The organism is Amycolatopsis vastitatis (assembly GCF_002234595.1).
GTDB classification, from domain to species: Bacteria; Actinomycetota; Actinomycetes; order Mycobacteriales; family Pseudonocardiaceae; genus Amycolatopsis; species Amycolatopsis vastitatis.
In genome coordinates this window covers 1-57,451 of sequence record NZ_NMUL01000026.1, presented here as the reverse complement: position 1 = coordinate 57,451, position 57,451 = coordinate 1, and the positions used below count along the sequence as shown (strand labels likewise).

At 70.5% G+C, this 57,451-nt stretch carries 54 protein-coding genes; 33 read left to right on the top strand and 21 right to left on the bottom strand.

Features of this window, described 5'->3' with window-relative positions:
• Positions 1-75: 75 nt before the first annotated feature.
• Both CF165_RS25480 and CF165_RS25475 read left to right on the top strand, forming a co-directional pair.
• Positions 76-1,635, top strand: a complete 1,560-nt coding sequence (locus CF165_RS25480) for a discoidin domain-containing protein (protein ID WP_093950089.1) — start codon at positions 76-78, stop codon at positions 1,633-1,635.
• Positions 1,636-1,711: 76 nt separating this feature from the next.
• Complete coding sequence (locus tag CF165_RS25475) at positions 1,712-2,338, top strand: SAM-dependent methyltransferase (protein WP_093950088.1); 627 nt, start codon at positions 1,712-1,714, stop codon at positions 2,336-2,338.
• Between the two features lie 55 nt (positions 2,339-2,393).
• Here CF165_RS25475 and CF165_RS25470 read toward each other — a convergent pair whose 3' ends face one another.
• Both CF165_RS25470 and CF165_RS25465 read right to left on the bottom strand, forming a co-directional pair.
• Complete coding sequence (locus CF165_RS25470; RefSeq protein WP_093950087.1) at positions 2,394-3,410, bottom strand: S1 family peptidase; 1,017 nt, start codon at positions 3,408-3,410, stop codon at positions 2,394-2,396.
• 151 nt (positions 3,411-3,561) lie between these two features.
• Complete coding sequence (locus CF165_RS25465; RefSeq protein WP_093950086.1) at positions 3,562-3,858, bottom strand: GNAT family N-acetyltransferase; 297 nt, start codon at positions 3,856-3,858, stop codon at positions 3,562-3,564.
• 202 nt (positions 3,859-4,060) lie between these two features.
• Between CF165_RS25465 and CF165_RS25460 the strand changes: the two genes are divergently transcribed.
• The 7 genes from CF165_RS25460 to CF165_RS25430 all read left to right on the top strand — a co-directional run bounded on the left by CF165_RS25460 (position 4,061) and on the right by CF165_RS25430 (position 10,541).
• Positions 4,061-6,238, top strand: coding sequence for a terpene synthase family protein (locus tag CF165_RS25460; protein ID WP_167441569.1), 2,178 nt, complete (start codon positions 4,061-4,063; stop codon positions 6,236-6,238).
• Positions 6,239-6,299: 61 nt separating this feature from the next.
• A complete protein-coding gene (locus tag CF165_RS25455; RefSeq protein WP_093950084.1) occupies positions 6,300-7,091 on the top strand; it encodes an MBL fold metallo-hydrolase in 792 nt (263 codons plus the stop codon).
• Positions 7,088-7,669, top strand: a complete 582-nt coding sequence (locus CF165_RS25450) for a DedA family protein (protein WP_093950083.1) — start codon at positions 7,088-7,090, stop codon at positions 7,667-7,669. Before CF165_RS25455 ends, CF165_RS25450 begins: the two co-directional genes overlap by 4 nt.
• Positions 7,666-9,780 (top strand): phage holin family protein, encoded by a 2,115-nt coding sequence (locus tag CF165_RS25445; protein ID WP_093950082.1) that lies wholly within the window; start codon positions 7,666-7,668, stop codon positions 9,778-9,780. Before CF165_RS25450 ends, CF165_RS25445 begins: the two co-directional genes overlap by 4 nt.
• Positions 9,777-10,007 carry a glutaredoxin domain-containing protein gene (locus CF165_RS25440; protein ID WP_093950081.1) on the top strand — a complete coding sequence of 77 codons (231 nt, stop codon included), beginning with the start codon at positions 9,777-9,779 and terminating at the stop codon, positions 10,005-10,007. The genes CF165_RS25445 and CF165_RS25440 overlap by 4 nt, the downstream gene beginning before the upstream one ends.
• The gene (locus tag CF165_RS25435; protein WP_093950080.1) at positions 10,004-10,234 is read left to right on the top strand and encodes a putative acetyltransferase; all 231 of its coding nucleotides are present in this window, start codon (positions 10,004-10,006) and stop codon (positions 10,232-10,234) included. The genes CF165_RS25440 and CF165_RS25435 overlap by 4 nt, the downstream gene beginning before the upstream one ends.
• Positions 10,235-10,244: 10 nt before the next feature.
• The gene (locus tag CF165_RS25430) at positions 10,245-10,541 is read left to right on the top strand and encodes a hypothetical protein (protein ID WP_093950079.1); all 297 of its coding nucleotides are present in this window, start codon (positions 10,245-10,247) and stop codon (positions 10,539-10,541) included.
• On the opposite strand, the gene CF165_RS25425 is transcribed toward CF165_RS25430, so the two are convergent.
• The gene (locus tag CF165_RS25425) at positions 10,519-11,310 is read right to left on the bottom strand and encodes a TetR/AcrR family transcriptional regulator C-terminal domain-containing protein (protein ID WP_093950078.1); all 792 of its coding nucleotides are present in this window, start codon (positions 11,308-11,310) and stop codon (positions 10,519-10,521) included. The genes CF165_RS25430 and CF165_RS25425 overlap by 23 nt on opposite strands.
• Before the next feature lie 75 nt (positions 11,311-11,385).
• On the opposite strand from CF165_RS25425, the gene CF165_RS25420 reads away from it, so the two are divergent.
• From CF165_RS25420 to CF165_RS25410, 3 genes are read left to right on the top strand one after another with little or no spacing between them, the layout of a single operon-like run.
• Positions 11,386-13,659, top strand: coding sequence for an ATP-binding cassette domain-containing protein (locus tag CF165_RS25420; protein WP_093950077.1), 2,274 nt, complete (start codon positions 11,386-11,388; stop codon positions 13,657-13,659).
• Entirely contained in the window at positions 13,656-14,474 is an 819-nt protein-coding gene (locus CF165_RS25415) for a siderophore-interacting protein (RefSeq protein WP_093950076.1), read from the top strand. Before CF165_RS25420 ends, CF165_RS25415 begins: the two co-directional genes overlap by 4 nt.
• A complete protein-coding gene (locus CF165_RS25410; RefSeq protein ID WP_093950075.1) occupies positions 14,459-15,346 on the top strand; it encodes a phosphotransferase family protein in 888 nt (295 codons plus the stop codon). The genes CF165_RS25415 and CF165_RS25410 overlap by 16 nt, the downstream gene beginning before the upstream one ends.
• Here the strand turns inward: CF165_RS25410 and CF165_RS25405 are convergent, their stop codons facing one another.
• From CF165_RS25405 to CF165_RS25395, 3 genes are all read right to left on the bottom strand, one after another.
• Positions 15,347-15,910, bottom strand: coding sequence for a TetR/AcrR family transcriptional regulator (locus CF165_RS25405; protein ID WP_093950163.1), 564 nt, complete (start codon positions 15,908-15,910; stop codon positions 15,347-15,349).
• A 133-nt stretch (positions 15,911-16,043) separates the two neighbouring features.
• Complete coding sequence (locus CF165_RS54105) at positions 16,044-17,078, bottom strand: glycoside hydrolase family 75 protein (protein WP_093950162.1); 1,035 nt, start codon at positions 17,076-17,078, stop codon at positions 16,044-16,046.
• Positions 17,079-17,239: 161 nt separating this feature from the next.
• Positions 17,240-17,944, bottom strand: coding sequence for an SDR family oxidoreductase (locus tag CF165_RS25395; RefSeq protein ID WP_093950161.1), 705 nt, complete (start codon positions 17,942-17,944; stop codon positions 17,240-17,242).
• Positions 17,945-18,045: 101 nt separating this feature from the next.
• Between CF165_RS25395 and CF165_RS25390 the strand changes: the two genes are divergently transcribed.
• Both CF165_RS25390 and CF165_RS25385 read left to right on the top strand, forming a co-directional pair.
• Positions 18,046-18,537, top strand: coding sequence for a winged helix-turn-helix transcriptional regulator (locus CF165_RS25390; RefSeq protein WP_093950074.1), 492 nt, complete (start codon positions 18,046-18,048; stop codon positions 18,535-18,537).
• 55 nt (positions 18,538-18,592) lie between these two features.
• The gene (locus CF165_RS25385) at positions 18,593-19,750 is read left to right on the top strand and encodes an AAA family ATPase (protein ID WP_093950073.1); all 1,158 of its coding nucleotides are present in this window, start codon (positions 18,593-18,595) and stop codon (positions 19,748-19,750) included.
• A 96-nt stretch (positions 19,751-19,846) separates the two neighbouring features.
• Here CF165_RS25385 and CF165_RS25380 read toward each other — a convergent pair whose 3' ends face one another.
• Positions 19,847-20,851: a LacI family DNA-binding transcriptional regulator gene (locus CF165_RS25380; protein WP_093950072.1), complete on the bottom strand. Its 1,005-nt coding sequence runs from the start codon at positions 20,849-20,851 to the stop codon at positions 19,847-19,849.
• Positions 20,852-21,006: 155 nt separating this feature from the next.
• Between CF165_RS25380 and CF165_RS25375 the strand changes: the two genes are divergently transcribed.
• The 7 genes from CF165_RS25375 (at position 21,007) to CF165_RS25345 (ending at position 31,005) form a co-directional block, all read left to right on the top strand.
• Positions 21,007-22,095: an ABC transporter substrate-binding protein gene (locus tag CF165_RS25375; RefSeq protein ID WP_093950071.1), complete on the top strand. Its 1,089-nt coding sequence runs from the start codon at positions 21,007-21,009 to the stop codon at positions 22,093-22,095.
• Positions 22,092-23,645 carry a sugar ABC transporter ATP-binding protein gene (locus CF165_RS25370; RefSeq protein ID WP_093950070.1) on the top strand — a complete coding sequence of 518 codons (1,554 nt, stop codon included), beginning with the start codon at positions 22,092-22,094 and terminating at the stop codon, positions 23,643-23,645. Before CF165_RS25375 ends, CF165_RS25370 begins: the two co-directional genes overlap by 4 nt.
• Positions 23,638-24,588 (top strand): ABC transporter permease, encoded by a 951-nt coding sequence (locus CF165_RS25365; protein WP_093950069.1) that lies wholly within the window; start codon positions 23,638-23,640, stop codon positions 24,586-24,588. The genes CF165_RS25370 and CF165_RS25365 overlap by 8 nt, the downstream gene beginning before the upstream one ends.
• Complete coding sequence (locus CF165_RS25360; protein WP_093950068.1) at positions 24,585-25,547, top strand: ABC transporter permease; 963 nt, start codon at positions 24,585-24,587, stop codon at positions 25,545-25,547. Before CF165_RS25365 ends, CF165_RS25360 begins: the two co-directional genes overlap by 4 nt.
• 28 nt (positions 25,548-25,575) lie before the next feature.
• A complete protein-coding gene (locus tag CF165_RS25355) occupies positions 25,576-28,038 on the top strand; it encodes a LamG-like jellyroll fold domain-containing protein (RefSeq protein ID WP_093950067.1) in 2,463 nt (820 codons plus the stop codon).
• A 94-nt stretch (positions 28,039-28,132) separates the two neighbouring features.
• Positions 28,133-30,505 carry a hypothetical protein gene (locus tag CF165_RS25350; protein ID WP_093950066.1) on the top strand — a complete coding sequence of 791 codons (2,373 nt, stop codon included), beginning with the start codon at positions 28,133-28,135 and terminating at the stop codon, positions 30,503-30,505.
• Between the two features lie 104 nt (positions 30,506-30,609).
• A complete protein-coding gene (locus tag CF165_RS25345; protein ID WP_093950065.1) occupies positions 30,610-31,005 on the top strand; it encodes a carboxymuconolactone decarboxylase family protein in 396 nt (131 codons plus the stop codon).
• Positions 31,006-31,007: 2 nt separating this feature from the next.
• Here the strand turns inward: CF165_RS25345 and CF165_RS25340 are convergent, their stop codons facing one another.
• The 3 genes from CF165_RS25340 to CF165_RS25330 are packed head-to-tail and all read right to left on the bottom strand — an operon-like array spanning position 31,008 to position 33,543.
• On the bottom strand, positions 31,008-31,670 hold the full coding sequence (locus tag CF165_RS25340; protein ID WP_093950064.1) for a TetR family transcriptional regulator: 663 nt from the start codon (positions 31,668-31,670) through the stop codon (positions 31,008-31,010).
• A gap of 17 nt (positions 31,671-31,687) precedes the next feature.
• Positions 31,688-32,116, bottom strand: a complete 429-nt coding sequence (locus CF165_RS25335; RefSeq protein ID WP_093950063.1) for a PGPGW domain-containing protein — start codon at positions 32,114-32,116, stop codon at positions 31,688-31,690.
• Positions 32,095-33,543 carry a serine hydrolase domain-containing protein gene (locus CF165_RS25330; protein WP_240521776.1) on the bottom strand — a complete coding sequence of 483 codons (1,449 nt, stop codon included), beginning with the start codon at positions 33,541-33,543 and terminating at the stop codon, positions 32,095-32,097. The genes CF165_RS25335 and CF165_RS25330 overlap by 22 nt, the downstream gene beginning before the upstream one ends.
• A gap of 133 nt (positions 33,544-33,676) precedes the next feature.
• Here CF165_RS25330 and CF165_RS25325 point away from each other — a divergent pair, with 133 nt between their 5' ends.
• The 4 genes from CF165_RS25325 to CF165_RS25310 all read left to right on the top strand — a co-directional run bounded on the left by CF165_RS25325 (position 33,677) and on the right by CF165_RS25310 (position 36,498).
• Positions 33,677-34,009, top strand: a complete 333-nt coding sequence (locus CF165_RS25325; RefSeq protein WP_093950062.1) for an ArsR/SmtB family transcription factor — start codon at positions 33,677-33,679, stop codon at positions 34,007-34,009.
• Complete coding sequence (locus tag CF165_RS25320) at positions 34,006-34,467, top strand: SRPBCC family protein (RefSeq protein ID WP_093950061.1); 462 nt, start codon at positions 34,006-34,008, stop codon at positions 34,465-34,467. Before CF165_RS25325 ends, CF165_RS25320 begins: the two co-directional genes overlap by 4 nt.
• 1 nt (position 34,468) lies before the next feature.
• Positions 34,469-35,056, top strand: a complete 588-nt coding sequence (locus CF165_RS25315) for a dihydrofolate reductase family protein (RefSeq protein WP_093950060.1) — start codon at positions 34,469-34,471, stop codon at positions 35,054-35,056.
• A gap of 212 nt (positions 35,057-35,268) precedes the next feature.
• On the top strand, positions 35,269-36,498 hold the full coding sequence (locus tag CF165_RS25310) for an HNH endonuclease signature motif containing protein (protein WP_093950059.1): 1,230 nt from the start codon (positions 35,269-35,271) through the stop codon (positions 36,496-36,498).
• A gap of 108 nt (positions 36,499-36,606) precedes the next feature.
• On the opposite strand, the gene CF165_RS25305 is transcribed toward CF165_RS25310, so the two are convergent.
• Together CF165_RS25305 and CF165_RS25300 are read right to left on the bottom strand one after the other, a co-directional pair.
• Positions 36,607-37,194 (bottom strand): CE1759 family FMN reductase, encoded by a 588-nt coding sequence (locus CF165_RS25305; RefSeq protein WP_093950058.1) that lies wholly within the window; start codon positions 37,192-37,194, stop codon positions 36,607-36,609.
• Positions 37,191-38,264 carry an LLM class flavin-dependent oxidoreductase gene (locus CF165_RS25300; protein ID WP_093950057.1) on the bottom strand — a complete coding sequence of 358 codons (1,074 nt, stop codon included), beginning with the start codon at positions 38,262-38,264 and terminating at the stop codon, positions 37,191-37,193. The genes CF165_RS25305 and CF165_RS25300 overlap by 4 nt, the downstream gene beginning before the upstream one ends.
• 107 nt (positions 38,265-38,371) lie before the next feature.
• Here CF165_RS25300 and CF165_RS25295 point away from each other — a divergent pair, with 107 nt between their 5' ends.
• From CF165_RS25295 to CF165_RS25285, 3 genes are all read left to right on the top strand, one after another.
• Entirely contained in the window at positions 38,372-39,736 is a 1,365-nt protein-coding gene (locus CF165_RS25295) for a phospholipase D-like domain-containing protein (protein ID WP_093950056.1), read from the top strand.
• Positions 39,737-39,870: 134 nt separating this feature from the next.
• Entirely contained in the window at positions 39,871-41,922 is a 2,052-nt protein-coding gene (locus CF165_RS25290) for a DNA gyrase/topoisomerase IV subunit B (protein WP_093950055.1), read from the top strand.
• A gap of 29 nt (positions 41,923-41,951) precedes the next feature.
• Positions 41,952-44,435, top strand: coding sequence for a DNA gyrase/topoisomerase IV subunit A (locus CF165_RS25285; protein ID WP_093950054.1), 2,484 nt, complete (start codon positions 41,952-41,954; stop codon positions 44,433-44,435).
• 50 nt (positions 44,436-44,485) lie between these two features.
• On the opposite strand, the gene CF165_RS25280 is transcribed toward CF165_RS25285, so the two are convergent.
• Together CF165_RS25280 and CF165_RS25275 are read right to left on the bottom strand one after the other, a co-directional pair.
• The gene (locus tag CF165_RS25280) at positions 44,486-45,757 is read right to left on the bottom strand and encodes an RICIN domain-containing protein (protein ID WP_093950053.1); all 1,272 of its coding nucleotides are present in this window, start codon (positions 45,755-45,757) and stop codon (positions 44,486-44,488) included.
• A 29-nt stretch (positions 45,758-45,786) separates the two neighbouring features.
• On the bottom strand, positions 45,787-47,616 hold the full coding sequence (locus CF165_RS25275) for a glycoside hydrolase family 3 protein (RefSeq protein ID WP_093950052.1): 1,830 nt from the start codon (positions 47,614-47,616) through the stop codon (positions 45,787-45,789).
• Between the two features lie 121 nt (positions 47,617-47,737).
• Here CF165_RS25275 and CF165_RS25270 point away from each other — a divergent pair, with 121 nt between their 5' ends.
• Positions 47,738-48,229 (top strand): mycothiol transferase, encoded by a 492-nt coding sequence (locus CF165_RS25270; RefSeq protein WP_093950051.1) that lies wholly within the window; start codon positions 47,738-47,740, stop codon positions 48,227-48,229.
• Positions 48,230-48,323: 94 nt separating this feature from the next.
• On the opposite strand, the gene CF165_RS25265 is transcribed toward CF165_RS25270, so the two are convergent.
• From CF165_RS25265 to CF165_RS25240, 6 genes are all read right to left on the bottom strand, one after another.
• Positions 48,324-48,818, bottom strand: a complete 495-nt coding sequence (locus CF165_RS25265; RefSeq protein WP_093950050.1) for a YbaB/EbfC family nucleoid-associated protein — start codon at positions 48,816-48,818, stop codon at positions 48,324-48,326.
• Positions 48,815-49,198, bottom strand: coding sequence for a hypothetical protein (locus CF165_RS25260; RefSeq protein WP_093950049.1), 384 nt, complete (start codon positions 49,196-49,198; stop codon positions 48,815-48,817). Before CF165_RS25260 ends, CF165_RS25265 begins: the two co-directional genes overlap by 4 nt.
• Before the next feature lie 3 nt (positions 49,199-49,201).
• A complete protein-coding gene (locus CF165_RS25255) occupies positions 49,202-50,326 on the bottom strand; it encodes a C40 family peptidase (RefSeq protein ID WP_093950048.1) in 1,125 nt (374 codons plus the stop codon).
• Positions 50,323-50,658 (bottom strand): hypothetical protein, encoded by a 336-nt coding sequence (locus CF165_RS25250; protein ID WP_093950047.1) that lies wholly within the window; start codon positions 50,656-50,658, stop codon positions 50,323-50,325. Before CF165_RS25250 ends, CF165_RS25255 begins: the two co-directional genes overlap by 4 nt.
• Positions 50,659-50,768: 110 nt before the next feature.
• Positions 50,769-51,512: a DsbA family protein gene (locus CF165_RS25245; RefSeq protein ID WP_093950046.1), complete on the bottom strand. Its 744-nt coding sequence runs from the start codon at positions 51,510-51,512 to the stop codon at positions 50,769-50,771.
• Positions 51,513-51,578: 66 nt separating this feature from the next.
• Complete coding sequence (locus tag CF165_RS25240) at positions 51,579-52,085, bottom strand: MauE/DoxX family redox-associated membrane protein (RefSeq protein WP_093950045.1); 507 nt, start codon at positions 52,083-52,085, stop codon at positions 51,579-51,581.
• Between the two features lie 87 nt (positions 52,086-52,172).
• Here CF165_RS25240 and CF165_RS25235 point away from each other — a divergent pair, with 87 nt between their 5' ends.
• The 4 genes from CF165_RS25235 (at position 52,173) to CF165_RS25220 (ending at position 57,179) form a co-directional block, all read left to right on the top strand.
• Complete coding sequence (locus CF165_RS25235) at positions 52,173-53,003, top strand: glutamate ABC transporter substrate-binding protein (RefSeq protein ID WP_093950044.1); 831 nt, start codon at positions 52,173-52,175, stop codon at positions 53,001-53,003.
• Positions 53,000-55,384, top strand: coding sequence for an ATP-dependent helicase HrpB (hrpB, locus tag CF165_RS25230; RefSeq protein WP_093950043.1), 2,385 nt, complete (start codon positions 53,000-53,002; stop codon positions 55,382-55,384). The genes CF165_RS25235 and hrpB overlap by 4 nt, the downstream gene beginning before the upstream one ends.
• Positions 55,385-55,485: 101 nt before the next feature.
• On the top strand, positions 55,486-56,400 hold the full coding sequence (locus CF165_RS25225; RefSeq protein WP_093950042.1) for an ATP-binding cassette domain-containing protein: 915 nt from the start codon (positions 55,486-55,488) through the stop codon (positions 56,398-56,400).
• The gene (locus tag CF165_RS25220) at positions 56,397-57,179 is read left to right on the top strand and encodes an ABC transporter permease (RefSeq protein ID WP_093950041.1); all 783 of its coding nucleotides are present in this window, start codon (positions 56,397-56,399) and stop codon (positions 57,177-57,179) included. Before CF165_RS25225 ends, CF165_RS25220 begins: the two co-directional genes overlap by 4 nt.
• Positions 57,180-57,209: 30 nt before the next feature.
• On the opposite strand, the gene CF165_RS25215 is transcribed toward CF165_RS25220, so the two are convergent.
• Positions 57,210-57,451 (bottom strand): IS30 family transposase (locus tag CF165_RS25215; RefSeq protein ID WP_143268655.1); only part of this gene is annotated, 242 nt, incomplete at its 5' end.

Below are 57,451 nucleotides of genomic sequence, written 5' to 3'. Positions count from 1 at the left end.
CTTGACGACGGGCCGCCGCACGGCGAACCTGGACGGACGCCGCAGTCATCGTCCACCCGCCCTCACGGAGGCAGCATGACCCGGCGCTCGTTCTTGCTCGTGGTGACCCTGTTCCTCGCGCTCGCCGGCGGACCGGCGGCGAGCGCGGCCACCACGCAGCCGACCTTCCTCACCTTCTACGGCTGGTGGGACAACACCCCGCCCGGCGGCGACATCTCCTACCCGAAAATCCACAGCACCGCGGGCGGCAAGGGCACGTACGCCGACCCGGTCACCTTCGCCACCAGCAGCGACGAACTCAAGCCCGGCACCAAGGTCTGGGTGCCGCGGATGAAGAAGTACTTCATCATGGAGGACGGCTGCGACGAGTGTTCCGACGACTGGAACAGCCATGGCCCGAACGGCGGTCCCGGGCTGCGGCACATCGACCTCTGGCTCGGCGGCAAGGGCGGCAGCGCCTTCGACGCGATCGACTGCGAAGACGCGCTCACGCACTACAACCCCGACAACACGCCGGTCATGGAACCGGTCGTCGTCGACCCGCCGTCGAACGAGCCGTACGACGCGACGCCGATCTTCAACACCAGCACCGGTGAGTGCTACGGCGGCGCGCAGCCGAACAAGACGGTCGGCCAGTACCGCAACAACTCCACCGGCACCTGCCTCGAAGCCCCGAGCAGCGGCACGACGCTGAAAGTGGCGGCCTGCTCCGGAAGTGACGCGCAGCGGTTCACCTTCCACGGCGCGTTCCTCGTCATCAACGACAAGTGCGCGGGCATCTCCGGCAGCTCGATCGTGCTCCAGACCTGCACCGGCGGCCCGGCCCAGCAGTGGTCGATCAACCCCGACGGCACCATCTCCGACATCCAGACCAGCAGCAAGTGCTTCCGCGCCTCGGGCACCACGCTCACCGCGGGCAGCTGCTCCGGCACCGCCGCCCGGTGGACGTTCACCGCGGCCGGCACCTCAGGTCTCAGCGTGACGCCTTCGTCGGTGTCGGTCGCGCCGGGCGCTTCGGCGACGGCCACCGTGACGTCCGCCGAGGCCGCCACGCTCTCCGCGAGTGGCGCTCCCGCGGGCGTGACCGTCTCCTTCTCCCCCGCGTCGGTGCCGGCCGGCGGCACCTCGACCGTCACGGTCGCCGCAACCACCACCGCGACCCCCGGCTCGGCGACGATCACCCTCACCGGTGGCACGAAAACCGCGTCGCTGGGCGTCACGGTGACCGGTGGCCCGGAAACGCTGCTGTCGCAAGGCAAGGCCGCGACGGCGTCGTCCACCGAGTCGTCGTCGTATCCGGCGAGCGCCGCCGTGGACGGCAACCTGACGAGCACGCGGTGGGCGTCGAAGGAAGGCACCGACCCGCAGTGGCTGCGCGTCGACCTCGGCGCGACCGCCTCGATCTCGCACGTCAAGCTGGCCTGGGAAGCCGCGTACGGCAAGGCGTACAGCGTCCAGACCTCCGCCGACGGCACGGCCTGGACGACGATCTACAGCACCACCACCGGCAACGGCGGCACGGACGACCTCACCGGGTTGGCGGGCACCGGCCGCTACGTCCGGATGAACGGCGTCACCCGCGGCACGTCGTACGGCTACTCGCTGTACGAGCTGCAGGTGTTCGGCACGCCCTGAGTTGCCGGATCGGCAACGAAGTTTGCCTTCCTAGGGACGTCTTCCGCATGCTCGGAAGACGTCCCGAGGAGGAGCTTTGTCCCACACGCACGATCAGCCGATAACCGTCGAGAACCTGCTCAAGCGGGAGTTCTGGGAGGCGCTCTACCAGCGCGACGACCAGATCTGGAGCGGGAACGTCAACGTCAACCTGCGCACCGAGGTCGAGGGGCTGAAACCCGGGCACGCCCTCGACCTCGGCTGCGGCGAGGGTGGCGACGCGATCTGGCTCGCCAAGCTGGGCTGGACCGTCGACGGCGCCGATATCTCGACCACCGCCCTCGCCCGGGCCGAAGCCGCGGGCAAGGAAGCCGGCGTGGACGTCCGGTGGCTGCACCGCGACATCCTGACCTGGCGGCCCGAGGAGAGCTACGACCTGATCTCCGCGCAGTACGTCCACCTCCCGCCGGACCTGCGCCGCGACGTCTTCGGCGCGGCCGCCGCGGCGATCCGGCCCGGCGGCTCGCTGCTGGTCGTCGGGCACTCGCCGAAGGCGATGCGCGAGTTCGACGGCCAGAAACCGCCGCAGGAGCTGTACTTCGAGCCGGAGGAGATCACCACCTACCTCGGCGACGCCGGGCAGTGGGTCGTCGAGACGTGCGAGACGCGCGGCGAGGGCCACCACACCGACGCCGTCTACCGCGCGAAGCGGCTGGAAGCCTAGAAAGAGCGAAGGCCGCTCACCTCCCCCGACGGAGGTGAGCGGCCTTCGCCGGATATCAGGCGAGCTCGAGGCCGTACGCCTGCAGTTCGAGGGTCAGCGGGTAGAAGTAGCTGGTCACGGTGTCGCCGCCGGACAGCGTGCCCAGGCCCTTCGAACCGTCGTACGCCGGGCCGCCGGAGTCGCCGTGGTCGGTGTGCGCGGTGGTGCCGAACTCGTGGTTGAGCACGCCGACGTCGAAGTTGACCGACTCGTCGACCGAGGTCACTTCACCGCTGCCGCCGCCGGTGGTCGAGCCCTGCTTCTGCATCTGCTCGCCGACGGTGGGGGTCGCCGCGCTGGTGATCTGCTGGCCGGTGTTGATCTCGCCGGGCCCGGTGCCGTTCGGGCGGGTCAGCAGGCCGGAGTCGGCGCCGGGGCAGTCGCTCTCGACGACCTGCGCGCCGGAGACGTCGCCGCCGGACCAGGTTCCGCCGAGGTTGGTGCAGTGACCCGCGGTGAGCAGGAACGGCGAACCGCCGCGCGTCACGTTGAAGCCGAGCGAGCAGCGGCCCTGGCTGTTCTGGATCGCGTCGCCGTCCTTGATGTACAGCGACAGCTTGCCGGTGCGGTGCTCGACGCGGACGCTGTCGCCGTACTTCGCGGCGGCCGCGGAGACCTTGTCGGCGGTCTCCTTGCTCGCCGCGTCGTAGACCTTCACCACGACCTGGTTGGTCTTGGTGTCGATGCCCCACGCGGTCTGCGGCACGTTCTTCACCGCGTCCAGCTGGTTCTTGACGCCGGTGAGCGCCGCGAAGGTGTGCTTGACCTTCTTCGCGGTGAAGCCGGCGGCCTGCACCTGCTGCATCGCCGCGTCGTCGACGACGTTCACCACGGCCTTGCCGTTCTCGAGGTAGATGCCGCCGGAAGCGGCGCCGAGCGCGTCGGCCACCTGGGTGGCGGCGGTGATCGCGTGGGCCTGCAGTTCCGCGAAGGCCAGCGGGGACGCAGTGGCGGCCGAAGCGCAAACACCGCTGGTCAGCGCCGCTGCCGACAAGACGGCGAAGGTCTTGAGGGCGGTCTTCCGGGGAGTCATCAACTTCCTCCAGGGTTGCCGTTGAAGTCTGTGCCGACACTTTCGTTGCCAGGCAACCAACGCACTACCGACGAAGGTTGGTTAATAACCAAGGGAACCGGACATACCTCTCAGATCACCCCGAACGGCCTAACGCGCCACCCCCTTCGGCCTACTCGCGCGGCCAGCGGACGTGATCCTCGTACCCGGCGTGCTTCTTCAAGTACCCGGCGATGAACGGGCAGACCGGCACGATCGTCCCGCCCCGGGCGACGACGTCGTCGAGCGCGCCGGCCGCCAGCACCTTGCCCAGGCCCTGCCCGCCGAACGCGTCGTCGATCTCGGTGTGGGTGAACACCGTGAGGTCGCCGCGCCGGTCGTACTGCGCGATTCCCGCCAGCTTCTCCCCCGCCCACAGCTCGTAACGGTCCTCGTCCGGGTTGTCGACCACTCGGTTTCCGTCGGTCATCGGCTCTCCTTCGTCAGGTACGTCCACCATCGTGCGACGCCCGGCCACCGCGTGCTGACCGGGCCGTGCACCACACTGGGCCGGGCGGGGGAAGCGTCCGGCCCGTTCGTGTGCATCCGGCTTGCTTCCCTTGGCGGGCACCGGCTTCCTTTGGTTGCCTCACGGGGTGCCTCAGCAACCGTTCGTCCTCCCCGAGTTCTACATGCCCTACCCGGCGCGCCTGAACCCGCACCTGGAGGGCGCGCGCGAGCACAGCAAGGCGTGGGCGCGCGGAATGGACATGATCGACGTGCCCCAGCACGGCACGGTGATCTGGACCGAGCACGACCTCGACTCCCACGACTACGCGCTGCTCTGCGCCTACACCCACCCGGACGCCGGCGCCGAAGAGCTCGACCTGATCACCGACTGGTACGTCTGGGTCTTCTACTTCGACGACCACTTCCTCGAGCTGTACAAGCGCACCGGCGACATCGACAGCGCGCGGACCTACCTCGACCGGCTCGCCCTGTTCATGCCCGCCGAGGGCGAGATCACCGCGACACCGGAAAACCCGGTCGAGCGCGGCCTGACCGACCTGTGGAACCGGACCGTCCCGCACCGCTCGGCCGGGTGGCGGCGCCGGTTCGTGGAAAGCACGAAGGCGCTGCTGGAAGAGTCGCTGTGGGAGCTGGCCAACATCAACGAGGGCCGGCTTTCCAACCCCATCGAGTACGTCGAGATGCGGCGGAAGGTCGGCGGCGCGCCGTGGTCGGCGAACCTGGTCGAACACTCGGTGCACGCCGAGGTGCCCGACGAGATCGCCGCGTCGCGCCCGATGGAGGTCCTTCGCGACTGCTTCGCCGACAGCGTCCACCTCCGCAACGACCTGTTCTCCTACCAGCGCGAGGTCCAGGACGAGGGCGAGCTGTCCAACGGCGTGCTCGTGTTCGAGGAGTTCCTCGGGCTGACCACCCAGCAGGCGGCCGACGCGGTCAACGACCTGATCACCTCGCGGCTGCACCAGTTCGAACACACCGCCCTCACCGAAGTGCCCGCGCTGTTCGACGAGCACGGGGTCGACCCGGCCGCGCGCGCGGCGACGTTCGCCTACGTCAAGGGCCTGCAGGACTGGCAGTCCGGCGGGCACGAATGGCACCTGCGGTCCAGCCGGTACATGAACGAGGGCGCCCTGGCCGCCCGCGGCGGCCCGGACCTCGGCGGCACCTCGGGCCTCGGGACGTCCGCGGCACGCATCTTCTCCTCGGTGCTCGCCACCGCGCCGCAACGGTTGCGGGCGTACAGCTCGACGCCGTTCCGCGCGGTCGACGTCCCGCGGCCGGCCGTCGACGTGCCGTTCCCGCTGCGGCTGAGCCCGCACCTGGGCACGTGCCGGGTGCGCAACGTCGACTGGGCACGGCGCACGGGCTTCCTCGACGGCGTGGTCTGGGACGAGCGGAAGCTGCGCGCCGCCGACCTGCCGCTGTGCGCGGCGGGCATCCACCCGGACGCCACCGCGGACACCCTCGACGTCACCAGCGACTGGCTGACCTGGGGTACCTACGCGGACGACTACTACCCGGTGGTGTTCGGCGCGACCCGCGACCTGACGGCCGCGAAGGCGTACAACCTCCGCTTGTCGGCGTTCATGCCGGTGGACGACTCGCCGATGCCGATACCGGCGACCGCGCTGGAGGCCGGGCTGGCCGACCTCTGGCCGCGGACCACGGCCGACATGACGCCGGAGAACCGGCGCGCGGTGCGCCGGGCGGTCGACTCGATGACGTCGAGCTGGCTCTGGGAACTGGCGAACCAGGCGCAGAACCGGATCCCGGACCCGATCGACTACGTCGAGATGCGGCGCCGGACGTTCGGCTCGGACCTCACCATGAGCCTGTCCCGGTTCTCGCACGGCCGCTCGGTGCCGCCCGCGTTGTACCGCACCCGGCCGGTGCAGGCGATCGAGCACTCGGCGACGGACGTCGCGTGCCTGATCAACGACCTGTACTCCTACCGCAAGGAGATCCAGTACGAGGGCGAGCTCCACAACGCCGTGCTGGTGGTGCGGAACTTCCTCGACTGCCCGGAAGAGCGCGCGTTCGCGGTGGTCACCGACCTGGTGCACGCCCGGCTGGCGGAGTTCGAGCACGCGGCGGCGATCGAGCTGCCCGCGCTGTTCCGCGACTACGACGTCGCGGCGGACGTGCAGGAGATGCTGCTCGGGTACGTCGGCGAGTTCCGCGACTGGATGGCCGGCATCCTCAACTGGCACGAGAACGTGGGGCGGTACACCGAGACGGAACTGCGGTACCACCCGGTGGCCGCGTCCGTGCTCGGCGGGCCGTCCGGGATCGGGACGTCCTCGCTGCGGATCTCCTCCCTGCTGCCCGCGGGTCGCTGAGCCGCGTTGCCCTGGCCACTCCGCCGGGCGTCCGGGTGCGGCGGAGGCGATACTCGACGGTGTGAGCGGCTTCAACCTGCGTTTCCTCGGCCATTCGACCGTCCGCCTCGAACTCGCCGGCCGGGTCGTGCTGACCGATCCCGTGCTCACCGCGCGGGTCGGCGGCCTGGTCCGCGTGGTTCCCGCGCCGCCGCCCGAAAGCTACGCGGACGTCGATCTCGTCCTGCTCTCGCACCTGCACGGGGACCACCTGCACCTGCCGTCGCTGCGGCTGCTCGGGCGGGACACCCGGATCGTCGTCCCGCGCGGGGCCGGGAGCTGGCTCGCCGGGAAGGGCTTCGAGCGCGTCGAAGAGATCGCGCCCGGGGAGACGCTCACCGAAGGCGAGCTGACCGTCACGGCCACCGAAGCCGTCCACTCCGGACACCGGTGGGGGCCGCGGCTCACCCACGGCCCGCAGAGTCCCGCGATCGGGCACCTGATCAGGAGCGCGGACGTCAGCGTCTACCACGCCGGAGACACCGACCTCTTCGACGGCATGGGCGACCTCGGCCCGGTCGACGTCGCCCTCCTGCCCGTCTGGGGCTGGGGGCCGAACCTCGGCCCCGGCCACCTCGACCCGGCCCGCGCCGCGCGGGCCGCCGCACTGACCGGGGCCCGCGCCGCCGTGCCCGTGCACTGGGGCACGCTCGCCGTCCCCGGCCTGCGGCGCACCGCCCGGATGCGGAGGCTGCTCGCCGATCCGCCGCGGGTCTTCGCGGCCGAAGTGAAAGCGGCGGGCATCGCCACCGAAGTGCTGTTCACCGAGCCCGGCGCCGACGTCGTGCTCCCCGCGCCGACGGACCGCGCGTGAACTGGACGGACCCGGCCGCCCTCGGCTACCCGGCGGTGTTCGGCGGCGTGCTGCTCGGCTCGATCATTCCGATCGTGCCCACCGGCGCGGTGGTCGGCGCCGCGGCCGCCGTCGCGACCAGCAGCGGCCAGCTGTCGTTGCCGCTGGTGATCGTCTTCTCCGTCCTCGGGGCGTACCTCGGCGACGTCGTGACGTTCGGGATCCCGCGCCTGGGCAGCGAAGCCGCGTTCCGCTGGATCAGCAGGCGCCAGCCCGCCGAACGGCTCGAGAAGGCCCGCGAGCAGTTCGCCCGCCGCGGCTGGCAGCTCGTCGTGGTCGGCAGGCTCGTCCCGGCCGGCCGGATCCCGGTGCTGCTCGCGGCGGCCGCGCTGAGCTACCCGTGGCGGCGGCTGCTGCCCGCCGCCTTCGTCGCCTGCGTCCTGTGGGCGACCGCGTACAGCCTGCTCGGCATCGTCAGCGGAGGCGTCTTCGACTCGCCGCTGATCGCGACCCTGCTGGCGACGGTCCTGGTCCTGCTGGTCACGGTGCTCACCAACCTGATCGCCCGGTGGCGGCGCAAGACCAAGGAGCGAGTGTGACGACGACCGCGCCGAAGGGCCGGCTGCTGCGTGGCGGCCGGGCCGTCGCCCGCGTCTTGCTGGTGTGGGTAGCCGTGACCGGGGCGCTGCGCCTGCTCGACGTTCTCCTCCCCGGCTTCGAGATGACGCACTGGTGGCAGCCGACGGTGTGCGCGCTGCTGCTCGGTCTGCTCGCCGGCGTCGTCTGGCCGCTGGTCATGCGGATCGCCTACCCGCTGGCGTTCTTCACCTTCGGCGGCTTCGGGTTCCTGCTCCTCGGCGCCGGGACACTGGCCGTGTTCCGCACCGTGCCCGGGGTCCAGGTCGCGGGGATCCGGACCGCGGTGATCGTCACGCTCGGCATGGCGGCCGTCGGGACGCTCATCTCCAGCCTGCTCGCCATCGACGAAGACGAGATCTTCTTCCGCCGCGCCGCCCGGCGAAGGCGTCGCCACGCTCCCGCGTCCGGCGACGCCGAACTCCCGCCCGGCGTGCTCTTCCTGCAGATCGACGGCCTCGGGTACGACACCGTCCGCCGCGCGATCCGCGACGGCGACATGCCGACGTTCGCCGCGTGGCTCGCCGAGGGCAGCCACGCGCTGACCCGGTGGCACACCGACTGGAGCTCCCAGACCGGGGCGAGCGTCTGCGGCATCCTGCACGGGTCCAACCACGACATCCTCGGTTTCCGCTGGTACGAAAAGGACCGCGACCACGTGATGGCGTGCGCGCACCCGGCCGACGCGGCCGAGATCGAGCGGCGGCATTCGGACGGACGCGGGTTGCTCGCCGGCGACGGCGCGAGCCGCGGCAACCTCTTCTCCGGCGACGCCGCCCACGTCAGCCTCACCATGAGCTCGATCCCGGTGCTGGTGCCGAAGAAACTGCTGCGCCGCCGCCGTGACCGCCTCGGCGCGGGGTACTACGCCTACTTCGCCAACCCGGTCAACGCGCTGCGCACGTTCGCCGTCGCCCTGGCCGACGTCTTCCGCGAGATCACCGCGTCGGTGCGCCAGCGCCGGGCCGGTGTCGTGCCGCGGGTCCCGCGCGGGGGCTGGTACCCCTTGGCCCGGCCGGGCACGACGGTGATCGCGCGCGACGTCGTCGTGTCCGCGATCCTCGGCGACATGCTGGCCGGGCGGCCGGCGGTGTACGCGGACTTCCTCGGCTACGACGAGGTCGCGCACCACTCCGGCATCGAGCGGTTCGACACGCTGTCGGTGCTGCGCTCGATCGACCAGCAGATCGCGCGGCTGCACCGGGCGAGCAGGCTGGCGCCGCGCCGCTACCACGTGGTGGCGCTGTCGGACCACGGCCAGACCCAGGGCCAGGCGTTTTCCCAGCGGTTCGGCGAGACGATCGAGGCGTACGTCGGCCGGGTGTGCGGCGGGACGCCGTCGCCGACGGCGGCGTCTTCCGGGAAGCGGCGGCAGGCCGAGAGCTGGCAGATCAACGCGGCCCTGGCCGAGGCGACGAAGAGCGGCGGCCTGATCGCGCGCCGGCTGCGTGCCCGGGTGGAGGACGCCGAGTGCGCCGAAGACCGGCCGCGCACGACGTCCGGCTCGCCGGGCGCGGTCACCCGCGTGGCGCCGGGCGTGGTGGTGGTCGTGTCCGGGCACATCGCGATGGTTTCGTTCACCGAGCACGAAGGCCGCGTGGAGCTGGAGACGATCGAGCGGGAGTTCCCGGACCTGCTGCCGTCCCTGGTGGACCACCCCGGCGTCGGGTTCCTCCTGGTCCGCAGCCGCGAGTTCGGCCCGGTGGTGCTGGGCCGCGACGGGCTGCACCGGCTGGCGACCGGTGTCGTCATCGGCGAGGACCCCCTGGAACCGTACGGCCCCCACGCGGCGGACCTGATCCGGCGGGTCGACAGTTTCCCGCACTGCGCGGATGTCATGATCAACAGCCGGTACGACCCGGATTCCGACCAGGCGTCGCCGTTCGAGACGCACGTGGGCTCGCACGGCGGGCTGGGCGGGCCGCAGCAGCGCGGTTTCGTCGTGCACCCGCGCGAACTGGCCTCCCCCGGCGAGGTCGTCGGGGCGGAGGCGCTGCACCGGGTGTTCCGCGGCTGGCTGACGGACTTGGGTCACGCCCGGGTGGAAACCCCTGTTACGGAGGTAGTTTCGTGAAGCTGACCGTGTATGGCGCGGGCTGGTGCCCGGACGTGAAGCGCAGCCGCGCGCTGCTCGACCGCGAAGGCGTCGAATACTCCTATGTGGACGTCGAGGCGGACGCGGAGGCCGAGCAGCGGGTCCGCGAGCTGCAGGACGGCGCCCGCCGCATCCCGACGATCGTGTGGGACGACGGCACGTTCCTGGTCGAGCCGTCGGACGAGGAGCTGAGCGGGCGGCTGTGAAACTGCTGCGAGAACTGCCGCTCGGCACGCGGGTCGTCGTGCGCTACCGGATCGAGGGCGGGTTCACCGACGCGCTCGGCGACCTGGTGGCGCGCGACTCGGCGACATGCACGATCGAGACCCGGCGCGGGCCGGTCGTCGTCGAGTTCTCCGCTGTCACCCTCGCCAAGCCCGTGCCCCCGCCGCCGGTCCGGAAATCGGGTGGCGGCCCAGCGGCCGCTTTGTGACCATCGAGGCATGTTCGACGAGCTGGTGGCCGAGGCCGAAGCGGTGTCCGTCGACGGCTGGGACTTCTCCTGGCTCGACGGCCGCCCTTCCTTGCCGCCGCTGATGGTGGCCACCGAGTCTTGGCCGCCGAACATCGGGCGCGCTTCGGCCCGGCTCCGGCCGCGCGGTGCCGTCGTCGTGGCCACCGCGGATTTCCCCTTTCGCGACAACAGGGACAAGCTGAGGGAGCTGTACGAGAAGATCGAGCGGGACGGCCCGTTCGTCGCCCACACGACCCGGTTCCTCATCGAGGCCCGGAAGCCTTGACGATCGCCGCTTCGACGCCGTCCAGCAGCAGCTCCAAGCCCGCCTCGAACGACAGCCGCGCCTCGCGCTCCAGGTAGGGCTCGTCGGACGCGGCTTCGACCGACGGGCCCAGCCGGGCCACCGTCGGGAACCGCGCCGTCAGGTCCGGCGCCAGCTCGCCCAGCAGCGCCGACCGTGCGTACCACCAGTCCTCTTCGGACTGTCCCGTCTCCTGCGCGGCCTGGCGGGACTCCGCCGCCGCCTGGACCGAGCCGCGGACGATGTTGAACAGCGCCGCCACCACCCACCGGACCCGGGACAACGGCAGCCCCGTCGCAGCCAAAACCGAAAGCAGCGTCTCCTGGACGTGGAACTCCCCCGGTCCGAGCACCGGGCGCGCCGGCGAGACCTGCAGCAGCCACGGGTGCCGCAGATGCAGGTCCCACAACGCATCAGCCAAGGCCACCGCCGCCGGACGCCAACCGTCGGAAGCCGGAAAAGCCGACGGCAGCTCCCCGAGCGTCCGGTCGTACATGAGGTCGACCAGCTCGGTCTTGCCCGGCACGTACGTGTAGAGCGCCATCGCCGTGCGGCCGAGGCGCTCGCCGACCGACCGCATCGACAGCGCGCCCATGCCCTCGGCGTCCGCTATCTCGATCGCCGCCGCGACGATCGCCTCGACCGACAGGCCCGGCTTGGGGCCCGGGCCGGTGCGCGGGGCGACCACGCGCGGCCCCCACAGCAGCTCCATGGACCGGCGGGCGTCGCCCTGACCCGCGAAGACGACCACCTTGCCGACTCCTTACACCCTAAAGTAATGTACTCTGAGAATCATTTTACAGCCTAAAGTATCAAGAAGGACGGTATGACCTCACCCAGGCGGGCCGCCGACACCCACGACGTGATCGAGGTCCGGGGCGCCCGGGAGAACAACCTCACCGGCATCGACCTCGACATCCCGAAGCGGCGGCTCACGGTCTTCACCGGCGTCTCCGGCTCCGGCAAGTCGTCCCTGGTCTTCGGCACCATCGCGGCCGAGTCGCAGCGGCTGATCAACGAGACCTACAGCGCCTTCCTCCAGTCGTTCATGCCGAGCCTCTCGCGCCCGGACGTCGACCTGCTGGAGAACCTCAGCGCGGCCATCGTCGTCGACCAGGAGCGGATGGGCGCCAACTCGCGCTCCACGGTCGGCACCGCGACCGACGCCTACGCGATGCTGCGGATCGCCTTCTCGCGGCTCGGCGAACCGTACGTCGGCTCGTCCGGCGCGTTCAGCTTCAACCTGCCCGAGGGCATGTGCCCGGCCTGCGAGGGGCTCGGCCGGGTGTCGGACCTCGACGTCCACGCCCTGCTCGACTTCGACCGCTCGCTCAACGAAGGCGCGGTCCTCGTCCCCGGCTGGGCGCCCGACAACTGGTACGTCCAGATCTACGTGACCTCCGGTTTCTTCGACCCGGACGCGAAGATCCGCGACTTCACCCCGGAGCAGCTGGACGACCTGCTGTACAAGGGGCCGTGCAAGGTGAAGGTCGGCAAGAACAACCTCACCTACGAAGGCCTCGCGGTGAAGGTCAAGCGGCTCTACCTGCAGAAGGACACCGAATCGCTGCAGTCGCACCTGCGCGCGTTCGTCGAGAAGGCCGCGACGTTCAAGACCTGCGGCGAGTGCGGCGGCGCGCGGCTGAACCAGGCCGCGTTGTCGGCGAAGATCGACGGGAAGAACATCGCCGACTGCGCGGCCATGCAGATCAGCGACCTCGCCGAGTTCGTCCGGAACCTCGAGGCGCCGTCGATCCGGCCGTTGCTGGGCAACCTGCGTGACACCCTCGACTCGCTGGTCGAGATCGGCCTCGGCTACCTCTCGCTCGACCGCGAGTCCGCGACGCTCTCGGGCGGCGAGGCGCAGCGCGTGAAGATGGTGCGCCACCTGGGTTCCAGCCTCACCGACGTCACCTACGTCTTCGACGAGCCGACCGTCGGGCTGCACCCGCACGACATCGAGCGGATGAACAACCTGCTGCTCTGCCTGCGGGACAAGGGGAACACGATCCTGGTCGTCGAGCACAAGCCGGAGACGATCCGGGTCGCCGACCACGTCGTCGACCTCGGTCCCGGCGCGGGCGCCGAAGGCGGCCGGCTCTGCTACACCGGCGACGTCGACGGGCTGCGCGCGTCCGGCACGCTCACCGGCCGCCACCTCGACCACCGCGTCACGCTGCGCCCCGAGCCGCGCAAGCCATCCGGCCACGTCTCGATCACCGGCGCGAAGCTGCACAACCTGCGTGACGTCAGCGTGGACGTCCCGCTCGGCGTGCTGACCGTCGTCACCGGCGTCGCGGGCTCCGGGAAGTCGTCGCTGATCCACGGCTCGCTGGCCCACCGGGACGACGTGGTCGTGGTCGACCAGTCGGCGATCCGCGGGTCGCGGCGGTCCAACCCGGCGACCTACACCGGCCTGCTCGACCCGATCCGCGCGGCCTTCGCCAAGGCCAACGGCGTCAAGGCGAGCCTGTTCAGCGCCAACTCCGAAGGCGCCTGCCCGAAGTGCAAGGGGCTCGGCGTGATCTACACCGACCTGGCGATGATGGCCGGGGTCGCGTCCGTCTGCGAGGAGTGCGAAGGCAAGCGGTTCACGCCGAAGGTGCTCACGTTCGAGCTGCGCGGCAAGAACATCAGCGAAGTACTGGCGATGTCCGTCGCCGAAGCCCGCGAGTTCTTCCCGACCGGCACCGCGCGGACCGTGCTCGACCGCCTCGCCGACGTCGGCCTCGGCTACCTGACGCTCGGGCAGCCGCTGACCACGCTCTCCGGCGGTGAGCGGCAGCGGCTCAAGCTGGCGATCCGGATGGCCGAGAAGGGCTCGACGTACATCCTCGACGAGCCGACGACCGGCCTGCACCTCGCCGACGTCGACCAGCTCCTGGCGCTGCTGGACCGGATCGTCGACGCGGGCAACACGGTGATCGTCATCGAGCACCACCAGGCCGTCATGGCCCACGCCGACTGGCTCATCGACCTCGGCCCCGGCGCCGGCCACGACGGCGGCCGGGTCGTCTTCGAAGGCACGCCCGCCCGGCTGGTCGCCGACGCGTCCACGCTCACCGCCCGCCACCTGCGCGAATACCTGGGGAAACCATGAACCCGACCGGCCTGCTCGAAGTCACGGCGGTGCGGCGCGTGACCCCGCGCACCGCGCGCGTCACCTTCACCGGAGACGGCCTCGGCGAGCTGGAGCCGTGGCCGGACCAGCAGCTCAAGCTCCTGTTCCCGCCACCGGGCCGCCCGGTGCGCCTCCCAGACGCGGGCGGCGACGTCATGCGCTGGTACCAGGCGTACCTCGCGATCCCGTCCGAAGAACGGCCGGTGATGCGCAGCTACACCGTGCGCTCGCGGGATTGCGACACAATCGACGTAGACTTCGTGCTGCACCCCGGCCCGGCGGGACCGGCCACGGCCTGGGCGTTTCGAGCGGCGCCGGGCGACGTCCTGGGCCGCTACGGGCCGGACGCCGCCTACCGCCGTCCACTGTCCACAGCGGACACTCTGCTGATCGCCGGTGACGAAACGACGGTGCCCGCGGTGTCCACCATTTTGTCCGAAGTGGACAATGCGGTGGTGTTCCTCGAGGTGGCCGACGCGGCGGAGGAGCAGCCGCTGCCCGGCGAGGTCCACTGGCTGCACCGGGACGGCACCGAGCACGGCAGCCGGTTGCTGGAGGCCGTCCGCGAGGCGAAGCTCCCCGACGGCTCGGTGGCCGCGTGGCTGGCGGGCGAGGCGGGAATGGTCCGGTCGCTGCGCCGTCACCTCGTCGGCGAGCGCGGGCTCGACAAGGGCGTCATCGAGTTCACCGGGTACTGGCGGCGCAGCCTGACCCAGGACGACGCCCCGACGCCCGAGGATCTCGCCGACGCGGCGGAAAAGGTGGGAGACTCGGCCGGGTGGAAGGGGAACTGACGGCATCGGGCATCGACCCGGCTTCGGTGGTGGCGGCCGAGGAAATCGGCGGCGGTACGTACAACACGGCGGTCCGGCTGAGACTGGCCGACGGACGTCGGCTGGTCCTGAAGATCGCGCCGTCCGCACCGGGGCTGACGTACGAACACGACCTCCTGGACACCGAGGCGGAGTACTACCGCCGGGTTCCGGGGCCGCTGCCGTCCGTCGTCGGCGCCGGTCCCGGGTTCCTGCTGATGACGGAGGTGCCCGGCGTTCCCTGGCACGGCTCGCCGGTCACCGACCGGCCGCGGCTGCGCCGGGAGCTCGGCGGGATCGTGGCCGGACTCCACGAGGTGACCGGCGAGGGGTTCGGCTACCTCCGGGAGCCCCTCCACCCGACGTGGCCGGCGGCGTTCACGTCAATGGTGGACACGGTGCTCGCGGACGCCGTCCGGTACGGGGTACGCCTGCCTCGGCCGGCCGCGGAGATCGCCCACCTCGTCCGGCGCCACGAGCCGCTGCTGGAGCTGGTCACCACACCGGTGCTGGTCCACTTCGACCTGTGGGACGGCAACATCCTCGTAGAAGGCGGCCGCGTGTCGGGCATCATCGACGCGGAACGCGCGTTCTGGGGCGACCCGGTGGCGGAGTTCGTCTCGCTGACGCTGTTCCGCGACCTCGACACCGAACTGGTGGAGGGCTACCGCGCGGCAGGCGGCCCGGTTCGATGGGACGCGCCCGCCCGGCGGCGCCTGGCGCTGTACCGGGTGTACCTGGATCTGATCATGGTGGCCGAGATGGTGCCGCGGAAGGACCAGGACGCGGACCGGGCACGCTTCCTCACCACCCTGCTGAGCGACGACCTCGATGCCGTGCAGCGGGCGCTCTGATCACGCGAAGACCAGGGAGATCAGCTCGTCGACGAACGGCTCCACCAGCTCAGCCCCGGTCCGGTTGAGGACGCTGTGGAACAGCGCCACCCGCCCGTGCGCGCCGACGAACACCACGGCGGCCGCGCGGCCCGGGGTGACCCTCAGCGGGTGACCGGCTTCGACGCAGCGCTCGAAGCCCGCCGCCAGGCGGTCGATCACGTCCAGGAGCGGGCCCTCCGCGCGGGCGCCGGGATCCGGGCGTGACGCGCCGTTCGCGAGCATCAGCCGGTAATGCCCCGGATTCTCCATGGCGAACGTGCAGTACGCGTGAATCTGCGCCCGCACCCGGCCGACGACGTCGGTTTCGCCCAGCGTCTCCTCCGCCGCGCGCATCGAATCCCGCAGCCGCGTGTATTCGTGGTCCAGCAGACCGCGCACCAATTCCGCGCGATCGGAAAAATGCTGGTAGATGCTCGCCGGGGCGATGCCGACGGCGCGCGCCACCCCGCGGATCGTCAGCCCGTCCTCGCCACCGAGCTCGGCGAGCAACCGGCCCGCCGCGGCCAGGATCTCCCCACGCAGCCGTTCCCCTTCGCCCCAGCGGTTCCTCGTTCGGCCGTTTCCGGCTTCGACGTTTTCCGGCACCCACCCATTCATACGCCCGCGGCCGCCGGGCCTGTGTTCCGGGGTCCCCGACACGGGGACCCCGGAAGCGTCAGTGGTTGTTCACGAACTGCCGGGCGAGTGCTTCGCCGGTGCTCACGGCGTTGGCGTGGCTCTCGATCGGCGTCACCTTCGAATTCTTGAAGAAAAGATAGGTGACGCCCGAGTCCGTGCCGCCGTTCGACGGGTCCGGGTTGATCCCGAGCGAACTCGCGGTCGCGTAGGACGCCTCGCCGATGATGTCGGTCGGCCCGGTGTCGCCGACCGCGGCATAGGTGACCTGGTTGTTGTAGATCACCGCCACCACGCCGGCGCCCGCGATGCCGAACTTCCGGTAGTCCCAGGTGCTGCTGGGGCTCGGCACCACGACGTACGGCAGCGCCGCGGCGTTCAGCGGCTTCCCGTCGGACTGGTGGAACGCGGTGTCGGCCTGGAAGCAGCAGTCGGTGTTCTCGTTGCACTGCGAGGTCCGCTGGCCGTCGCAGTCGATGTCCATGTCGGCCTTCCAGAAGACCGCGTCCGAGAGCCCGCACACCGGGATCGTCCGGCCCGTCTCGGAGTCGGTCTTGTACTTGCCGCTGGAAATCTGGCTGCACGACGTCAGCTTCGAAAGCAGCTCGGACGCGCTCGGCGCCCCACCGCCGCCCCCGGAGTCGCCGACGGTCAGCGAATCGACGTTCGGGCCGCCGTTCGCGGTCGTCGCGGTGGCCCGGACGGTGTGCGCGCCCGCGGTCAGCGTCGCGGTCACCGCCGTGGTGGCCCACGTCGTCCAGGCGCCGGTCCCGGCGAACGACGGCGTCGCGACGGTCGTGCCGTCCACGGCGATGGCCATCGGCCGGGCGGTGGTCGTGCCGTTGGCGAACCGGAGCGTCAGCGTCGTGCTGCCGTCGGCGGCGACCGACACCGGCCACTGGACGTAGGAGCCGGTCAGGTTGTCGTAGTTGACGAAGCCGGTGCCGGTGAAGCCGGCGTGGTCGGAGTTGACCGCGCCTTGCGAGATGGTGGCGTTCTCGGCTTCGTAGGTGACTGTCGCGGCGTTCGCGGCCGTGGGCGCGATCAGGAACGCGCCGACGGCCGCGATCGCCATGGCGATCGCCCGGGGTCTGTGCATGAGGACCTCCGACAGTTAGGAAAGTTTCCTTACTGTCGGAAAACGCTAAGTCGACATACTGCCACGGTCAATACGAACCGGGCGGACTCCCGTTGACCGGGAAGCCGTTCAGCGGGCCGACACCGTCCGAAGTGGACTCAGGCAGCCAGTTCCGGGTACAGCGCGGTGAGGTCGCCGGACAGCCCGGCCCGCACGTTCCGGCTGAGGTCGTCGGCGAGCACCTCGAAGCGGCCCTGCGCGACGCCGTCGAGCGCGAGACCCGCCACGACCGCCGGGTCGGCCTTCGGCCCGTCGACGTTCTTGGCCATGTCGGTGTCCATGTAGCCGACGTGCAGCCCGGTCACCAGGGTCTTCTGCGGGGCCAGCTCCTGACGCAGCGCGTTCGTCAGCGACCAGGCCGCCGCCTTCGCGGCGGAGTAGGCCGCGACGCGCGGGGCCGTCCACCAGGACAGGACCGAAAGCACGTTGAGCACCGCGCCGCCGCCGTTGCGCTCCAGCACGGGCGCGAACTCGCGCGTCACGGCCAGGGTGCCGAAGTAGTGCGTGTCCATCTCCAGCCGGATGTCGTCGAGGGACCCGCCGAGCAGCGACGCCCCGGTGGACGAGCCGGCGTTGTTGACCAGCAGCATGACGTCGGTCGCGACCGCGGCGGCCGCCCTGATCGACTCCGGGTCGGTGACGTCGAGACGCAGCGGGATCACACCCGGCAGGTCGACCGACTCGGGATTCCGCGCGGCGGCGTAGACCTTGGCCGCACCCCGCTCGAGGAGGGCGGCGGCGAACTGGCGGCCGAGTCCCCGGTTGGCTCCGGTGACCAGCGCCACCGCACCCGTGATCTCCATGACGAACTCCTCTCGCATCTGACTTGCTCGTTGCAAGCTAGCTAAGACCGACCCTACGACGTAAGCTTGCTGGGAGCAAGTCAGCACGAAGGGATCACACGATGAGCCGCCGCATCACGTGGGAGGACGCTTCCTGCCCGATCGCCCGCGCCGCCGACGTCCTCGGCGAGCCGTGGACGCTGCTGATCCTGCGCAACGCCACCGCGGGCACCACCCGCTTCGAGGACTTCCGCGCCCAGCTCGGCATCGCCGACAACGTGCTGACGACCCGGCTGGGCAAGCTCGTCGACCGCGGCCTGCTGACGAAGCTCCCCTACCGGGACGGCGGCCGCACCCGGCACGAGTACCGCCTCACGCAGGCCGGCTCGGACGCGTTGCCGGTGCTGCACGCGCTCGGCGCGTGGGGCGACGCGCACACCGGGGCGAAGAGCGCGTACGGCCCGATGAACCTGGTCCACACCCGCTGCGGGCAGCTCACGCGGCCGGGCGCGAAGTGCGACAGCTGCGGAAAACCCCTGGTGAGGGCCGACCTCGCGTGGCGCGGCTCGTGGCTCGGCGAGGACGAGATCCCCCTGGCGGATCCGGTCGCCTGAGCCGGACTCGAACCGGGCAAAGATCGGACGAATCCGCAGCGGCTACGTTCGGGGCATGCTCACCACGCTGGCCGTCGAGAACTACCGTTCGCTGCGTGATCTGGTGATCCCGCTGTCGGGCCTGACCGTCGTCGCCGGACCGAACGGCAGCGGCAAGTCCAGCCTGTACCGGGCGCTGCGGCTGCTGGCGGACGCGTCGCGCAACGGCGCCGTGGCAGCACTGGCCCGTGAGGGCGGCCTGCCGTCGACGCTGTGGGCAGGGCCGGAGAACGGCGTGCGACGCGGGACTTCGCGCGTTCAGGGCAAGGTGCACACGAAGGCCGTCGGGCTGCGGCTCGGGTTCGCCGGCGACGAGTTCGGCTACGCGCTCGACCTGGGGTTGCCGGTGCCCGGCAAGACGACGATGTTCAACCTCGACCCGGAGTTCAAGCGGGAAGCGGTGTGGTCGGGGCCGTACCTGCGGCCGGCGGCGTTGCTCGCGGACCGGGCGGGCCCGTCGGTGCGCACGCGCGTTTCTTCCGGGTCGTGGGGTGACGACCGGTTCAAGATCCGGCTGACCGACAGCATGCTGAGCGAGTTCGCGGACCCGAGGGCGTGCCCGGAGCTGCTGGTGCTGCGGGAGCGCATCCGGTCGTGGCGTTTCTACGACCACTTCCGCACGGACGCGGACGCCCCGGCGCGCCAGTCCCGCATCGGCACCCGCACGCCGGTGCTCGCCCACGACGGCGCCGACCTCGCGGCGGCCCTGCAGACGATCATCGAGGTGGGCCACGCCGAGGACCTCGCCGAAGTGCTCGACGCGGCCTTCCCCGGCTCGACCTTGGAGGTGCACTCCCAGGACGGCCTGCTCTCGGTCCAGCTGCGCCAGCACGGGTTGCTGCGCCCGTTGTCGGCGGCGGAGCTGTCCGACGGAACACTCCGGTTCCTGCTGTGGGTGGCCGCCCTGCTGACCCCGCGCCCGCCGGAACTGCTGGTGCTGAACGAGCCGGAGACGAGCCTCCACCCGGACCTCCTGCCGGCCTTGGCGATCTTGATCGCGACGGCGGCGAAGGAGACCCAGCTGGTGGTGGTGTCCCACGCCCAGTCCCTGATCCGCGCGCTGGCGGAGGTGGCCGACGTGGGCACGGTGGAGCTGGAGAAGGAGTACGGCGAGACGAAGGTGGCCGGCCAGGGCCGCCTCGACCGGCCTTCGTGGCACTGGCCGTCCCGCTGACCAAACGCCCCAATGTGGCGTTGGTTGCGTCCAACGCACCGAACGCCACATTGGGTGCGTCAGACGCACCGAACGCCACATTGGGGCGTTCGGGTGTCAGCGGCCGCGGGTGCTTTCGCGGATCTCCAGGGCGAACGGGGTCTGGATGTCCTGCGGCGGGGACGTCGTGTCGCCGGTGATCCGCCGGTGCACGAGGTCGACCGCCGCCTCCGCGAGCGCCGTCTTGTCCGGGGCGATCGTCGTCAGCGACGGCAGGGAGAATGCGCTCTCTTCGTTGTTGTCGAACCCCACGATGGCGACGTCGTCCGGGACTCGCAAGCCCAGCTCGGCCACCGCCCGCAACGCGCCGACGGCCAGGAGGTCGTTGAAGCAGAACACCGCGTCGGGCGGGGAATCCAGGGCCAGCAACGACTTCATCGCCGCCGCCCCCACCGAGCGGTGCCACTTCTCCGCCGGGGCCACCAAAGCGTCCGAATAGGACAAACCCGCCTCCGACAGCGCCGACCGGTACCCGGCCAGCCGCTGGGACGACGTCCCGCGCGCCGGGTTGCGGCCGATCGCCGCGATCCGCGTGCGTCCCAGCGAAGCCAGGTGGGACACCGCCGTCCGGGCCGCCAGGACGTTGTCGATCGCGACGTGGTCGATGGGCACGTCCACCGCGTGCTCGCCCAGCATGACCAGCGGGATCCCGCCCGGATCCGACGGGATGTCCGCCGCCTCCAGCGCCTCCGGGTGCACCAGGGCACCGTCGACCAGGTGGGGCCCGAGGGACGCCAGCGTCTCCCGCTCCCGCGACCGCGTCCCCTGTGTCTGTTCGATCAGGACGCTCCACCCGCGCTTCTGCGCCGCCGTGATGACCAGCCCCGCCAGCTCGCCGAAGTACGGGATCGACAGCTCCGGCACCATCAGCGCCAGGAACCCGGTGCGGCCGCGGCGGAGGTTGCGGGCGCCGACGTTCGGCCGGTACCCGGTCGCCGCCAGGGCTTCCTCGACGCGCCGGCGGTTTTCCGGCTTGACGAAGGCGTAGCCGTTCACGACGTTCGACACGGTCTTCACCGACACTCCGGCAAGCGTGGCGACGTCCTTGAGCGTCACGGTCACGGGCGGGTCCCTTCAGAGAGTGAGCACGAAGTGTAGCGAGCGGCTGCCGGTTTACAACGTTGTTCCAACGATGTAAAAAGTACCTCAAGGCTCCCGGGGTGGCGTGAATCACTCCGGCGAGCGGGCCATCAACGAAGCTTGCCCGAGGAGTCGCCGTGCTCTTGTCCTCCCGTCCCCGGCTGGTCCTGGCCACCGCAGCCACCGCGGCCGCCGCCGCACTGACCCTCACCTCCTGCACCAGCAGGGAAGAAACCCCGGCCGCGCCGTCCAATGGCGGCGGGCCGGCCGCGAGTGCCCAGTCCGCCGCGCCGTCCGCGGACGGCTGCACGCTCACCAAGACCGGGTACCCCAAGGTCGACCTGAAGACCGCGGTGGTCGGTTTCTCCCAGTCCGAAAAGGAGGCCAACCCGTTCCGGATCGCCGAGACGCAGTCCATCCGGGACGAAGCCGCCAAGCTCGGCATCGCGAGCGACAAGCTGCTCGTGACCAACGCCCAGAGCGACCTCAACCGCCAGATCAGCGACATCAAGTCGCTGCTCGACCGCGGCGCCCAGCTGCTCGTCGTCGCGCCGCTCAACTCCGACGGCCTCCAGCCCGCGCTCGACGCGGCGAAGGCCAAGAAGGTCCCGGTCGTCACCATCGACCGCAAGGTGACGTCTCAGCCGTGCAGCGACTACCTGACCTTCATCGGCTCGAACTTCGTCGAGCAGGGCAAACGCGCGGCGCAGGCCATGGCGAAGGCGACCGGCGGCACCGGCAAGGTCGTCATCCTGCTCGGCTCGTCCGGCAACAACGTGACCACCGACCGCACCCAGGGCTTCAAGGACGAGCTCGCCAAGACGCCCGGCCTGTCCGTGGTCGCCGAGCAGACCGGCGAGTTCGACCGCTCCAAGGGCCAGTCCGTGATGGAGCAGCTCGTCCAGAGCCACCCGGACATCACCGCCGTCTACGCCGAGAACGACGAGATGGGCGTCGGCGCGGTCAACGCGCTGAAGACCGCGGGCAAGTCGCCGGGCAAGGACGTCAAGATCGTCTCCATCGACGGCACCCGCAACGCCGTGCAGCTCATCGTCGACGGCAGCTACAACGCCGTGATCGAGTCGAACCCGCGCTTCGGCCCGCTGGCCTTCCAGACGCTGCAGAAGTTCGAGAACGGCGAGCCGATCCCGGCGAGCATCGTCATCACCGACGACCAGTACGACGAGACGAACGCGGCCCAGAAGGTCGGGAACTCCTACAAATGACGGCAGCCACCGAAGAGGACGTCGCCATGACGACCGCGCCGGTGCTCGAGGTGACCGGGGTGACCAAGCGGTTCCCCGGCACCCTCGCCCTCGACGACGTCAGTTTCGCGCTGGCGCCGGGCGAGGTGCACGCGCTGGTCGGCGAGAACGGCGCCGGCAAGTCCACGCTGATCAAGGTGCTCACCGGCGTCTACCAGCCCGACGAGGGCGAGGTGCGCCACCTCGGCGAGCCGGTGACGTTCAAGCGGCCGATCGACGCGCAGCGCGCCGGGATCTCCACGATCTACCAGGAGGTCAACCTCGTCCCGCTGATGAGCATCGCCGGCAACGTCTTCCTCGGCCGCGAGCCGCGCACCCGCACGGGGCTCGTGGACTGGTCGAAGATGTACGCCGACGCCCGCGAGCTGCTCAAGGGCTACGGCGTCGACAACGATGTCAGGCGGCCGCTGCACACGCTGGGTGTCGGCGCGCAGCAGATGGTCGCGCTCGCCCGCGCGGTCTCGACCGACGCGAAGGTCGTCATCATGGACGAGCCGACGTCGTCGCTCGAACCCCGCGAGGTCGAGACGCTGTTCGAGGTGCTGAACCGGCTGCACGCGGAAGGCATCGCGATCGTCTACGTCAGCCACCGGATGGACGAGCTGTACCGGGTCTGCGACAGCGTCACCGTGCTGCGCGACGGCCGGGTCGTCCACAGTGGACCTCTGAAGCCCTTGCCGCGCATCGAACTGGTGTCGCTGATGCTCGGCCGGGAGATCCGCCAGATCCGCGAAGAGGGCGTCACGGCGTTCGGCGAGGAGCACGACGTCGAGCGCGAGCCGCTGCTCAAGGCCGAAAACCTCAGCGGGATGCGGAAGCTGCACGACGTCTCGGTGAGCATCCGGCCCGGCGAGGTCGTCGGCCTGGCCGGCCTGCTCGGCTCGGGCCGCAGCGAGACGGCGCGGGCCATCGTCGGCGCCTTCCCCCTCGACGGCGGAACCGTGCTGCTGGCCGGGAAGCCGCTCAAGCGTGGCCGGATCAAGAACGCGATGCGCGCCGGGATCGCGTTGCTGGCCGAGGACCGCAAGACCGACGGCATCATCCCGAACCTGTCGGTCCGCGAGAACATCGTGCTGGCCGCGCTGACGGGGCTGTCGCCGTTCGGGCTGGTCAGCAAGGCCAAGCAGGACAGGATCGTGAAGATCTTCATGGACCGCCTGCGGATCAAGGCCGCGAGTCCCGAGCAGAAGGTGTCCGAACTGTCCGGCGGCAACCAGCAGAAGGTGCTGCTCGCCCGCTGGCTGGCCACCGGCCCGAAGATCCTGCTGCTCGACGAGCCGACGCGCGGCATCGACGTCGGGGCCAAGGCCGAGGTCCAGGCGCTGATCGACGAGCTCGCGCGGGAGGGGCTCGGCGTGCTGCTCATCTCGTCCGAACTGGAGGAACTGATCGACGGCTCCGACCGCGTGGTCGTGCTGCGCGACGGCTCGGTCGTCGGCGAATTGACCGGCGATCGGATCACCGAGGAAAACGTCCTGACGGCGATCGCGGAGGGCGACAACGATGGCTAACGCCACCCTCGACCGCGCGAAGGTGACCACCTGGCTGCAGGACTACGGCGTCTACCTGGCCGTCGTCGTCCTGCTGCTGTTCAACGTCGCGTTCACCGAGAACTTCCTGTCCGCCGCCAACTTCCGCACGCAGCTGGTGCAGGCGGCGCCGGTCTGCATCGTCGCGCTCGGCATGGCGCTGGTGATCGGCACCGAGGGCATCGACCTGTCGGTCGGCTCGGTGATGTCGATCGCCGCCGCGCTCATCCCGCTCTACCTCGGCGCGGGCTCGCTGACGGCGATCCTCGTCGCCGTCATCGCGGGGATCGTCTCCGGCCTGTTCAGCGGGTACCTCGTGGCCTACCTCGGGATCCAGCCGATCATCGCGACGCTCGCCCTGCTCGTCGGCGGCCGCGGGCTCGCCCTGGTCATCGCCCACGGCCAGCTGGTCCAGCTGCACAACCAGGACTTCCTGGCCCTAGGCACCGGCGACATCCTCGGCGTGCCGATCATGGTGATCGTCGCGGGCGTCCTGTCCGCACTGGCCGGGCTCGTCGTCCAGCGCACGACGTTCGGGCGGCACCTGGTCGCCGTCGGCGGCAACCGCGCGGCGAGCACCCTGGCCGGGCTGCCGGTGAAACGCGTGCTCGTCGGCGTCTACGTCATCTCCGGAGCGCTGGCCGCGGTGGCCGGCGTGCTGGCGACGTCGAGGCTGGGCGCCAGCGACCCGAACGACCTCGGGCTGCTCATGGAGTTGTCCGCGATCACCGCGGTCGTCGTCGGCGGCACACCGTTGACCGGCGGCCGGGTCCGCGTGCTCGGCACCGTGTTCGGCGCGCTGCTCATGCAGCTCGTGCACGCCACCCTGATCAAGCACAACCTGCCGGACTCGACCGCGCAGATGGTCCAGGCAGCCATCATCGTCGCCGCGGTCTACGTCGCTCGCGAACGGAGCAAGCGGTGACCACCACTCAGAACGCCGCGTTCGCCGGGGTCCTGCAACGGCAGGGCGCGGCCGTCGTCCTCGTGCTCGGCATCGCCGTCGCGTGGTTCGCCTTCCCGCGCTTCGGGTCCGCGGACAACCTGCGCGACCTGGCGCTGCAAAGTTCGTTCCTGGCGATCATCGCGCTCGGCATGACGTTCGTGATCATCTCCGGCGGCATCGACCTCTCGGTCGGCTCGAACTACGCGCTCGGCGGCGTCCTCGCCGCGTACGGCGCGCAGTACGGGCTGCTCGTCGCGATCCTCCTGCCACTGGCGGTGTGTTCGCTGATCGGGCTGGTCAACGGCCTGCTCATCGCGCGCACCGGGATGGCGCCGTTCATCGTCACCCTGGCCACCCTGCTGTTCGCCAGGGGACTCCTGCTCGCGCTGACGTCCGAAGGCGCGACGACGTACAAAGTGGACCCGGGCTCGGCGTTCCTCTGGCTCGGGCAGGGCACGATCTTCGGCATCGGCGTGCCGGTGTACCTGACGCTGGTCCTGTTCGCGCTCGGCGGGCTGCTCCTGCGCCGCACCCGGTTCGGCCAGTCCGTGTTCGCCATCGGCGGCGCCGAACAGTCCGCGCTGCTCATGGGACTCCCGGTGGCCCGCACGAAGATCACGCTGTACACGCTGAGCGGCGCCCTCGCCGGGTTCGCCGGCGTCCTCACCGCCGCGTACCTGCAGTCCGGCGTCACGGTGATCGGCGTCGGCACCGAGCTCGACGCGATCTCCGTCGTCGTCATCGGCGGCACGCTGCTCACCGGCGGCGCCGGGACGATCGCCGGCACGCTCGTCGGCGTTCTGCTGCGCACGCTGATCCAGAACGTCATCAACCAGATCGGCACCCTCGACTCCAACTACCAGACGGTGGTGAGCGGGGCCTTCCTGCTCGTCGTCGTGGTGATCCAGCGCCTGCTGGCGCGCTCCCGAACCCGCTGAACCAGGTCCCCTACCAGGAGGTTCGACGATGTTCCGCCCCGCCCGCCTCGCCGCCGCACTGGCGCTGGTCTTCACCGGCCTCGCGGTGCCCGCCGCGAACGCCGAGTCCCCACCGCAGTGGCAACGGCTCACCCCGCCGCTGTCCACGCCGTGGACCGGCGACGTCTCCCCCGCCAACGCCCTCCCGGACTACCCGAGACCGCAGCTGACCCGCGACAAGTGGCAGAACCTCAACGGCGTCTGGGAGTTCGCCTCCGCCAAGCCCGGCGAGGCGGCCCCGGTCGGACGTTCACTGGGAGAGCGCATCCTCGTGCCCTACCCGGTGGAGTCCGCGCTGTCCGGGATCATGCGCCACGAAACGCAGATGTGGTACCGCCGCACCTTCCAGCTGCCGCGTGACTGGCGCGGACAGCGGATCCTGCTGCACTTCCAGGCCGTCGACTACGACGCCACGATCATCGTCAACGGCAAGACCGTTTCGCGGCACACCGGCGGCTACGACAGTTTCTCCGTCGACGTCACGGACGCCTTGACCACCGCACGCGACCAGGAGCTGATCGTCGGCGTCGCCGACCCGAACGACCAGGGCGGGCAGCCGATCGGCAAGCAGCGCCAGCCCGGTGACGGCATCTTCTACACGCCGACGTCCGGCATCTGGCAGACCGTGTGGCTGGAACCGGTGGCCCCGGCGCACATCGACCGCCTGGACGTGACGCCCGACGTCGCGAGCGGGTCCGTCACGGTGAACGCCGTCGTCGGCGGGCCGGTGCGGCAGCGCGTCGAAGCCGTCGCCTACGACCACGGCCGCCCGGTCGGGCGCGTGAGCGGTGACGCGAACAAGCCGTTGAAGCTCAAGGTGGACCGGCCGCACCTGTGGTCGCCGGACGACCCGTTCCTCTACGACCTGCGCGTGCGACTGTCCACAGGGGACGAAGTCGGCTCGTACTTCGGCATCCGGTCGATCAGTGTCGGCAAGACCGCCGACGGCAAGCAGCGGATGCTGCTCAACGGCAAGTTCGTCATGCAGGTCGGCCCGCTCGACCAGGGCTTCTGGCCGGACGGCATCTACACCGCGCCGACCGACGCGGCCCTGAAGTTCGACCTCCAGCAGGAAAAGGCGCTCGGCTTCAACATGGTGCGCAAGCACATCAAGGTCGAGCCGGACCGCTGGTACTACTACGCCGACAAGCTCGGCCTGATGGTGTGGCAGGACATGCCGGCCATGAAGGACGACGTCGAGCCGTCCGCGGCTTCGCGCGTCAACTTCGAGTCCGAAATGCACCGGATGATCGACCAGCACCGCAGCTTCCCCTCGATCGTCACGTGGGTGCCGTTCAACGAGGGCTGGGGCGACTACGAGGTGGGCCGGATCGCCGACCAGGTCAAGGCCTGGGACCCGACGCGGCTGGTGAACGCCGAGTCCGGCGTCAACTGCTGCCGCTCCGAACCGGACAGCGGCCGCGGCGACATCTACGACGACCACTCCTACACCGGGCCGGGAACGCCGGTGCAGACCGGCACGCGCGCGGCGGTCGACGGCGAGTACGGCGGCCTCGGCCTCAAGGTGGACGGCCACCAGTTCGACCCGGCGGGCAGCTTCGCCTACGAGATGGAACCCGACAGCGCGACGCTGACCCGGCGCTACGCCGAACTCCAGCAGCGCCTGCTGCTCGTCGCCCAGCGGTGCGGCGTTTCGGCCGGCGTCTACACGCAGACCACCGACGTCGAGAAGGAGGTCAACGGCTTCTTCACCTACGACCGGCAGGTGAAGAAGATGGACTTCGCGGCGGTCCGCGCGGCGAACCTCGCGGTGATCAAGGGCGCCACCGGCACCCCGGTGTCCGGGCCTTCGGTTCCGGCGGGCACGCCGGGGATCGACGGCATCGCCGCGTACCCGTTCGACGAGAACGTGGGCACGGTGGCGAAGGACGTCGTCGGCAGCCACGACGCGACGCTCGTCGGCGGCGCGTCCTGGACGGCCGGGAAGAGCGGTTCGGCGCTGGCGGTGAACGGCTCTGGCCAGTACGCCGACACCGGTGCCGCCCTGCTCAACACCGAAGGCAGCTACAGCGCGGCGGCGTGGGTTCGCTTCAACGCCGTGGGTGACGGCTTCCAGACCGTGGTGAGCCAGGACGGCGACAGCAACAGCGCGTTCTTCCTGCAGTACTCGGGCGCGGACCACCGGCTGGCGTTCAGCTTCGTGGGCACGCGGGCCCTGGCGTCTGCCGCGCCGGAGCCGAACCGCTGGTACCACCTCGTCGGCGTCCGCGACGCGGCGTCGGGCACACTCAAGCTGTACGTCGACGGTCAGCTGGCCGCGACGAAGAGCGTCTGCCTCGGCGAGGCGTCCACAGGGCACACGGTGATCGGCCGCGGCAAGTACGGCGGCGGCCCGGTCGACTACCTGAACGGCGCGGTCGACCAGGTGCACGTCTACGACCGGGCACTGTCCGATTCGGACGTGAATGCCCTGTTCACCAGCGGGAAGTAGCCGAGGCAACCGGTAACGCCCCCTGTGCGTGTGCGATAGCGGTATGGCCGTACTCCGCGGCCATCGGGTGCACACGCACAGGGGGTGAGCCGTTTTGGGCTCCGGAAGATCGATCCTGCCCGCGAGAGCGGGCGTCCTCACACTCGTCACGGCCGTGGTCGCCGCCGGCACCGCGGTCCTCACCGCGGCCCCGGCCGCGGCGGAATCGAGCACCGAGATCGCGGCCTCGTCGTGGGCCTACATCGACTCGGCCGCGCCGAAGGCGAGCTTCGTCGACCAGGCCGGGACCGCGCCCGTCGGGGCGCACACCTACGCCGGCGGCACGAACCACGTGTCCAAGTCCTACCTCACCTTCGACATTTCGGCGTTGCGCGGCAACCACCTCCTGTCGGCGGCCGTGAGCACCGGCGAAACCGCCGTCACCGACTGCGCCAACGCGCGCTCGACGGAGCTGTGGCTGACCGCCCCGGCGAAGAAGCCGACGTGGAACACCCAGCCGGCCGAGCTGCTCAAGGTCAACGGCCCGTTCCTCGACTGGTCGTGCCCGTCGGACAAGCTGACCTGGACGGCGACCGCGGCGATCCAGAACGCGCTCGACGCGGGGCGCACGACGGCGACCTTCGTCCTGCGGCTGCCGGAAAGCCAGCTGAACGACCCGAAGTTCGGCCGTGAGTACGACCCGAAGGCCACGCTGTTCTTCCGCTACGACCGGCCGCCCGCCAAGCCGACCGGCTTGAGCGTCACGTACCGGGCGTGCACGGCGAAACCGCTCGTCGTCTCCCGCCAGGTGGTGCTGGCCGCCTCCCTGACCGACCCCGACGACTCCTACCCCGGTGCGGAGTTCGCCCTCTGGCCCGCCGACCACCCGGACCAGCGCACGACCGTCGCCGGCAGCGGTGGCGCGTCGGCCGAGGTGACCTCGCTCGTCAGCGAAGGCGTCACCTATGCGTGGCAGGTGCGCGGGAAGGACGACAACGGCCTCACCGGGCCGTGGAGCGCGACCTGCAAGTTCACCACCGACTTCACCCCACCCGCGGCGGCGCCGGTCATCACGTCGCCCGACTACGCCGCCGAAGCGCCACCCGGGTCCGGCGGCACCGGCGTCCCGGGGACGTTCGTCTTCGACGCCAAGGGCGACACCGACGTCGTCGGCTTCAAGTGGGACGGCGGCTACGCGGCGGCCGACCACCGCGGCGGCAAGGCGACCGTGCGCTACGCCCCGCAAGCCAGCGGGCCGGTGAGCATCAGCGCGGCGTCCGTCGACGCGGCGGGCAACCAGTCCCCGACCGCCTACTACCGGTACTGGGTCGCGGACAACCAGCCCGTGGTGAACTGCACGCCGTTCGACGCCTACGTCGGCACGGAACGCACGTGCGTGTTCGAGCCGGGCAGCACCACCCCCGTCACCGCGTACGTCTACCACCTGACCAACCAGGACGACGAAACCGTGCCGGCCGGGCCGGACGGCAAGGCGACCGTGACGGTCACGCCCACCGACCCGGACATGTACACGATCCAGGTCTCCGTCCGGTCCCGGCTCGCGACGGGCTACCTGACCGCGGCGACCGACGGCCAGCTGCTGACCGAAGCGGGCGAGCCCGAGGTCGAAACGCTCACCACGAACCCGGTCCAGGGGTTGCCGGTGCAGTTCCGGGTGCACGCCACGCTGCCCGGCTCGGTCTCGGCCACCTACCACCTCGAATCGGGCGCACCGATCACCGTGCCGCTCGACGCGGACGGCACCGCGACCATCACGGTCACGCCGGTCACGTCGTCCTGGAACACGCTGTACGTGTACACGAGCCTCGGCACGGGCGTCCGTTCCGGCTGGGGCCAGGGCAGCGTCATGGTCGCGTCGAACGCACCGGACGTGACGAGCGCGGAGTACCCGGCCGGCCAGACCAGTGGTGCGGTGGGCGTGCCCGGCACGTTCGTGTTCTCCTCACCCGTGCCGGGCGCGGTCGGCTACACCTACCAGTTCGGCGGCGGGCCGCAGAACACCGTCGCCGCGGGACCGGACGGCACCGCGAGCGTGGTCCTCACCCCGACGCAGAGCTACATCAACAGCATCTGGGTGACCACGACGTTCGCCGACGGCACGGTTTCCGAGCGGGGTGGCTACACGTTCTACGTCGCCTACTCGTCGCCGCACTTGTCGTGTGACGCCACCGGGTGGGCGGTCGCACCGGGGCAGCACATCCAGTGCACCCTGACGCCGGTCCAGGCGAACCTGGCCGCCTACGGCTACCAGGTGGACTCCGGCCCGGAGATCACCCTGGCGCCCGGGGCCGACGGCACGGCGACGTTCGGCTTCGACGTGCCCGCCGACCAGCGGAGCGGCTCGTACGTCCAGCTGAGGGCGTGGAGCACGAACACCGCCGGCACCAAGTCGGACGAGTCGGGCACCAGCTTCTTCGTCTACGTGAACACGGGTGCGTCGGCCCGGGGCACCACGACGGCGGTCTGACACCGTGACGGCCACCCGCTGTGGTGGCCGTCACGCTGGACCTGGAGCACGCTCCAGCCCCTAGCGTCGGTTCCGGCACCGAAACACTGGGGAAAGGAACCGAGATGACCGACGAGCGCTTCGAGCGTGGCCTGAAGACCCTGACCGAGATCGACGGCGAGGGCGGGCAGCGCGTTCTCGACAGCCTCGCCGACGTCTCTCCCGCGCTGGCCGAAGCCGTGGTGTCGTGGGGATTCGGCGAGATCTACGCCCGCCCCGGCCTGGCGCCGCGCGAGCGCCAGCTCGTCACGCTCGGCATGCTCACCGCGCTAGGCGGGTGCGAGCCGCAGCTGGAGGTGCACGTCAACGCGTCGCTCAACGTCGGGCTCACCCCGGCCGAGATCGTCGAGGCGCTGCTGCACTCGGCTGTCTACTGTGGATTCCCGAAGGCGCTCAACGCGACCTTCACGGCCAAGAAGGTCTTCGCCGAGCGCGGGCTGCTGCCGGTGACCGCGGACTGAGGTCACCGGCCGCGGGCGACGAGACCGGCCAGCAGGTTCGTGAGCGTCTCGCCGAGCCCGGCCGCGAACACCGGTGGCTCGCCCAGCTCGGCGGCCGCGGCCGCGACGGCCGCCGTCGGGTTGGCGTGGGGCCACGACCCGGACACCAGCACCAGGACACCGCGGGCGAAGTGGCGGGCCCCCTCGGCCGGCAGCTCCGGTATCCGGTCGTGGACCAGGGTGCCGAGCCGCTCGGTGTTCGCGGCCGCGCGGCGTTTGAAGCCGCGGGCGAAGTCCACCGGGATGTTGCGTTCCAGCACCGGCGCCGTCGAGCTGATCAGCTCGCACAGCAACGGCCGCTCGGCGAGCGTCCGCGCGATCATCCCGGCGACGCGTTCTTCCCGCGCGAAGCCGGGTTCCGGCGGGCCGGGCTCGTCGAGCGCCTTCTCGAGGTCGTCGAGCCACGCCGTCCACACGTCGTCGAGGACCTCGAGGAAGATCGCCTCGCGGCTGTCGAAGTACCGGAGCACATTGGACTTCGCGAGCCCGACCCGGCAGCTGAGCTCACGCAGGCTGATGTCGGCGACCGGCCGCCGGTCGAGCAGCTCCCGCGCGGCCGCGAGGATCGCGGCGCGGCGGGCCTCGACCTGCTCGGGCCGGCGGGCACGCTGGAATCCGGCGCTCATGGCGCCGACGTTACCGGTCAGTCGGAGGCCGCGGCCTTCGTTCCGGACTTCCGGCGCGACTTGACGCGGTGGTAGCTCCAGCCCAGCAGCGCGAACAGGATCACCGACGACAGGATCAGGCTCGACCCGGTGCTCCAGCCGCTGAACGGCAGCGACTTCACGGTGGCCCAGACGATCCCCGCCGCCAGCAGCGCCAGCCCGGCCAGCACCGAACCGGCGATCCGCAGCGGCGAGGACACGCTGTCCTCGGCCGCCTTCATCGCCCGGTCGCGCACCGGGTCGACGTACCGCTCGAGCGCCGGGAACTCCGACGCCAGCAGCAGCAACCCGGCCAGCACCAGCAGCAGCCCCGGCCCGGGCAGCACGAGCAGCAGCACGCCGACCACCAGCAGGACGGCACCGGCCACCACGACCAGGATCCGCTTCATCCGCTTTCCGAGCCCCACGCGACCACTCCTGTCGTTTCGACCGATTCTTCCCGTCGCGGCCGCTGTCTGCCACTCACAAGGGCCGATACCCGCGTCACGACCACCACTAACGCGCAGAGCGTCATCGAACCGAGCCAGATCACCAGACCCGGCCAGACGTAGAGGATCTGCCCGAAGGTGCCCTGGCGGCCGGCGAACACGACGCTCATCAGCTCCGGCAGCAGCACGAGGGCCAGCCCGGGCAGCAGGTACGGCAGCAACCGCAGTCCCGTCCGCCACGGGTTCGTCCGGCGGGCCGCCCACCGTCGCGCGTGGACGACGCCGAGCGCGGCGAGCAGCACCGACAGCAGGATCAGCCCGCCGAGGACGCGGTCCGCGACGACCCCGGCGGGCAGCGCGGGCTCCGGCGAGCCGCCCGCCAGCAGCGTGGCCAGCCCCCGCGCCAGCGTTTCGGCGTCGTTGTCCAGCGCCATGCCGGTGGTGGCGAGCACGGCGACGCCGTAGCCGCCCGGCAGCAGGATCTGCGCGCCGGTGTGGCTGAACCACTCGCCGGTGTGCGACAGCCGCCCGGTGCTTTCGGCGCGCCAGCCCAGCGCGTAGTCACGACCGGGTGCCGGGGTGTGCGCGAGCGCGACCGAGGACGGCGACAGGACGCCCCCGCCGTCGCGCTGCGCGATCAGCCATCGCGCCAGGTCCCCCGCGGTGCTCTGCACGCCGTGGCTGCCGCCGGTGAACCAGTCCGCTTCGGGCACCGGGACCTCGAACCCGAACGCCCGCACGTACCCCGGCGAGAGGTCCGCGGGCGGCTCGTCGACCTCGGTGCTCGACGTCATCCCGAGCGGCCCGAACAGCCGTGTCCGCAGGTACTCCGCGAACGGCTGCCCGGCCACCGCCTCGACGATCCGGGCGGCCACCTCGTAGTTCGGGTTGTGGTAGTGGAACTTCGTGCCCGGCTCGTCGGCGAGCCGCGCGTCGCGCAGGCGGGTGACGGCCTCGGCGAGGGTGTGCGGCTGCGGGAGCTTCAGGTCGGGGAACGCGGAGTCGGCCATCCCGGACGTCTGGTCCAGCAGCATCCGGACGGTGATCCGGGCACCCCGCGGATCGGCGAGCCGGAACTCCGGCAGGTACCGCGTCACCGGCTCGTCGAGCCCGAGCCGGCCGGCCTCGGCGAGCTGCAGCACCGCGAAGGCCGTCATGGACTTGCTCAGCGACGCGATCGGCAGCCGGGTCGACGCGGCGATCGGCGTGCCGGCCGCGTCGTGGCCGTAGCCGGCGACGCGGACGACGTCGGCGCCGTGCGTGACGGCGACGGCCGCCCCGGGCAGCCCGGTGTGGTCGAGGTAGGCGCGGACATAGCCGTCGACGTCCGGGGCGGGTTCCGCCGCGGCGGCGGGGGACGCGGTGCCGAGCAGCAGGGCCGCGAGCACGAGGAAAAGCCTGGTCATGGGGCAAACCTAGGCAGTGCGCCCGGCCGCTGTCGGCTGCCGGACGACGTCCGCCACCCCCTACTTTCGGCACCTTTCTTGACAGCCCGCGTATAGTCAACACATCGGTTGATAAACGGATTGGTTGATAAAGATGGCGGTTGACGAGGAGGCGCTGGACCGGGCGTTCACCGCGCTCGGCGACCCGGTGCGCCGGGCGATCGTCGCGCGGCTGTCCCGGGGCGAGGCGACGGTCAACGAGCTGGCCGAGCCCTTCGCGATCACGAAGCAGGCGATCTCCCGGCACATCCAGGTGCTGGAGCAGGCGGGGCTCATCACCCGCAGCCGCGACGGCCAGCGGCGGCCCTGTCACCTCGTGCCGTCCGCCCTCGAAGCCCTGACCGGCTGGATCGACACGTACCGGCTGGCCACCGAACGCAGCTACCGGCGGCTCGACGCCGTCCTGGACACCCTGGAGGAGTCATGAGCACCACGATCACCGCCCGGCCCGGCACGCCGTTCATCGAGATCAGCCGCGAGTTCGCGGCCCCGCCGTCGGCGGTCTTCCGCGCGCACACCGACCCGGACCTGATCGTCCGCTGGCTCGGCCCGCACGGCATGGAGATGGAGCTCGTCGAGTTCGACGCCCGCACCGGCGGCGGCTACGACTACATCCACCGCGACTCGCGCGGCGAGTACCGCTTCCGCGGCGTCTACCACACGGTCGGCGAAGACCGGATCATCCAGACGTTCGAGTACCTCGGTGCGCCAGGCGAGGTCTGCCTCGAGTCGATGACGTTCACCGACACGGGCGGCGGCACCCGCCTGGAGGGCCACTCGGTGTTCCCGTCCGTCGAAGCCCGCGACGCGGCGATCGAGAGCGGCATGAACGCCGGCATCACGCAGTCGCACGAGCGGCTCGACGCGGTCCTCGGGGAGCGCTGACATGACGGTCGTCGCGAGTTTCTGCATGTCGCTCGACGGGTTCGTGGCACGGCCCGACGACAGCGTCGGGCCGCTCTTCGACTGGTACCAAAGCGGTGACGTCGAGGTAGCGATGATCGGCTACCCGATCAAGTTCCATGTCAGCCCGGCCAGTGCTGCGTACTTGCGCACTTTTCTGGAATCGATGCGCGGCAGTGCTTTCGTGTGCGGGCGCCGGGTTTTCGAGTACACCCATGGGTGGGGCGGGAACCCGCCCGGTGGCGGGCGTGCCTTCGTCGTCACGCACCGGCCGCCGCCTTCCTGGTCGTCCGAGAATCTTGCGCCTTTCAGTTTTGTTTCCGACGTCGCCAGTGCCATCGAGCAGGCCAAGGCTGCCGGGGATGGGACCGTGGGGGTTTCCGGGCCCAGTATTGCTCAGCAGTGCCTTGCTCTGGGGCTTCTCGATGAGGTTCGGGTCGATCTTGTTCCCGTTTTTCTCGGGGATGGGGTTCGGTACTTTTCGGGTCTTGACTCTCGTCTTGGGTTGCTTGAGCGGGTTGACGTTGTTGCCGGGGATGGTGTCACTCATCTTCGGTATCGGGTTCGTTGATCGTGGCCGGGTTTCAAGCACGGCTTCGCCGTGGCGTGGGAAATCGGCGCTTGCCGTGGTTGCTTTCCCGTTGTGGTCCGTAGCGCCGATTCCCCACGCATCGAGTCCCTCTGCCGCCTCTTTCGTGGGGTGTTCCGGTGCTGTGACAGTTCTGCTTTGGTGGTACCTGTTCGTGTGATGACAGGTGTTCGATTGCCGGTAATCATTGAGTTATGACCGAACACGCGCTCTGGCAGTCTGATGCGGTGGCCATCGCCGACCGCATCGGCTCCCTGTTCGCGTCCATCCGGTCCGCCGAAGCCGAACTCGGCGCGCTGCTGGTCGAGATCGAGCAGCGCGGGGTGCTGGAGCTGTTCGGCTACCGATCGGTTCCCCGGTTGCTGGAGCACCTCGCGGATGTCCCGAAATCCTCCGCTGAGCGGATGGTGAAGCGGGCGCGGGCGGTCAACCCCGGCCTGAGCCTGGATGGCACCCCGATCCCGGCGCTGGCGGCCGCCACGGGGGTCGTGGCCCGGTCGGGACAGCTGAGCAACCCGATGATCGACGTGATTGCCGAGGTACTGCAAGATATCCCGCCCGAACATCGGGAGGGGGCTGAGCGGCATCTGCTCACCTTCGCGGGAGAGGCGGGGCATCGGCAGGTCGCCGCCCTCGGCGCCCGGATCCTGGCCCACCTCGACCCCGATGGTGCGGAACCTGATGACACCGAACCCGCCACCCCCACCCGGGAACTCTCCCTGCGACGCAAACGGACCGGGATCTGGGAGATCAACGGCAAGCTGGATGACGAGACCGGTGCCCGCGCCAGCGCCCTGCTGGATTCGCTGGCCCAGCGTCGCCCCGCCGGCGAGGGTCCGGATTTGCGGTCGCCGCAGGAACGCTACGGCGACGCCTTCTCCGACGCCCTCGACCTGGCGTTGAACACCCCGGACCTGCCGATGCAAGCCGGAGACCGCACCCACGTCATGGTCGCGGTCTCCCTGGAAGACCTGAAGACCGGCATCGGCACCGCCCTCCTCGGCGACACCGGAACGATCTCCGCCGCCGAAGCCCGGATCCACGCCTGCGACTGCATGATCATCCCCGCCGTGCTCGGCACCCACAGCGAACCTCTCGACGTGGGGCGCCTGCGGCGCCTGGTCCCCCGAGCCATCCGCCACGCCCTGTACCTGCGGGACCGGGGCTGTGCCTTCCCCGGCTGTCACCGCCCACCTCGGCACTGTCAGGGTCACCACATCCGTCACTGGGCCAATGGTGGTCCGACCGAGCTGGGCAAACTGGTGCTGATGTGCGCCCACCACCACCGGCTGCTGCACCGCTCAGGATGGCAAGTCCGCATCGCCACCGACGGCCTACCCGAATTCCTCCCCCCAGCCTTCCTGGACAAACAGCGAAAACCCCGGCGCAACAACCTCCACCAACCACTGCCCTTCGCGGCATAACCACAGCATGGGACAGGCCCGCAGCCACACGGCTACGGGCCCACACCCACATGCGTCAACGCCAGCCCACCCCTACCGGCAAACCGGCAGCCGACCGGCCACCACCGTCTACTCCCCCGCCGAGGCGAGCAGCTGATCGAAGGGCACGAACTCCGGCCCAGCCGAAACAGCCGGCCGCCCAGCGGCAAGCGCAGCCAGCTCGGCCCCCGCCTTCTCAACCCGACGCTGCAACGCACCCTCCCCGGAGCCCCAGTCCGACGAAGCCGCATACACACCCGTCGCGACCGGATCGGCCTTCAAATACCCGAACAACGGCCGCAGCTGGTAGTCCAGCACCAGCGAGTGCCGTTCCGTCCCGCCCGTCGCCGCGAGCAGGACCGGCTTGCCCACCAAGGACTCCGCGTCCAGCACGTCGAAGAACGACTTGAACAACCCGCTGTAGCCCGCCGTGAACACCGGCGTCACCGCGATCAGCGCGTCCGCGCCGGTCACTGTCTCGATCGCCGTCCGCAGCGCCGGGCTCGGGAAGCTTGTCAGCAGGTTCTTCGTGATGTCCAGCGCGATGTCGCGCAACTCCACCACCGACACCTCGACCGGCGTCCCGGCCGCGGCGACCGTCGCCGCGGCCAGACGATCAGCCAAGAGCCGGGTCGAGGACGGGACCGACAGGCCCGCCGTCACCACCGCCAGTTTCATACCAGAGCCGCCTTCAGCGATTCGTGCGTCGGTGCCTCCGGCACGTGGGCGGGACGCAGCGAGTCGAGTTCCTTGCGCAGCACCGGGATCACCTGCTCGCCCAGCAGGTCCAGCTGCTCCAGCACCGTCTTCAGCGGCAGGCCGGCGTGGTCCATCAGGAACAGCTGGCGCTGGTAGTCGCCGAAGTGCTCGCGGAAGGTCAGTGTCTTGTCGATGACCTCCTGCGGGCTGCCGACGGTCAGCGGCGTCTGGTCGGTGAACTCCTCCAGCGACGGCCCGTGCCCGTACACCGGTGCGTTGTCGAAGTACGGCCGGAACTCGTTCCGCGCGTCCTGGGACTTGGGCCGGATGAACGCCTGGCCACCCAGGCCGACGATCGCCTGGTCCGCCGCCCCGTGGCCGTAGTGCTCGAAGCGCTGACGATAAAACGAAATCAGCTGCTGGAAGTGCGATGTCGGCCAGAAGATGTGGTTCGCGAAGAAGCCGTCGCCGTAGTACGCGGCCTGCTCGGCGATCTCCGGGCTGCGGATGGAACCGTGCCAGACGAACGGCGGCACGCCGTCCAGCGGCCGCGGTGTCGACGTGAAACCCTGCAGCGGGGTGCGGAACTTGCCCTCCCAGTCGACCACGTCCTCGCGCCACAGCTTGCGCAGCAACGCGTAGTTCTCGATGGCCAGCGGGATGCCCTGGCGGATGTCCTGGCCGAACCACGGGTAGACCGGGCCCGTGTTGCCCCGGCCCATCATGAGGTCGACGCGGCCGTCGGCGAGGTGCTGCAGCATCGCGAAGTCCTCGGCGATCTTCACCGGGTCGTTCGTGGTGATCAGCGTCGTCGACGTCGACAGGACGATCTTGGACGTCTGCGCCGCGATGTAGCCCAGCATCGTCGTGGGTGACGAGGGCACGAAGGGCGGGTTGTGGTGCTCGCCGGTCGCGAAGACGTCGAGGCCGACCTCCTCCGCCTTGAGGGCGATGCGGACCATCGCCTTGATCCGCTCGTGCTCCGTCGGCGTGGTTCCGTTCGTGGGATCGGTCGTGACGTCGCCCACCGTGAAGATTCCGAACTGCATGACCTGCTCCCTTCGCGAGCACCATCTTACATGCGCGTTCAACTACTTCCAAGCAAGAGATATTCCGGTCGTCAGGCCCCGGGACGGCACCGGCTAAGGTCAAGGACATGGACGCGGAGCTCGCTCGGCTGGGTTTGGCAGACCGTTCGATACGACTACTCGCCGGTCGCGACATCTGGGCCTCGATCACCCCCTTGCTCGCCCCGCGCCGGAACCTGGTGGCCGCCTTCGGTCACGTCGGTCCCGGCGCGGCTGCACTGCTGCCGTTGCAACCCGGCGACACGCTGATCACGGACGCGAGCTTGGACACCGTGCTGTCCGGGGCGACGAGCCCGCACGCACTGCTGCACTGGGTCAAGGCGGGTGTGATCGTGCACTCGCTGCGGGGGCTGAACGCGAAGCTCGTGATCGCCGAGGACGACCCGTCGTTCGTGGTGGTCGGCTCGGCCGACGTCACCGCCGCCGGCCCGCGGCAGCTGTTCGAGGCTGTCACGGTCTCCCACGAGCGGCAGACCGTCGAGGAGGCCCAGGAGGCCTGGCTCGAGTGGTGCGACCTCGCGGGCCCCTCGCTGACCGCCGGCGACCTCGAGCCGCTGCTGGAGCAGTACGGCGCCGGCAAGCTGGTCACGACCTCGCGCCCGGCCGCCTCCCGGACCGCCGCTCCCGCCCGGCCGGTCGTGACCAGCCGCCCGGCGACGCCGGTCCGGCCCGCGGCCGCGACGCCGCCGCCCTCCCCGGTGCGGGCCGCCACACCTCCGGCCACCCCGGTCCACCCGGCGCAACCCGGCGCGACCACCTCGCCCGCTTCCCCGGCGCAGCCGGGAGTGCCCGCCCTGCCCGCGGAGACCGCCCAGGCGGCCACCGGCGCCGTCGCCCCGGACGAGTCGCCGGAACCGGTTGCGGCCGAGGCCGAAACCACCGGACCCGAAACCACCGTGCCCGAAGCCACCGAGCCCGAAGCCACCGACGTGCCCCGGCCGTCCTGGCCGCGGCCGGCCGAGCTGTACCTCGTCAGCCTCGTCGAAGGCGGCGAACCGAACGCCGAAGCCGCGTACCGGCTCGAAGAGCTGCAGCGCGAATACACCCACCCGGGCGAGAACGGCGAATCACCGTTCCGCGTCGAGCTGCTCTGGGCCGACGATGGCCAGGGCCAGGACCCGCCGCGCACGCTCCGCCAGGGTGTGCACGTGATCCCCGTCTACAGCCAGAAGCAGGGCCGCCCCCTCGTCGGGTCGCGGATCGAGGCCCCCGGTCTCGTCCTGCAGGCGTACATCGACGAGTACGCCTACCCGCGACGCACGTACTGCTACGTCCTGACCCGGCAGTCGGCCGCCAAACCGGCCTTCGGCGACCTCCGGAAGGCCCTCGCCGCGATCGGTGAGAAGCCGAACTTCCGGAACAGCTTCCAGGTCCCGCGGAAGATCGAAGCCCTGCTGGGCCTGTGGCCCGACCTGGGCTACGACCCCCGTTAGGGGCGGCGCACGCCACTCCGGGGACGCCAGCGCGCGGAAACTGTCGGGGTGGGCGGATATCCTGCAGTACGGTGCAGGCCGAGTCCGCACCACCACCAGCACTTTCGCGAGCCACGATCCGGGAGAACGACCCTGTGACTGCCGAGACCTTGTACGGGGCCGACGACCTGACGCATCTCGAGGGTCTCGAAGCCGTCCGCAAACGACCCGGGATGTACATCGGCTCCACCGACAGCCGGGGCATCAACCACCTCTTCTCCGAGGTGGTGGACAACTCCACGGACGAGGGCGTCGCCGGCCACGCGACGAAGGTCGTCGTCACGCTGCACGCCGACGGCAGCGTCCAGGTGGACGACGACGGCCGCGGCATCCCGACGGGCACCCACGCCAAGTCCGGTTTGTCCGGCGTCGAGCTGGTGCTGACGCGCCTGCACGCCGGCGGCAAGTTCGGCGGCTCCGGCTACAAGACCTCCGGCGGCCTGCACGGCGTCGGCGCTTCGGCGGTCAACGCGCTGTCGCACCGCTTCGACGTCACGGTGAAGCAGGACGGCAAGGTCCACCAGATGTCGTTCAAGCACGGCATCCCGGGCACCTTCGACGGGCCGGGCCCGAAGGCGAAGTTCACCCGCCGGTCCGGGCTGAACATCACCGGCAAGATGAAGCGCGGCGAACGCAGCGGCACGTCGATCCGCTACTGGTACGACGCGCGCTACTTCGAGTCCGGCGCGGCGCTCGACGTGGAGGGCGTGCGGACGAAGCTGCGCAACACCGCGTTCCTCGTCCCGGGCGTCACGTACGTGCTGCGCACCGCGATCGAAGACACGATCAACGAAGAGACCTTCCACTTCCCGCACGGCCTGGTCGACATGGTCGACTTCCTCAGCCCGTCGGGCGAGAAGCCGGTCTGCGGCACGCTGCTGATCACCGGCGAAGGCACGTACAAGGAGAACGCGGCCGACGCCGCCGGGGTCATGCAGTCCAATGTGGAGCGTCACGCCGAGGTCGAGGTGGCGCTGCGCTGGGGCACCGGCTACGAGCGCACGGTCGAGTGCTTCACCAACACGATCCGCAACGTCCACGGCGGCACCCACCGCCGCGGCTTCGACCGCGCGATGGCGAAGGCCTTGCAGGACGCGATCTCCAAGACCCGCGGGCTGCTCAAGCCCAAGGAGGACATGCCGACGATCGAGGACGTCCTCGAGGGCATGACCGCCGTGATCCACGTCCGGCTGCCGGAGCCGCAGTTCACGTCGCAGACCAAGGACGAGCTGTCCACCGCCGGGATCACCCGCGTCCTCCAGGCCATCGTCGACAAGCACGTCAAGGCCTGGACCGAGGACCGCAAGACCAAGTCCGAGGCCAAGGTCGTGCTGCAGAAGGTGGTCGACGCCTCGCGCGTCCGGCTCACCCAGAAGCAGCAGAAGGACGCCGCCCGGCGCAAGACCGCGCTGGAAGGCGCGGCGATGCCGCCGAAGCTGGTCGACTGCCGCACCACCGGCGTCTCCCGCAGCGAACTGTTCCTGGTCGAGGGTGACAGCGCGCTGGGGTCGGCGCGGATGGCGCGCGTGTCCGAGTACCAAGCGCTGCTGCCGCTGCGAGGCAAGATCCTGAACGTGCAGAAGGCCTCGCTGGGCGACACGCTGAAGAACGCCGAGATCGCGTCGATCGTCCAGGTCCTGGGCGCGGGCACCGGGCGCACGTTCGACCTGTCGACCATGCGCTACGGCCGGGTGATCCTGATGGCCGACGCCGATGTCGACGGCTCGCACATCCGCACGCTGCTGATCACGCTGTTCGCGAAGTACATGCGCCCGGTGATCGAAGACGGCCGGCTGTACGCGGCGATGCCGCCGCTGCACAAGCTCGTCACGAAGGGCCGCAACCCGGAGACGCACTTCACCTTCACCCAGCGCGAGATGGAGCAGAAGTTCGCCGAGCTGGAGAAGGCGGGCAAGAGCATCGTCACGCCGGTGCCGCGGTTCAAGGGTCTCGGCGAGATGGACGCCGACGAGCTGTGGGAGACCACGATGAACCCGGCGACGCGTTCGGTGCGCCGCATCACCATGGACGACGCCGAAGCCGCCGAGGGCGCGCTCGAACTGTTGATGGGCGAGAAGGTCGAGCCCCGGCGGAACTGGCTGGTCGCCTCCTCCGACCGGGTCGACCGCGAAGCCATCGACGCCTGAGTTTTTCGTAGCTACCAAGGAGTTCTGCCGTGGCACGCCGCAAGGGCACCACCACCAAGGTCGATCCGAGCGCGTTCGACGCCGCCGGGGCGCAGGTCTTCGAGAACCCGCTGAAGACGGAGATCGAAGACTCCTACCTGGAGTACGCGTACTCGGTCATCCACTCGCGCGCCCTGCCGGACGCGCGGGACGGGCTCAAGCCGGTGCACCGCCGGATCCTGTACTCGATGAACGAGAACGGCTACCGGCCGACGCACGCGTACGTGAAGTCGTCGCGCGTGGTCGGTGACGTGATGGGCAAGTACCACCCGCACGGCGACGTCGCGATCTACGACGCGATGGTGCGGCTGGCGCAGGACTTCTCGCTGAACGTCCCGCTGATCGACGGCCACGGCAACTTCGGCTCGCCCGACGACGGCCCGGCGGCCTCGCGGTACACCGAAGCGCGCATGTCGCCCGAGGCGATGCAGCTGGTCGGCGAGCTGGGCGAGGACACCGTCGACTTCCGGCCGAACTACGACGGCTCGCTCGAGGAGCCGTCCGTGCTGCCGGCGGCGTTCCCGAACCTGCTGGTCAACGGCACGTCCGGGATCGCGGTCGGGATGGCGACCAACATGATCCCGCACAACCTCGGCGAGGTCATCGCCGCGGCGCGGTGGCTGATCACGCACCCGTCCGCGACGCTCGACAAGCTGATGGAGTTCGTGCCCGGCCCCGACCTGCCGACCGGCGGCAAGCTGCTGGGCCTCGACGAGGTCCGCCGCGCCTACGAAACCGGCCGCGGCGTGGTCCGGATGCGCGCGAGCGTCGAGACCGGGCCGCTGGAGGGCAGCCGCGGGCGGCAGGCGATCACCGTCACCGAGCTGCCCTACGGCGTCGGCCCGGAGAAGGTGATCGAGAAGATCACCGACGAGGTCAACAAGTCCAAGCGGCTCACCGGCATCGCCGACGTCAAGGACCTCACCGACCGCGAGAACGGCACGCGGCTGGTCATCGAGTGCAAGGTCGGCGTCAACCCGCAGGCACTGCTGGCCGACCTGTACCGGCTCACGCCGCTGGAACAGTCGTTCGGCATCAACAACCTGGTCCTCGTCGACGGCCAGCCGCAGACATTGGGCCTGAAGGAACTCCTCGAGGTCTTCCTCCGGCACCGCTACGACGTCGTCACGCGGCGGACGAAGTACCGCCGTCGCAAGCGGGAAGAGCGCCTGCACCTCGTCGACGGCTTGCTGATCGCGCTGCTGAACATCGACAAGGTGATCAGGCTCATCCGCGAGAGCGAGAACGCGCAGGCCGCGAAGGACGGCCTGATGACGCGATTCAAGCTGTCGGAGATCCAGGCGACGTACATCCTGGACACGCCGCTGCGCCGGCTGACCAAGTACGACCGCCTCGAACTGGAGTCGGAGCAGGAGCGGCTGCGCGAGGAGATCGCGGAGCTGTCCAAGATCCTCGACGACGAGTCGGTGCTGAAGAAGCTCGTCTCGGCCGAGCTGGCGAAGGTCGCGAAGGACTTCACGACCGAGCGCCGCACCGCGCTGATCGACGGCGACCTGAAGGAGGTCCTGGCCGCGTCGAAGCCGTCCGGGCCCCTGGAGGTCACGGACGACCCGTGCCAGGTGATCCTCTCGGCGACCGGGCTGGTGGCCCGCACCGCGGCCGAGTCCGAGGAAGCGACAGAGACGCGCCGGCGCAACGGCCGCGTGAAGCACGACGCGGTGGCGGCACTGGTCCACACAACCGCGCGCGGACAGGTGCTGCTGGTGACCAGCCGCGGCCGGGCGTTCAAGACGGACGTGCTGCCGCTGCCGGTGCTGCCCGAGCAGGCCGGCACGGTCTCGCTGCGCGGCGGCATGGCGGCGAAGGAACTGGTGCCGCTGGAGAAGGGCGAGACGGTCGTCGGGATCGCGCCGCTGGGCGAGCAGGCGGCGGGTTCGCCGGGTCTGGCGCTCGGCACCCGGGCGGGCGTCGTGAAGATCTGTTCACCGGAGTGGCCGGTCCGCTCGGACGAGTTCGAGGTGATCAGCCTCAAGGACGGCGACGAGGTCGTCGGCGCGACGTGGCTGACGGACGGCTCGGAGACGCTGGCGTTCGTGTCGTCGGAGGCATCGCTGCTGAAGTACGCGGCGTCCCTGGTCCGTCCGCAGGGCCTCAAGGGCGGCGGCATGGCGGGCATGAACGTGGGCGCGGGCGCGGTGGTGTTCTTCGGCGCGGTCCGCACGGACGACGACGAGCACGGCGAGCCGATGGTGATCACCGCGACGGGCCAGAGCGTGAAGGTGACGCCGTTCAGCGAGTACCCGGCCAAGGGCCGCGCGACGGGCGGCGTCCGCGCCCAGCGGTTCCTCAAGGGCGAGACAGCGCTGCGAGTGGCGTGGATCGGCCCACGCCCGGCGGCCGCGGCACGCAACGGCGACCCGGTGGAGCTGCCGGAGATCGACGTCCGCCGCGACGGCTCCGGCCACGCCCACCCGGGCCCGGACGTGGTCGGTCACCTCATCGAACGCGACTGACGTCGTGAGTGTTCAGGCGGGTTGGAACCCGCCTGAACACTCACGACCTGCTAGGCCACCTTGAACGACTGAGCGGCGCTGCCGCTGCAGGCCGCCTGGACCAGCTGGACGCTGTCCGCGGTGGACGAGCCCGGCACGGTCAGGCACTTGCCGCTGTGGCGGGCGACGAAGTGGTAGTAGCCGCCGCCCTCGGACACCGGCTGCCACTGCTGGTTGCCACCGCCGCTGTAGGACCACAGCTGCAGGCCGGCGTTATCCACGGTCGAGACGTCGGTGACGTCGATGACCTCGGCCGCGTTCGTCCGGTTGTTGATCCGGTCGTAGCCGCCGCTCGTCGGGGCGAACTGGTACTGCTGGGCCGTGGTGCCGTTGCAGGTGTACTGCTGGATCACCGTGCCGTTGGCGCTGCCGGCCGCGCGGGCGTCGACGCACTTGCCGGACGCCTTGTTCGTCACCGCGTACCAGGCGTTGGGGTCGATCGTGCCCGGGTCGGTCGGCCCGGTCGAGCCGCCGCCGAGCCACTTCAGGCCGTCGAGCACGAACCGGTTCTGGTCGGCGCTCTCGAACGTCGACGACAGCGCCGTGTTCGTCTCGTAGTTCATCGCGTTGTGGCCGAAGTTCGCGTAGAGCATCTTGTAGTTCTTGTTCGTCCACGCGATCGGGTAGTAGCCGCTGTACCAGGTCTGGTTCGGGTCGGTACCGATCGGGAAGGTGCCCTGGTCCATCGACGCCAGGACGGTGATGTTGCTGTTCTGGCGCAGGTCGTTCTGCCAGGCGTACCACTCGGACGTCGACGACCGGATGGTCGCCGGCAGGTTCGCCGTCGACGGGTGCGTGCGGTTCTCGATCCGCAGCGTCTCCGGGGTCGGGCCCCAGGTGTTCGACGTGAACCGGCCGGTGCCGAGGAAGTCGTTGTGGAACCAGTTCGCGTACGACGGCGTCGAGCTGTCGTTGTAGGCCGTGACGTGGAAGCCGAAGAACCCGCCGCCGGCCTGCATGTAGTTCTGGAAGCCCTGGAACTGCGCGGCCGACTGCGGCTGGTCGTCGAAGAACATCACGACGTCGGCCGTGGCCTTGGTGAGACTCGTGAGCCGGTTCCAGTCGGTCGTCGACGAGTAGGTGTAGCCGTTGGCCGCCGCCTGCTGCGCGAACCAGACGTTGGCTTCCTTCTCGAAGCTGATGTGTGCGGCGTCGTAGGTGCCGCTGTAGAAGGCCAGCACCTTGAACGGTGTCGCGGCCTGCACGGGCGGAGCGCCCAGGCTCAACCCGAGGCAGGCGGCGAAGAACGCCAGGACCCGGATCAGGGGACGGCGGGATCTCATGGGCGGACCTTTCCGGTGGGGGACGGGGTTCACCAGGGGCGGTGCGGGTACCGCAGGCCGTAGCCGAACGGGAACAGCGCGGGTTTGCCGTCGCCGGCGTTGATCGGCTGCTGGTCGGCGCTGCGCATCCAGGTCACCGGCAGCTTGCCGGTCGGGTTGTAGTCGCCGAAGAGGACGTCGGCCACGCCTTGCCCTTCACCGCCTGGCAGCCAGGACTCGACGAGCCCGGCCCAGTCCGGCAGCTGCGCCGCGATGTCGAGGGGGCGTCCGGACACCAGCACGACCACCGTCGGCACGCCGGAGTCCTTCAGTTTTCGCAGGGTGGCGAGGTCGGTGGCGTCCAGTCCCATCCCTTGTGGACGGTCGCCCTTGCCTTCGGCGTACGGCGTCTCCCCCACGACCGCGACGGCGACGTCGTAGCTCTTGTCGATCCCCGTGCCGTCCTTGGCGTAAGTCACCGTCGAGGACTTCTGCCGCATGCCCTGCAGGATGGTGGTGCCCGGGATGACCGGCCCGCTGGTGCCCTGCCAGCCGACCGTCCAGCCGCCGGACTGGTTCCCGAGGTCGTCGGCGCTCTTGCCCGCCACGAAGATCTTGCCGCGCTTCGAAAGCGGGAGGACGCGGCCCTCGTTCTTCAGCAGGACCTGGGATTCCCGCACGGCCTGGCGCGCGAGGTCGCGGTGGGGCCTGCTGCCGATGGTGTTCAGGAACCGCCGGTCGGTCAGCGGGTGCTCGAACAGGCCGAGCTCGAACTTCTTGGTGACGATGCGGCGGTTGGCGTCGTCGATCCGGGCCATCGGCACGCGCCCTTGCTCCACCAGCGACCGCAGCGTGTCGATGAACTTCTGCCACTCGTAGGGCACCATCACCATGTCGATGCCGGCGTTGACGGCGGCCTCGACCTCTTCCGGGGTGAAACCGGACTTGCCGTCGATCTTGTCGACGCCGTTGTAGTCCGAGACGACGATCCCGGTGAAGCCGAGCTCCTTCTTGAGGACCTCGTTGATCAGGTACGAGTTCGCGTGCATCTTCACGCTGTTCCAGCTGCTGTAGGAGATCATCACCGAGCCGACCCCGCGCCGGACGGCGGCCTCGAACGGCGGCAGGTGGATCGCCCGCAGCTCCTGCTCGCCGATCTCGGTGTTGCCTTCGTTGACGCCGCCGGTGGTGCCGCCGTCGCCGACGTAGTGCTTGGCGGTGGCCATGACCGAGCCGGGCCGGTCCAGCGCCGTTCCTTGCAGCCCGGTGATGATCGACGTCATCTGCGTGGCGAGCTGCGGGACCTCGCCGAAGGACTCGTAGGTCCGGCCCCAGCGGTCGTTGCGGGCGACGCACAGGCAGGGCGCGAAGTCCCAGTCGATCCCGGTGCCCGAAACCTCTTCGGCGGTGGCGCGGCCGATCTTCTCGACCAGCCGCGGGTCGCGTGACGCGCCGAGGCCGATGTTGTGCGGGAAGACGGTGGCGCCGTAGAGGCCGTTGTGGCCGTGGACGGCGTCGACACCGTAGATCAGCGGGATGCCGAGCGGCGTGGCGAGCGCGGCTTTCTGGAAGCCGTCGTACATGTCGGCCCAGGTGACAGGCGTGTTGGGGGTCGGCTGCGAGCTGCCGCCGGAGAGCAGTGAGCCGAGCCGCCCGGTCGTGACATCGGCCGGGCTCTTCACCCCGAGGCGTTCGGCCTGCATCATCTGGCCGAGCTTGTCGTCGAGGGTCATCCGGGACAGCAGATCGGCGACCCGGACCTTGACCGGGCGCCAGGAATCCTTGTACGCCGGGCCGTTCCCGGCGAGCGCGGGCGTTTCCGACGCCAGCAGCAACCCCACGGCCAGCGCGCCGATGCCCAGTCTCCGTCGAAAATTCACGCCTTGAATTAATGCATAGAGTTCACCGGTTGGTCCAGACCTCTGCGCGAACTCGGGTGCCGCTCAGCGGGATTGAGGCTTCCGGTCAGGCTCTGACCTAATTCGCTTCTACGGTGACCGCATGACTCGCGAACACGAAGACCTCCTGGGCCTGCTGGCCGAAGTCCGCAAGCGCTTGCTGATCCCGGCCCGTGACATCTCGGACGCCGACGCGGCCAAGCGCACGACGGTCAGCGAACTGACCCTGGGCGGCTTGATCCGCCACCTGGCGACGGGCGAGCGCCTGTGGCTCCGGATCCTGCGCACGGCCGACGGCTCCCTGCCGGACGGCATGCTGGACACGGACCAGTACGCGATGAGCGAGACGCTGTCGCACTGGCTCGCGGCCTACTCGGAGGCCGCCGCCGCGACGGACGAGTACGTGGCTTCGCTGCCTTCGCTGGACGTGGAGGTGCAGCTGCCGACGACACCGTGGTCGCCCCCGGAACCCCAGTTCTGGTCGGCGCGGCGGATCGTCCTGCACCTGATCCACGAAACGGCCCAGCACGCGGGCCACGCGGACATCATCAGGGAGTCATTGGACGGCGCGAACTCCACGGCCCAGCTGGCCTGACCCCGGCCCCGGCACTGTGGACAACCGAGGCCCACCACCCCGACGGCACCGAGATTTGTCGGTGCCCTCCGGTAGCGTGGAAAACGGGGGCTGCTCAGCGATCCGAGCGCAGCGAAGCCGGGTCGAAGGTCTCCCAGTAGGCGTCCTCGTCCTCCACGCTCGCAGCGGGCGCAGGTTGCGCCGGAGCGGACCCCATCCGCTCGGCCCGCAGCCGCTGGAACTCCTCGACCGTCATGCCCGGGTCGTCGTCCTCGGCCCGCGCCGGCGCCGGGATCCCCGTCATCCGCTCGATCAGGTGAGTCATGTCCTCGCCGAGCAGCAGCGCGACCTTGTTGTAGCCGTCCTGGGTCGCCTCGCGCATGGCCGCCTGGGCGATCTCCACCACCAGCGGGCCCAGGCGGTCGCCGAGGTTCACCGCCGTCGGGGCCAGCCACAGGCGCAGCAGCTTGCCGCGCGCGTCGACCGTCGCCTCGACCTGGCCGTCGATGTCGTGCGCCGTGCCGGAAGCCGACGCGAGGAGTTCGTCCACCTGGGCCATCGCCTCTTCGCGCGCCCGGGCCTGGGCGATCAGCTGACGGGTCGTGATCACCTCGGGTCCCTTCCGTACGAGTAGGTCTCGGCGTCCGGATCGTCGTCCGGAATCGGTTCGTAGCCCAGGGTTTCCAGTTGAGAAGCGTCCACAACGGACGAAAGGGCGTGGTACATGCGGTCGCCCGCGCGCCGGGTCGCGCGCTGCGCGAGTTCGACGATCTGGTCGGCGATCACCGCCGACCCGTGCCGGAGCGCCGACCGGTGGATCGTCACACCGGTCAGCAGGCCGCCCGGCGCCACCTGGACCTCGATGCCGTCGGACGACGCCTTGCCCACCACCGGACCCGAGCGGGCCAGGCGCGCGGAAACCTCCGCGCCCGCCCGTGACGCCTGCTCGGTGATCCGCGAAACCGCCAGATCCGCGTCGAATTCAGCCACAACTCACCCCGTAGGCCGGTAGAAGCCGATGAACGACTGTCCCGCGTTCGTCGTGCGGATCTTGCTGATCTGCACCGGGTCGCCCGCCTCGACCATCTGGCCGTCGCCGATCACCATCGCCACGTGCCCGGACCACACGACGAGGTCGCCGGGCAGCAGCTGGTCGATCGAAGGCACCTCGGCCCCGACCGTCTGCTGCGCCGCCGTCCGCGGCAGCTGCAGCCCCGCGTCCTGGTACGACGTCATCGTCAGCCCGCTGCAGTCGAGGCCGACACCGCGCGCGGTCCCGCCCCAGACGTACGGCACGCCGAGCTGCGACAGGGCGGCGCGCACGGCCTTGGCCGCGGTTTCGTTGGGCGCCATGACCTGCTTGCCGCCGGGCAGGTTGATCGCGACGCCGGAGCCGGGCTGCGGCGGGATCGCGACCGGCAGCCGCGGCTTGTGCACGGTGCCGCCGCCCCCACCTCCGCCGCCGCCTCCGCCGTGAGAACCGCCCGAGCCGCCGCCGGAGTAGCCGCTGTCGCTGTTGAAGGACGACCCGACTTTCGTCGAGGAAGCGGCCGAAGACGCCGACGTCGTCTGCTCGCCGCCGAGCCGGGTGCCGATGTCGGTGAGCTGGTTGATCGTCTGCTCGCTGAACGTCGCGGCCTGGCCGGTCAGCTGACCGATCTTCGTCTGCAGCTTCATCAGGATGTCGCGCGACGCGGCCGCGCGGCTCTCCGGCGGCTGGATGGTCTTCACCGCTTCGAGCGCCTTCATCGACGCCGAAATCTCTTTGATGATCTGGTCGCGGACCTGGTCGTTCTTGATCTCGCCGACGTGCAGCGTCTCGGCCGCCTCGGTGACGGCCTTCTCGATCTCGGCACTCTCGTCGAGGAGGTCCTGGACCTCCTTCTCCAAGCTCTGCGACGTCGCGGTGGCGCGGTCGGTCGTCGAGCCCGAACTGGCGGAAGCGAGGTTGACGCGCTGGCCGGCCGCGTGGTCGCGGGTCCGGCCCACCGACGTCTGCAGCGCGACGTGCGCGTCCCGCGCGCCGGTGATGGCGACGGGGTCGTGCCGCAGCTTCAGCGCGAACTGGTTCGTCGTGTCCAGGCTGTGCCGGACCAGCTGATCGGTGTGCTCGGTCACGCGTCGCCACCGAGCCGCCGCATGACGTCGCCGTGCTCGGCTTCGACGGCCGTGTAGTTGCGGTCGGTCTGCCGGGCGGCTTCACCGACCTGCCGCCAGCCGCCGCCGACGCGGTGCATCTTCTCCTGCAGCGCACGCATCCGGCCGCTGTAGGCGCCGGAGAAGCCGGACTCGCCGCCCATTTCCGAGAAGCCGTGGCCGCCGAGCGTCACGTGCGGGCCGACGTGCCTCTCGGCCGCACCCTTGACGTCTTCACCGAGCGGGTCGACTTCGCGCGCGTAGCGCGTGTACGCGCCGTCGTCGACGTGAAACCCCGAATGCGAACCGTCCACTGGCCCTCCCTGTCACCGAGGGTGCGACGTGCGCGCGGCCCCCCCGGTTCCCCTGCTGCGAGAGTCAGCCTAGTCGACGATCCGTACCCGGGTGGGCGAATTGCCCGGAGTCAGCCGGTGACCTTCTTGAGCCAGTTCGGGTCCTGCCAGGACACGACAGAGCCGTTCGCGGTGACTGTCGGCGTACCGAAACCGCGCTGGCCGCCGCCGAAGTCCTGCGCCAGCTTCGGGTCGTTCTCGATCTGCTGGAACGCGGTGTTCAGCTGCTCGTCGTAGGTGCCGGCGTTGACCGTCTGCGCGAACGCCGGGTCGGTGATCCCGACGTTCTTGCCGAGCTCGATCAGCTGCGTCTTGTCGTAGCCGCGCTTGCCCTCTTCGGGCTGGTTAGCGAACAACGCGTCGTGGAACTGGAGGAACTTGCCCGCGTCGGCGGCAGCCAGCGCCGCGTTCGCCGAGTCGAGCGAGTAGCCCGGCGGGCTCGAGCGCTGGTTGAGCAGCGGCACCATGTGGTAGCGGACCTGCAGCTTGCCGTCGTTGATCGCCTGCTCGATGTCGGTCTTGTACTGCTTCTCGAACTCGCCGCAGATCGGGCAGAGGAAGTCCGCGTAGACGTCGATCGACGCCTTGGCGCCGGTCTTGCCGACGGTGACGACGACGCCGTCACGCTTCTGGGTGACATCGCCCGTCAGCGCGCTCGTCGTCTCGCCGGGGTTGATGATCTGGCCCTTGGTCTTGTTCCGGTCCGCGATCGTCCAGAGCACGCCGCCGATCACGAGCGCGGCCACGACGACCACGGCACCGATGCCGATGATCCACTTCCGCCGGTCGGACGTCCCCCTGGCCTGCGCGACCACCTTCGGACCGGCCTGCGCGGCCTGACGACGCTTCCGAGCGGTCCGCTCAGCTCCACCCACTGTGTATCAGTTCCCTTCCGCGATACCCGAGTAGTCGTGTTCGGGCTCGCCCGAGTTCCCGCGACCTCGCGCCAGCCAGCCGTCGATCGACAGCCAGGTGCGCGGCCGCGCCAGCAGCCACACGGCCAGCAGCGCGAACCCCGTGTCACGGAGGATCTCTTGCGGGTACTCCGTCTGCCCCGCCGCCACCTGGCCGCCGCCGCCGAAGCACCCGCAGTCGATGCTCAGGCCGCGGGCCCACGATTGGGCGATCCCGGCGATGAGCACGAGCAGCAGCACCAGGGCGGCACCGGCGGCCCACCGGGTCGCCAAGCCCGCGAGCAGGAACAGCCCGAGCACGAGTTCGACCAGCGGCAGCGCGATGGCCACCACGTCTTCGAGTGCGTCCGGCAGCACGTCGTACGCCTGCACCGCGATCAGCGTCTGCCCGGGATCCGCCAGCTTCAGCGCACCGGAAACGAGCCAGACGGCCGCCAGCCCGAGCCGGGCGAGCGTGCCGACGGTGTTCAGCACGGGTTGGGACGGTCGCACCACGCACTTAGGCTAACGGGAGGACCTGAGAACTTCGTGAGGCAGGACAGTGGCGGAGGGAGCGGCTGGATGCGGTGGCGCACGCTCCTCGGTTCGGCGTTGCTCCTGGTCACGGTGTCGGCGTGCGGGCCGAGCCACGTCTCGCCCACCGATTCGCTGGTCACCCGGGCGAGTGCCACGGATCACCTGACCATCGGCATCCGGTTCGACGCGCCAGGCCTTTCGGAGCACACCGTGGACGGCCGGTTCGTCGGGTTCGACGTCGATGTCGCCACTTTCGTCGCTTCGGAGCTGGGCGTCCCGGCGAAGGACATCACCTGGCGCGAGACGACGTCGGCGACGCGCGAGACGGACCTCACCTCCGGCGCCGTCGACCTGGTCGTGGCGACGTACTCGATCACCGCCAAGCGCGAGCAGCTCGTGTCGTTCGCCGGGCCGTACTTCACCACCGGCCAGGACCTGCTGGTGCGCCGGACGTCGGCCGACATCAGCGGCCCGGAGGCGCTCAACGGGCGGCGGCTGTGCTCGGTCACCGGCTCGACACCGGCCCAGCAGGTGAAGGACAGGTTCGCCCAAGCCGTCCAGCTGGTCGAATACCCGCGGTACTCCGACTGCGTGACCGCGCTGCTCGCCGGGCAGATCGACGCGGTCACCACGGACGCCGTCATCCTGGCAGGCTATGTCGCGCGCGACCCCGAGCTGCTGAAGCTCGTCGGGAAGCCGTTTTCGAAGGAGAACTACGGCATCGGCCTGCGCAAGGGCGACACCCAGGGTGTGGCCGCGGTCGACGACGCGATCCGGAAGATGATCTCCTCCGGCGAATGGCTGCGCTCGCTCAACGCGAACATCGGCCCGTCCGGTTACCAGCTGCCCCCACCCCCCGAGGTCACCCAGAAGTGAAGCTCCCCGACCTGCCGGTCCGGTCCGTGCTGCCCGATGTCGTCGCCGCGCTCGACGCGCACGGTGCCGCGGTGCTCGTCGCGCCGCCAGGCACGGGGAAGACGACGCTGGTCCCGCTGGCGCTGGCTGAGGCCGGCGATGGCCGCGTCGTGGTCGCCGAGCCGCGGCGGCTGGCGGCGCGGGCCGCGGCGGCGCGGATGGCGGCGATCCTCGGCGAGCCGGTCGGCGAAACCGTCGGGTACGCCGTGCGCGGCGACCGCAAGGTGTCGGCGCGGACCCGGATCGAGGTCGTGACGTCGGGACTGCTGGTGCGGCGCGTCCAGGGCGATCCGGAGCTGCCCGGCGTCTCGACGGTCCTGCTCGACGAATGCCACGAGCGGCACCTGGACGCGGACCTGCTGCTCGCGCTGCTCCTCGACGTCCGCGCCGGGCTGCGCGAGGACCTCCGGCTGCTGGCGACGTCGGCGACAGTCGCGTCCGGGCGGCTCGCGGCCCTGCTCGGCGACGCCCCGGTCGTCACGGCCTCGGCGCGGACCTACCCGGTGACCTTCTCGTACGTCCCGCCGGCTCGCGGCGAGCGCGTCGAAGCCACGGTGGCCCGCGCGACGCGAACGGCACTGTCCGAAGGGGACGGTGACGTACTGGCCTTCCTCCCCGGCGCGGGCGAGATCGCGCGGACGGCCGGACTGTTGCGTTTGTCCGATGTAGACGTTCTACCGCTGCACGGGAGGCTGTCGGCGGCGCACCAGGACGACGCGCTGCGGCCGCGTGACCGGCGCCGGGTGGTGCTGGCGACGGCGGTGGCGGAGTCGAGCCTGACGGTGCCGGGCGTGCGCGCGGTGGTGGATTCGGGGCTGGCCCGCGTGCCGCGCGTGGACCACCGGCGCGGGCTGCCGGGCCTGGCCACGGTGCGCGTGTCGGCGGCGGTGGCCACGCAGCGTTCCGGCCGCGCGGGCCGTGAGGCACCCGGGCGGGCTTACCGTTGCTGGGCCGAACACGAGCAGGCGACGTTGCCGGCGTACCCCGAGCCGGAGATCCGCACGGCCGAGCTGGCCCGGCTGGCCTTGGAGCTGGCGTGCTGGTCGACCCCCGACGGCAGCGGTCTGGCCTGGTGGGACCCGCCGGGCGAGGGCGCGCTGGCGGCGGGACGTGCTTTGCTGGCGACGCTCGGCGCGACGGATGCTTCGGGAACGGTCACCCCGCGCGGACGGCGGATGGCCGAGCTGGGCCTGCACCCACGGCTGGCCCGGGCCCTGCTGGACGGCGCTGCGGAAACCGGCGCCCGGAACGCGGCCGAAGTGGTGGCGCTGCTGGACGCGGGCGGCACGCTGACCGACGTGGAGGCTGAGCTGCGCCGCCTGCGCTCGGCGGGGGACGACGGCGCACGCCGCTGGAAACGCGAAGTGCAACGCCTCGCCAAGCTCGTGGCCGGCGCAGGAAAGCCGGATCCCGCGCTGGTCGTCGCCCTCGCCCATCCCGAACGGCTCGCCCGGCGCCGTCCCGGCGGCGCTCCCGTCTACCTCATGGCCGGGGGCACCGCCGCCGAACTCCCGCCCGGCAGCGGCCTCGACGCCGAATGGCTGGCGATCGCCGAAGCCACCCGCGACCCCGGCCGCGCCCACGGCACCATCCGCCTCGCCGCGGCCGCCGACGAGCGCCTGGCCACCCGCGCCGCACCCGCCCTCCTGTCCGAAGTGGACGAAGTCGCCTGGGACGGCGACGTCGTCGCGCGGCGCGTCCGCAGGCTCGGCGCCATCACCCTGGCCGAGAAGCCTCTGAAGGACGCCGACGTCCGCGACGCCCTCGTGACCGGACTCCGCGAGAACGGCCTCGGCCTCCTGAAGTGGAGCGAGACCGGCACTCGCCTCCGGGAGCGCATGGCGTTCCTCCACCGCGCACTCGGCGAACCGTGGCCGCCGATGGACGACGCCACTCTGCTGTCCAAGGTGGACAGTTGGCTGGATCTCGGGCACGCCCGCCGCAAAGCCGATCTCGCCGCCATCGACGCGGGCACGGCGTTGAAGGCCCTCCTCCCCTGGCCGGACGCCGCCAGGCTGGACGAGCTCGCCCCCGACCGCCTCGAAGTCCCGTCGGGCTCCCGCATCCGCGTCGACTACCGCGGCGACCGGCCGGTGCTGGCCGTGAAGCTCCAGGAAACCTTCGGCTGGACCGAAACCCCGGTGATCGCCGGTGTCTCGGTGGTGCTGCACCTGCTCTCCCCCGCCGGCCGCCCGGCGGCGATCACCGGCGACCTCGGGTCCTTCTGGACCAGCGGCTACCCGGCGGTGCGCGCGGACCTGCGCGGCCGCTACCCGAAGCACCCGTGGCCGGAGGACCCCGCCACCGCCGTCCCGACCCGGCACACCCGCCGCCGCGCCTGAACCCTGCCGAAAGTCGGGGGTGGTCCGCGACCGTCGTCCGATGCCCCCGGTGCCCCGGAAACCGCAGACTCCCGGAGACAGGCGAAACCGGGAGGGAAACCATGATCACGCTTCGAAAACTCACGAAGCGCTACGGGGAGAAGACCGTCGTCGACGCGCTCACCTGCGACGTCGCACCGGGCCAGGTGACCGGGTTCCTCGGCCCCAACGGCGCCGGGAAGTCGACGACGATGCGGATGACCGTCGGGCTCGACCACCCGCAGGACGGCGAAGTCCTGGTCGGCGGGCGGCGCTACGGCGAGCTGCGGCACCCGCTGCGCGAAGTCGGCGCGCTGCTCGACGCGAAGGCCCTGCACCCCGGCCGCAGTGCCGGGAAGCACTTGCTGGCCATGGCGCGCAGCAACGGGATCGCTTCCCGCCGTGTCGAAGAAGTACTCGCGACCGTCGGGCTCTCCGACGTCGCCGGCAAGCGGGCCGGCCAGTTTTCGCTCGGCATGGGCCAGCGGCTGGGCATCGCGGGCGCGCTGCTCGGCGACCCCGGTGTCCTGCTGTTCGACGAGCCGGTCAACGGCCTCGACCCGGACGGCGTCCGCTGGGTGCGGCAGCTGATGCGGTCGCTGGCGGCCGAGGGGCGGACCGTGTTCGTCTCGAGCCACCTGATGAGCGAGATGCAGCTGACCGCCGACCACCTGATCGTCATCGGCAAGGGCAGGCTGCTGGCCGACGCGCCGGTCGCGGAGTTCATCGCGGGCAACTCCCGCACGACGGTGTCAGTGCGCGTCCCGGACGCCGCCGAACGCTCCTCGCTGGACGCGCGGTTGCACGCCGAGGGCGGGCTGACGCACCCGGGCGAGTCGGGCGAGCTGGTGGTGGACGGCCTCGACGTCACCCGCGTCGGGGACCTCGTGCACGAACTCGGGATCCGCGTGCACGGCCTCGCCGAGCGGACGGCGTCGCTCGAACAGGCGTACATGGAACTGACCGCTTCTTCGGTGGAATACGGGGTTTCGGCATGACTGCTTCTGTTGAAAGGCGTGGCGGCTTGTCCGGAGCGGTGGCCGCGGAGTGGACGAAGTTCTGGTCGGTCCGGGCAACGTGGTGGTGCCTGGCCACGGGGGCCGCGCTGATGCTGGGCTACGGCACGCTGTCGGGCATCGCCCAGCGCTACGGCGACCGGCCGGAAGGCGCACACACGATCGCCCTCGGCGGCGGCTTCTACCTGACGCAGTTCGCGGTGATCGCGCTGGCGACGCTGTTCGTGACGAGCGAGTACGCCGGCGGCGGCATCCGTTCGACACTGCTGTGGACACCGGTGCGGTCCCGGGTCGTCGTGGCGAAGGCAGCGGTGCTGCTGCCGGTGCTGTTCGCGTACGGAGTGCTGCTGGCGTGCGCCGGAATGGCACTGGCGGGCGCGGTGAAGGACGGCCACGGCCTGCCGACGTCTCTGGAGGCGGGCTTCACGACGGCGTCCGGCATGGGCGGGTACTTCGCCCTGCTGGGACTGTTGTGCACGGGAACCGGCTGGGCGCTGCGCAGCGCGGCCGGGACGCTGGTGTCGGTGATCGTGCTGCTGGTGCCGCTGCCGCTGATTGTGGCGTCGCTGGGGTTGCCCGAGGCGGTGCCGTACTTCCCGGGGATCGCCGGGGTCAACGCGATGGTCGAGACCGGGCAACCCAACCCGATCACGATGACACCCGCGCCCTACGCGCCTTGGGTGGGGCTGGCGATCTGCGCGGCCTGGGCCGCGGCGGCTCTGCTGGCGGGAACGGCGGTCCTGCGTCGCCGCGACGCCTGACACCGAAAACTCCCCCGCCCTCGGCGGTTTCTAGGAGTCGTTGCAACACTGCTGCTGGTTGTGGGTGGTGGTGAGTAACTGTGTCATGCGTTCGGCTGGGGTGTCCCAGTCGAGGGTCATTCTGGGTCGGTCGTTGAGCTCGGCCGCGACGGTGTCGAGGTGCTCTGCGGTGTGGTTGGCGAGGTCGGTGCCTTTGGGGAAGTACTGGCGCAGCAGGCCGTTGGTGTTCTCGTTGCTCCCGCGTTGCCAGGGGGCGTGCGGGTCGCAGAAGC

Bases quoted from the DNA above. Each gene is read 5' to 3' on its own strand.
- CF165_RS25370 (WP_093950070.1), top strand. From the start codon at position 22,092: ATGACGGCAGCCACCGAAGAGGACGTCGCCATGACGACCGCGCCGGTG.
- CF165_RS25270 (WP_093950051.1), top strand. From the start codon at position 47,738: ATGACTCGCGAACACGAAGACCTCCTGGGCCTGCTGGCCGAAGTCCGC.
- CF165_RS25470 (WP_093950087.1), bottom strand. From the start codon at position 3,410: ATGACTCCCCGGAAGACCGCCCTCAAGACCTTCGCCGTCTTGTCGGCA.
- CF165_RS25320 (WP_093950061.1), top strand. From the start codon at position 34,006: ATGAGCACCACGATCACCGCCCGGCCCGGCACGCCGTTCATCGAGATC.
- CF165_RS25325 (WP_093950062.1), top strand. From the start codon at position 33,677: ATGGCGGTTGACGAGGAGGCGCTGGACCGGGCGTTCACCGCGCTCGGC.
- CF165_RS25330 (WP_240521776.1), bottom strand. From the start codon at position 33,543: ATGACCAGGCTTTTCCTCGTGCTCGCGGCCCTGCTGCTCGGCACCGCG.
- CF165_RS25315 (WP_093950060.1), top strand. From the start codon at position 34,469: ATGACGGTCGTCGCGAGTTTCTGCATGTCGCTCGACGGGTTCGTGGCA.
- CF165_RS25390 (WP_093950074.1), top strand. From the start codon at position 18,046: ATGAGCCGCCGCATCACGTGGGAGGACGCTTCCTGCCCGATCGCCCGC.
- CF165_RS25220 (WP_093950041.1), top strand. From the start codon at position 56,397: ATGACTGCTTCTGTTGAAAGGCGTGGCGGCTTGTCCGGAGCGGTGGCC.
- CF165_RS54105 (WP_093950162.1), bottom strand. From the start codon at position 17,078: ATGGCGATCGCGGCCGTCGGCGCGTTCCTGATCGCGCCCACGGCCGCG.
- CF165_RS25385 (WP_093950073.1), top strand. From the start codon at position 18,593: ATGCTCACCACGCTGGCCGTCGAGAACTACCGTTCGCTGCGTGATCTG.
- CF165_RS25345 (WP_093950065.1), top strand. From the start codon at position 30,610: ATGACCGACGAGCGCTTCGAGCGTGGCCTGAAGACCCTGACCGAGATC.
- CF165_RS25430 (WP_093950079.1), top strand. From the start codon at position 10,245: ATGTTCGACGAGCTGGTGGCCGAGGCCGAAGCGGTGTCCGTCGACGGC.
- CF165_RS25295 (WP_093950056.1), top strand. From the start codon at position 38,372: ATGGACGCGGAGCTCGCTCGGCTGGGTTTGGCAGACCGTTCGATACGA.
- CF165_RS25480 (WP_093950089.1), top strand. From the start codon at position 76: ATGACCCGGCGCTCGTTCTTGCTCGTGGTGACCCTGTTCCTCGCGCTC.
- CF165_RS25305 (WP_093950058.1), bottom strand. From the start codon at position 37,194: ATGAAACTGGCGGTGGTGACGGCGGGCCTGTCGGTCCCGTCCTCGACC.
- CF165_RS25460 (WP_167441569.1), top strand. From the start codon at position 4,061: ATGCCCTACCCGGCGCGCCTGAACCCGCACCTGGAGGGCGCGCGCGAG.
- CF165_RS25415 (WP_093950076.1), top strand. From the start codon at position 13,656: ATGAACCCGACCGGCCTGCTCGAAGTCACGGCGGTGCGGCGCGTGACC.
- CF165_RS25340 (WP_093950064.1), bottom strand. From the start codon at position 31,670: ATGAGCGCCGGATTCCAGCGTGCCCGCCGGCCCGAGCAGGTCGAGGCC.
- CF165_RS25420 (WP_093950077.1), top strand. From the start codon at position 11,386: ATGACCTCACCCAGGCGGGCCGCCGACACCCACGACGTGATCGAGGTC.
- CF165_RS25310 (WP_093950059.1), top strand. From the start codon at position 35,269: ATGACCGAACACGCGCTCTGGCAGTCTGATGCGGTGGCCATCGCCGAC.
- CF165_RS25235 (WP_093950044.1), top strand. From the start codon at position 52,173: ATGCGGTGGCGCACGCTCCTCGGTTCGGCGTTGCTCCTGGTCACGGTG.
- CF165_RS25280 (WP_093950053.1), bottom strand. From the start codon at position 45,757: ATGAGATCCCGCCGTCCCCTGATCCGGGTCCTGGCGTTCTTCGCCGCC.
- CF165_RS25395 (WP_093950161.1), bottom strand. From the start codon at position 17,944: ATGGAGATCACGGGTGCGGTGGCGCTGGTCACCGGAGCCAACCGGGGA.
- CF165_RS25465 (WP_093950086.1), bottom strand. From the start codon at position 3,858: ATGACCGACGGAAACCGAGTGGTCGACAACCCGGACGAGGACCGTTAC.
- CF165_RS25300 (WP_093950057.1), bottom strand. From the start codon at position 38,264: ATGCAGTTCGGAATCTTCACGGTGGGCGACGTCACGACCGATCCCACG.
- CF165_RS25365 (WP_093950069.1), top strand. From the start codon at position 23,638: ATGGCTAACGCCACCCTCGACCGCGCGAAGGTGACCACCTGGCTGCAG.
- CF165_RS25355 (WP_093950067.1), top strand. From the start codon at position 25,576: ATGTTCCGCCCCGCCCGCCTCGCCGCCGCACTGGCGCTGGTCTTCACC.
- CF165_RS25225 (WP_093950042.1), top strand. From the start codon at position 55,486: ATGATCACGCTTCGAAAACTCACGAAGCGCTACGGGGAGAAGACCGTC.